54 protein-coding genes and 3 pseudogenes (2 of these 57 cut by a window edge) are annotated in these 56,112 nt (G+C 71.3%); 36 read left to right on the forward strand and 21 right to left on the reverse strand.

All coding sequences use genetic code 11. The features are described from left to right. The 3 genes in view from ACL02T_RS23260 to ACL02T_RS23270 are tightly spaced (at most 7 nt apart) and all read right to left on the reverse strand, a layout consistent with a single transcriptional unit that may run on beyond the window. A protein-coding gene (locus ACL02T_RS23260; protein WP_412832865.1) for a tyrosine-protein phosphatase crosses the window boundary here: on the reverse strand, window positions 1-136 show its start. The gene continues 605 nt to the left of window position 1, outside the view; 136 of the gene's 741 nt are visible here — the first part of the coding sequence; it begins with the start codon at window positions 134-136; its stop codon lies beyond the left edge, outside the window. Further along, window positions 136-1,158 carry an HAD family hydrolase gene (locus tag ACL02T_RS23265; protein WP_412832866.1) on the reverse strand — a complete coding sequence of 341 codons (1,023 nt, stop codon included), beginning with the start codon at window positions 1,156-1,158 and terminating at the stop codon, window positions 136-138. Before ACL02T_RS23265 ends, ACL02T_RS23260 begins: the two co-directional genes overlap by 1 nt. Before the next feature lie 7 nt (window positions 1,159-1,165). Beyond that, window positions 1,166-2,170: a DUF7064 domain-containing protein gene (locus ACL02T_RS23270; protein WP_412832867.1), complete on the reverse strand. Its 1,005-nt coding sequence runs from the start codon at window positions 2,168-2,170 to the stop codon at window positions 1,166-1,168. Window positions 2,171-2,475: 305 nt separating this feature from the next. On the opposite strand from ACL02T_RS23270, the gene ACL02T_RS23275 reads away from it, so the two are divergent. From ACL02T_RS23275 to ACL02T_RS23310, 8 genes are all read left to right on the forward strand, one after another. Next, window positions 2,476-2,769, forward strand: coding sequence for a EutN/CcmL family microcompartment protein (locus ACL02T_RS23275; protein ID WP_412832868.1), 294 nt, complete (start codon window positions 2,476-2,478; stop codon window positions 2,767-2,769). Window positions 2,770-2,921: 152 nt separating this feature from the next. Beyond that, the gene (locus ACL02T_RS23280) at window positions 2,922-3,245 is read left to right on the forward strand and encodes a BMC domain-containing protein (protein WP_412832869.1); all 324 of its coding nucleotides are present in this window, start codon (window positions 2,922-2,924) and stop codon (window positions 3,243-3,245) included. A 117-nt stretch (window positions 3,246-3,362) separates the two neighbouring features. After that, the gene (locus ACL02T_RS23285; protein WP_412832870.1) at window positions 3,363-4,751 is read left to right on the forward strand and encodes an aldehyde dehydrogenase family protein; all 1,389 of its coding nucleotides are present in this window, start codon (window positions 3,363-3,365) and stop codon (window positions 4,749-4,751) included. After that, window positions 4,751-5,779, forward strand: a complete 1,029-nt coding sequence (eutJ, locus tag ACL02T_RS23290) for an ethanolamine utilization protein EutJ (RefSeq protein ID WP_412832871.1) — start codon at window positions 4,751-4,753, stop codon at window positions 5,777-5,779. Before ACL02T_RS23285 ends, eutJ begins: the two co-directional genes overlap by 1 nt. Continuing rightward, a complete protein-coding gene (locus ACL02T_RS23295) occupies window positions 5,776-6,417 on the forward strand; it encodes a BMC domain-containing protein (protein WP_412832872.1) in 642 nt (213 codons plus the stop codon). The genes eutJ and ACL02T_RS23295 overlap by 4 nt, the downstream gene beginning before the upstream one ends. A 491-nt stretch (window positions 6,418-6,908) precedes the next feature. Continuing rightward, on the forward strand, window positions 6,909-7,829 hold the full coding sequence (locus tag ACL02T_RS23300) for a malate dehydrogenase (protein WP_412832873.1): 921 nt from the start codon (window positions 6,909-6,911) through the stop codon (window positions 7,827-7,829). Window positions 7,830-7,893: 64 nt separating this feature from the next. Next, window positions 7,894-8,928, forward strand: a complete 1,035-nt coding sequence (locus ACL02T_RS23305) for an alcohol dehydrogenase catalytic domain-containing protein (RefSeq protein ID WP_412832874.1) — start codon at window positions 7,894-7,896, stop codon at window positions 8,926-8,928. 57 nt (window positions 8,929-8,985) lie between these two features. Beyond that, window positions 8,986-11,292: a helix-turn-helix domain-containing protein gene (locus ACL02T_RS23310; RefSeq protein WP_412832875.1), complete on the forward strand. Its 2,307-nt coding sequence runs from the start codon at window positions 8,986-8,988 to the stop codon at window positions 11,290-11,292. Between the two features lie 120 nt (window positions 11,293-11,412). Here ACL02T_RS23310 and ACL02T_RS23315 read toward each other — a convergent pair whose 3' ends face one another. Beyond that, complete coding sequence (locus ACL02T_RS23315) at window positions 11,413-11,727, reverse strand: BMC domain-containing protein (RefSeq protein WP_412832876.1); 315 nt, start codon at window positions 11,725-11,727, stop codon at window positions 11,413-11,415. A 333-nt stretch (window positions 11,728-12,060) separates the two neighbouring features. On the opposite strand from ACL02T_RS23315, the gene ACL02T_RS23320 reads away from it, so the two are divergent. The 4 genes from ACL02T_RS23320 (at window position 12,061) to ACL02T_RS23335 (ending at window position 14,640) form a co-directional block, all read left to right on the forward strand. Further along, window positions 12,061-12,237 carry a hypothetical protein gene (locus ACL02T_RS23320; RefSeq protein WP_412832877.1) on the forward strand — a complete coding sequence of 59 codons (177 nt, stop codon included), beginning with the start codon at window positions 12,061-12,063 and terminating at the stop codon, window positions 12,235-12,237. Window positions 12,238-12,239: 2 nt separating this feature from the next. Next, the gene (locus tag ACL02T_RS23325; RefSeq protein ID WP_412832878.1) at window positions 12,240-13,175 is read left to right on the forward strand and encodes a hydroxymethylglutaryl-CoA lyase; all 936 of its coding nucleotides are present in this window, start codon (window positions 12,240-12,242) and stop codon (window positions 13,173-13,175) included. Window positions 13,176-13,237: 62 nt separating this feature from the next. Beyond that, window positions 13,238-13,990: a CoA transferase subunit A gene (locus ACL02T_RS23330; protein ID WP_412832879.1), complete on the forward strand. Its 753-nt coding sequence runs from the start codon at window positions 13,238-13,240 to the stop codon at window positions 13,988-13,990. After that, window positions 13,987-14,640, forward strand: a complete 654-nt coding sequence (locus tag ACL02T_RS23335) for a 3-oxoacid CoA-transferase subunit B (protein ID WP_412832880.1) — start codon at window positions 13,987-13,989, stop codon at window positions 14,638-14,640. Before ACL02T_RS23330 ends, ACL02T_RS23335 begins: the two co-directional genes overlap by 4 nt. Window positions 14,641-15,173: 533 nt before the next feature. Here ACL02T_RS23335 and ACL02T_RS23340 read toward each other — a convergent pair. After that, the gene (locus ACL02T_RS23340; protein WP_412832881.1) at window positions 15,174-15,839 is read right to left on the reverse strand and encodes a helix-turn-helix domain-containing protein; all 666 of its coding nucleotides are present in this window, start codon (window positions 15,837-15,839) and stop codon (window positions 15,174-15,176) included. 225 nt (window positions 15,840-16,064) lie between these two features. On the opposite strand from ACL02T_RS23340, the gene ACL02T_RS23345 reads away from it, so the two are divergent. The 11 genes from ACL02T_RS23345 to ACL02T_RS23395 are packed head-to-tail and all read left to right on the forward strand — an operon-like array spanning window position 16,065 to window position 27,909. Then, window positions 16,065-17,303 carry an amino acid ABC transporter substrate-binding protein gene (locus tag ACL02T_RS23345; protein WP_412832882.1) on the forward strand — a complete coding sequence of 413 codons (1,239 nt, stop codon included), beginning with the start codon at window positions 16,065-16,067 and terminating at the stop codon, window positions 17,301-17,303. Then, complete coding sequence (locus ACL02T_RS23350; RefSeq protein WP_412832883.1) at window positions 17,300-18,046, forward strand: ABC transporter ATP-binding protein; 747 nt, start codon at window positions 17,300-17,302, stop codon at window positions 18,044-18,046. Before ACL02T_RS23345 ends, ACL02T_RS23350 begins: the two co-directional genes overlap by 4 nt. Further along, window positions 18,043-18,813, forward strand: coding sequence for an ABC transporter ATP-binding protein (locus ACL02T_RS23355; RefSeq protein ID WP_412832884.1), 771 nt, complete (start codon window positions 18,043-18,045; stop codon window positions 18,811-18,813). The genes ACL02T_RS23350 and ACL02T_RS23355 overlap by 4 nt, the downstream gene beginning before the upstream one ends. Continuing rightward, window positions 18,810-19,682 carry a branched-chain amino acid ABC transporter permease gene (locus ACL02T_RS23360; RefSeq protein ID WP_412832885.1) on the forward strand — a complete coding sequence of 291 codons (873 nt, stop codon included), beginning with the start codon at window positions 18,810-18,812 and terminating at the stop codon, window positions 19,680-19,682. The genes ACL02T_RS23355 and ACL02T_RS23360 overlap by 4 nt, the downstream gene beginning before the upstream one ends. Beyond that, on the forward strand, window positions 19,679-20,686 hold the full coding sequence (locus tag ACL02T_RS23365) for a branched-chain amino acid ABC transporter permease (RefSeq protein ID WP_412832886.1): 1,008 nt from the start codon (window positions 19,679-19,681) through the stop codon (window positions 20,684-20,686). Before ACL02T_RS23360 ends, ACL02T_RS23365 begins: the two co-directional genes overlap by 4 nt. 30 nt (window positions 20,687-20,716) lie before the next feature. Next, window positions 20,717-21,577: an enoyl-CoA hydratase/isomerase family protein gene (locus tag ACL02T_RS23370; protein WP_412832887.1), complete on the forward strand. Its 861-nt coding sequence runs from the start codon at window positions 20,717-20,719 to the stop codon at window positions 21,575-21,577. A gap of 22 nt (window positions 21,578-21,599) precedes the next feature. Further along, window positions 21,600-23,789 carry an alpha-ketoacid dehydrogenase subunit alpha/beta gene (locus ACL02T_RS23375; protein WP_412832888.1) on the forward strand — a complete coding sequence of 730 codons (2,190 nt, stop codon included), beginning with the start codon at window positions 21,600-21,602 and terminating at the stop codon, window positions 23,787-23,789. Next, window positions 23,786-25,153 (forward strand): dihydrolipoamide acetyltransferase family protein, encoded by a 1,368-nt coding sequence (locus ACL02T_RS23380; protein WP_412832889.1) that lies wholly within the window; start codon window positions 23,786-23,788, stop codon window positions 25,151-25,153. Before ACL02T_RS23375 ends, ACL02T_RS23380 begins: the two co-directional genes overlap by 4 nt. Window positions 25,154-25,205: 52 nt before the next feature. Then, window positions 25,206-26,093: an NAD(P)-dependent oxidoreductase gene (locus ACL02T_RS23385; RefSeq protein WP_412832959.1), complete on the forward strand. Its 888-nt coding sequence runs from the start codon at window positions 25,206-25,208 to the stop codon at window positions 26,091-26,093. Next, entirely contained in the window at window positions 26,090-27,343 is a 1,254-nt protein-coding gene (locus ACL02T_RS23390; RefSeq protein WP_412832890.1) for an aldehyde dehydrogenase family protein, read from the forward strand. Before ACL02T_RS23385 ends, ACL02T_RS23390 begins: the two co-directional genes overlap by 4 nt. Window positions 27,344-27,366: 23 nt before the next feature. Beyond that, window positions 27,367-27,909: a VOC family protein gene (locus ACL02T_RS23395; protein WP_412832891.1), complete on the forward strand. Its 543-nt coding sequence runs from the start codon at window positions 27,367-27,369 to the stop codon at window positions 27,907-27,909. A 569-nt stretch (window positions 27,910-28,478) separates the two neighbouring features. Here the strand turns inward: ACL02T_RS23395 and ACL02T_RS23400 are convergent. The 5 genes from ACL02T_RS23400 to ACL02T_RS23420 form a co-directional block, all read right to left on the reverse strand. Then, window positions 28,479-28,985 (reverse strand): VOC family protein, encoded by a 507-nt coding sequence (locus ACL02T_RS23400; protein ID WP_412832892.1) that lies wholly within the window; start codon window positions 28,983-28,985, stop codon window positions 28,479-28,481. 340 nt (window positions 28,986-29,325) lie between these two features. Further along, window positions 29,326-29,766, reverse strand: a complete 441-nt coding sequence (locus ACL02T_RS23405; RefSeq protein WP_412832893.1) for a cupin domain-containing protein — start codon at window positions 29,764-29,766, stop codon at window positions 29,326-29,328. A 293-nt stretch (window positions 29,767-30,059) separates the two neighbouring features. Continuing rightward, a complete protein-coding gene (locus ACL02T_RS23410) occupies window positions 30,060-30,362 on the reverse strand; it encodes a DUF1330 domain-containing protein (protein ID WP_412832894.1) in 303 nt (100 codons plus the stop codon). Beyond that, on the reverse strand, window positions 30,359-31,360 hold the full coding sequence (locus ACL02T_RS23415) for a Gfo/Idh/MocA family protein (RefSeq protein ID WP_412832895.1): 1,002 nt from the start codon (window positions 31,358-31,360) through the stop codon (window positions 30,359-30,361). The genes ACL02T_RS23410 and ACL02T_RS23415 overlap by 4 nt, the downstream gene beginning before the upstream one ends. Before the next feature lie 41 nt (window positions 31,361-31,401). After that, window positions 31,402-32,676 (reverse strand): MFS transporter, encoded by a 1,275-nt coding sequence (locus tag ACL02T_RS23420; RefSeq protein WP_412832896.1) that lies wholly within the window; start codon window positions 32,674-32,676, stop codon window positions 31,402-31,404. Between the two features lie 93 nt (window positions 32,677-32,769). Between ACL02T_RS23420 and ACL02T_RS23425 the strand changes: the two genes are divergently transcribed. After that, window positions 32,770-33,681, forward strand: a complete 912-nt coding sequence (locus ACL02T_RS23425) for a LysR family transcriptional regulator (protein ID WP_412832897.1) — start codon at window positions 32,770-32,772, stop codon at window positions 33,679-33,681. On the opposite strand, the gene ACL02T_RS23430 is transcribed toward ACL02T_RS23425, so the two are convergent. Continuing rightward, complete coding sequence (locus ACL02T_RS23430; protein ID WP_412832898.1) at window positions 33,678-34,115, reverse strand: cupin domain-containing protein; 438 nt, start codon at window positions 34,113-34,115, stop codon at window positions 33,678-33,680. The two genes, ACL02T_RS23425 and ACL02T_RS23430, sit on opposite strands and share 4 nt — an antisense overlap. A gap of 54 nt (window positions 34,116-34,169) precedes the next feature. After that, complete coding sequence (locus tag ACL02T_RS23435; protein ID WP_412832899.1) at window positions 34,170-34,973, reverse strand: fumarylacetoacetate hydrolase family protein; 804 nt, start codon at window positions 34,971-34,973, stop codon at window positions 34,170-34,172. A gap of 1,123 nt (window positions 34,974-36,096) precedes the next feature. Between ACL02T_RS23435 and ACL02T_RS23440 the strand changes: the two genes are divergently transcribed. Then, window positions 36,097-37,737 (forward strand): flavin-containing monooxygenase, encoded by a 1,641-nt coding sequence (locus ACL02T_RS23440; RefSeq protein ID WP_412832900.1) that lies wholly within the window; start codon window positions 36,097-36,099, stop codon window positions 37,735-37,737. Window positions 37,738-37,773: 36 nt separating this feature from the next. Beyond that, entirely contained in the window at window positions 37,774-38,742 is a 969-nt protein-coding gene (gene lipP1 / locus ACL02T_RS23445) for a LipP1 family hormone-sensitive lipase (RefSeq protein ID WP_412832901.1), read from the forward strand. Between the two features lie 352 nt (window positions 38,743-39,094). On the opposite strand, the gene lipP1 (ACL02T_RS23450) is transcribed toward lipP1 (ACL02T_RS23445), so the two are convergent. The 6 genes and pseudogenes from lipP1 (ACL02T_RS23450) to mhpA form a co-directional block, all read right to left on the reverse strand. Next, window positions 39,095-40,042, reverse strand: a complete 948-nt coding sequence (lipP1, locus tag ACL02T_RS23450; RefSeq protein WP_503129102.1) for a LipP1 family hormone-sensitive lipase — start codon at window positions 40,040-40,042, stop codon at window positions 39,095-39,097. A gap of 28 nt (window positions 40,043-40,070) precedes the next feature. Beyond that, the gene (locus ACL02T_RS23455; RefSeq protein WP_412832903.1) at window positions 40,071-40,475 is read right to left on the reverse strand and encodes an ester cyclase; all 405 of its coding nucleotides are present in this window, start codon (window positions 40,473-40,475) and stop codon (window positions 40,071-40,073) included. A gap of 1,081 nt (window positions 40,476-41,556) precedes the next feature. Then, window positions 41,557-42,255: a DUF308 domain-containing protein gene (locus tag ACL02T_RS23460; protein WP_412832904.1), complete on the reverse strand. Its 699-nt coding sequence runs from the start codon at window positions 42,253-42,255 to the stop codon at window positions 41,557-41,559. 90 nt (window positions 42,256-42,345) lie between these two features. Next, window positions 42,346-42,777 (reverse strand): hypothetical protein, encoded by a 432-nt coding sequence (locus ACL02T_RS23465; RefSeq protein WP_412832905.1) that lies wholly within the window; start codon window positions 42,775-42,777, stop codon window positions 42,346-42,348. A gap of 86 nt (window positions 42,778-42,863) precedes the next feature. Beyond that, entirely contained in the window at window positions 42,864-43,193 is a 330-nt protein-coding gene (locus ACL02T_RS23470; protein WP_412832906.1) for a hypothetical protein, read from the reverse strand. Further along, window positions 43,190-44,764: pseudogene (mhpA, locus tag ACL02T_RS23475) on the reverse strand (bifunctional 3-(3-hydroxy-phenyl)propionate/3-hydroxycinnamic acid hydroxylase MhpA); the annotation flags it as partial. The gene ACL02T_RS23470 and the pseudogene mhpA, both read right to left, overlap by 4 nt. A gap of 496 nt (window positions 44,765-45,260) precedes the next feature. Between mhpA and ACL02T_RS23480 the strand changes: the two are divergent. Together ACL02T_RS23480 and ACL02T_RS23485 are read left to right on the forward strand one after the other, a co-directional pair. Then, window positions 45,261-46,241 (forward strand): AI-2E family transporter, encoded by a 981-nt coding sequence (locus tag ACL02T_RS23480; RefSeq protein WP_412832907.1) that lies wholly within the window; start codon window positions 45,261-45,263, stop codon window positions 46,239-46,241. A gap of 319 nt (window positions 46,242-46,560) precedes the next feature. Beyond that, on the forward strand, window positions 46,561-47,661 hold the full coding sequence (locus tag ACL02T_RS23485; protein WP_412832908.1) for a diacylglycerol/lipid kinase family protein: 1,101 nt from the start codon (window positions 46,561-46,563) through the stop codon (window positions 47,659-47,661). A gap of 318 nt (window positions 47,662-47,979) precedes the next feature. Here ACL02T_RS23485 and ACL02T_RS23490 read toward each other — a convergent pair whose 3' ends face one another. Continuing rightward, window positions 47,980-48,423, reverse strand: coding sequence for a hypothetical protein (locus tag ACL02T_RS23490; protein WP_412832909.1), 444 nt, complete (start codon window positions 48,421-48,423; stop codon window positions 47,980-47,982). A gap of 15 nt (window positions 48,424-48,438) precedes the next feature. On the opposite strand from ACL02T_RS23490, the gene ACL02T_RS23495 reads away from it, so the two are divergent. From ACL02T_RS23495 to ACL02T_RS23515, 5 genes and pseudogenes are all read left to right on the forward strand, one after another. Then, a complete protein-coding gene (locus ACL02T_RS23495; RefSeq protein ID WP_412832910.1) occupies window positions 48,439-48,885 on the forward strand; it encodes an AMP-binding protein in 447 nt (148 codons plus the stop codon). Next, a pseudogene (locus ACL02T_RS23500) lies at window positions 48,882-49,163 on the forward strand (hypothetical protein); the annotation flags it as partial. The gene ACL02T_RS23495 and the pseudogene ACL02T_RS23500, both read left to right, overlap by 4 nt. A gap of 102 nt (window positions 49,164-49,265) precedes the next feature. Continuing rightward, window positions 49,266-49,721, forward strand: a pseudogene (locus tag ACL02T_RS23505) (acyl-CoA dehydrogenase family protein); the annotation flags it as partial. 563 nt (window positions 49,722-50,284) lie between these two features. Then, complete coding sequence (locus ACL02T_RS23510; RefSeq protein WP_412832911.1) at window positions 50,285-50,524, forward strand: hypothetical protein; 240 nt, start codon at window positions 50,285-50,287, stop codon at window positions 50,522-50,524. A 76-nt stretch (window positions 50,525-50,600) separates the two neighbouring features. After that, window positions 50,601-51,512: a cyclase family protein gene (locus tag ACL02T_RS23515; protein WP_412832912.1), complete on the forward strand. Its 912-nt coding sequence runs from the start codon at window positions 50,601-50,603 to the stop codon at window positions 51,510-51,512. Between the two features lie 159 nt (window positions 51,513-51,671). On the opposite strand, the gene cydB is transcribed toward ACL02T_RS23515, so the two are convergent. Further along, a complete protein-coding gene (gene cydB / locus ACL02T_RS23520; protein ID WP_412832913.1) occupies window positions 51,672-52,880 on the reverse strand; it encodes a cytochrome d ubiquinol oxidase subunit II in 1,209 nt (402 codons plus the stop codon). Window positions 52,881-52,896: 16 nt separating this feature from the next. After that, the gene (locus ACL02T_RS23525; RefSeq protein ID WP_412832914.1) at window positions 52,897-54,279 is read right to left on the reverse strand and encodes a cytochrome ubiquinol oxidase subunit I; all 1,383 of its coding nucleotides are present in this window, start codon (window positions 54,277-54,279) and stop codon (window positions 52,897-52,899) included. A 235-nt stretch (window positions 54,280-54,514) separates the two neighbouring features. Between ACL02T_RS23525 and zwf the strand changes: the two genes are divergently transcribed. The 3 genes in view from zwf to ACL02T_RS23540 are tightly spaced (at most 46 nt apart) and all read left to right on the forward strand, a layout consistent with a single transcriptional unit that may run on beyond the window. Then, on the forward strand, window positions 54,515-55,891 hold the full coding sequence (gene zwf / locus ACL02T_RS23530) for a glucose-6-phosphate dehydrogenase (RefSeq protein WP_412832915.1): 1,377 nt from the start codon (window positions 54,515-54,517) through the stop codon (window positions 55,889-55,891). A 46-nt stretch (window positions 55,892-55,937) separates the two neighbouring features. Continuing rightward, on the forward strand, window positions 55,938-56,075 hold the full coding sequence (locus ACL02T_RS23535) for a hypothetical protein (protein WP_412832916.1): 138 nt from the start codon (window positions 55,938-55,940) through the stop codon (window positions 56,073-56,075). Further along, window positions 56,072-56,112, forward strand: the 5' end (the start) of a protein-coding gene (locus ACL02T_RS23540; protein WP_412832917.1) for a GMC oxidoreductase. It continues 1,549 nt past the right edge of the window; only the first 41 of its 1,590 coding nucleotides appear in the window; the start codon lies at window positions 56,072-56,074; its stop codon lies beyond the right edge, outside the window. The genes ACL02T_RS23535 and ACL02T_RS23540 overlap by 4 nt, the downstream gene beginning before the upstream one ends.

Genomic DNA, 56,112 nt, shown 5'->3' on the forward strand with positions numbered 1-56,112 from the left:
GGGAGAGGGCCTGCAGGGTGTCACTGCGGAACAACACGCCGGGCCGGATCCGCAGGCCCGGCCCGGCGCGCAGTCCGCCGAGGTCCCTGAAGTTGAACGCCCCCTCCAGCGCGTGGCTCTGATACGCGCGGGCCATCACTGCATCACCCGCCGCACCGCGGCCAGCAGCTCGTCCACCGCTCCCGGGGAGGCGCCGTTTCCTGCCGTCGCGTCTGCGCCTGTGTCCGGCATCCCCGACATCTGCTGCGCGACGGCGTTGCGTCGGCGGTCACGCCGCACCTTCGCCGCGGTAGCGACAACCTCCTCGGTCGCGGCGGTCCCGTCCCCGCCGCAGCCGCATCCACAGTCGCCGCTCCGGGCTCCGACGAAGCCCGGGGGCGGTGCCAGGGCCTGGCCGCCTGGCGAGGGTGTTCCGGCGGGCGTGGGGACCGCGCAGGCGCCGCCCGGCGAGAGCGCAGCGGCGTCGCCGAGCAGGTACGCGGTGATCTCCTGCGGCCACAATGCCACGAACTCGGCCCCGGCTGCGGTGAGTTCCTCGACCGAGTGCATGCCCCAGGCGACGCCGACGACGCGGATGCCGACCTCGAGGGCGTCGCGGACGTCGCCAGCGGTGTCGGTGACCAGGACGGTGCCCGCCGGGTCGGGTACGCGGCGGGCGTCGGCCTCGTCGTAGTCCGCAGCGCAGCGGCGCCCGAACCCGCTTCCGGCGTCGGCGAGGAAGGTCCGGATCGCGGTCTTCTTGTCCGGGGTGACGTCGCCGCCGAAGACATGGGCGAAGCAGAAGGCGAGGCCGTTGGACGTGAGCACGCGACGCATGACCTGCATCGCGTTCGACGACATCACCGCCAGCGTGCAGCGCCCGGCCAGCCGGCGCACCACGTCGGTGACGCCGGGGACCAGGGGCGGGGTGTAGTCGCTGCGCAGGAGCTGCAGGAACGCCTCCTTGACCTCGGCGGCCTGTACGTCGTCACGGCACAGCTTGGCGATCGACTCGTAGACGTTGCCGCGGAACAGGTCGAAGTACTGTTCGGGCTCGTCCACGCCGAGTCGAAAGCGGCGGTTGACCTGCTCGAAGATCTCCCAGGAGGCGATGCGGGTCTGCACCAGCGTCCCGTCCAGGTCGAAGATCACCGCCTGCACGGGTGGGGGCGTGCTCATCGGCGGCTCACACACTGGTCCCGCTGTGGACTCGGTCGTACACCGCGCCGAGCTCACCCATCCCGACGAAGTCCATGCACTCGCCGTACCCGGTCTGGCCGTCGACGGTCCAGCGCAGCAGGCTGTTGTGCCCGACCACACCGGGCTGGGACTGCCACGGGAAGGTCGTCAGGGCCTGGCCCTCGGCCTCCCAGGTGCGGTCGGTGGAGTCCGTGACCGTGAACTGGATGCGCTCGGGGTAGAGCCCCGCCCGTTGGGTCACTCCGCTGCCGGCCTTGAGTCCGTGCACCTTGCCGTGGTCGAGCACGTAGCCGTGCGTCAGCGTGATCGGCGAGGGCCCGTCCGGGCCGTTGTCGGTGCTGAAGTCGAACAGGCCGTGCACCGCCAGGTCGGGGGAGACGTGGGCGTGCATCCAGCTCAGCCGCGATGTCTGGCGCTCGGCCCGCACACCCCAGCTGTGGTCCATCGTCGAGACGCAGTCGATGGGGGTGGTCACCCCGCGCAGCCTGATCTCGCCCTCGAAGTGCCCGGTCTGGTCGAAGTGCCCGGCGTAGGCGTGTCCCCAGGTCTTGCTCATGTCCCGAGCGGCGGCCATGGGGTCCATGTCCGGGTCGTTGATGTCGTAGGGCTCCATCAGCGCCGCGTAGCGGAACCTCAGCTCGAGGTCGGCGGCCGGGTCGGAGTAGGAGACGTCCCAGACCTTGTTCGGCTCGGAGCACACGACCTTCAGCCCGTTGGCCAGCTCGTAGTCCAGCAGGTTCGCCGGCTGGGGGACGACCAGGTGCTCCCAGGCGTCCCAGTAGTCGGCCGCCCACGGCATGCTCACGCGGCGGCTGTTGACCGAGACGGTGGAGCCCACCACGCCGAGCGGCTCGCGGAAGAGCCCGTAGACGCCGATGTTCATCGGCCGGTCGGTGTCCTGACCGGCGTAGAGGCCGAAGTAGTTGGTCTCCGCCCACAGCGGGTCGTCGCTGGTCGGGGGGTGGAACTGCGCGTCCTCAGGACGGATCACCGATGAACCTCCTCGGGTTGAATGCACCTGCTCCCGGCGCCGGCCGCTCGTACTCGGTGGATCTGGGCGAGCCCACCGCGCGAGCAGGGGATCGTCCCGGGAGCAGGGCTGTGCCTTGTGTCACGAACACTGACCGGTGGACCAGCAGCGGAACAGTACGCCCAAGGACAACGGAACCCCTTGACGTTGTCCGTACTGGATAGCGCCGAGGCCAGGTGAGCCGCCTTAGTGTCCCGGCCAGCGGTGGTCCGCCTCACAAGAAGGCGACACGCACCGCGCAGTCGACCAACGGAGGTGGCCCGGGCATGCAGCTGGCCAAGGTGCTGGGCCAGGTCGTCTCGACGGTCAAGGAGCCAGGGCTGGAGCGTTTCACCCTGCTCCTGGTCCAGGACGCATCGGGTGCAGACCCCGAACAGACCCGCGGCCCCGCGTACGTGGCGGTCGACGTGGTGGGTGCCGGTGTCGGCGAGGTCGTCCTGGTCGCCACAGGAGGAGCCGCGCGCGTCGCTGCCGGCGCGGAGATCCCCACCGACCGAGCCGTGATCGCGATCGCCGACACGGTCATCCGGGCGGGCACCGTCAGCTACCGCAAGACATGAGCACCACGAGTGGGACTTCGCGGGGTCGCGGGCGCCGGCCGTCCCCGGCCGGCCCGGCACCCGGGCCTGCACCAGCGTCCGCGCAGAAGCTCACCAACGAGACAGACAACCCAGGCCCCGTCGAGGACGGGGCGAACCACAGGGAGGAAGACATGGCTGCGACTACCGGTGCCAACGGAGCGCCCGCACTGCGCGGGGCGCTGGGCCTGATCGAGACCAAAGGCCTGGTCGGGGCGGTCGAAGCCGCCGACGCCATGGTCAAGGCTGCGAACGTGCAGGTCGTCGGGCACCGCGAGATCGGCGGCGGCCTGGTGACGGTGATGGTCCGTGGTGACGTCGGCGCGGTGAAGGCCGCGACGGACGCCGGCGCGGTGGCCGCGGAGAAGGCCGGCGAAGTCGTCTCCGTGCACGTCATTCCGCGTCCGCACGACGAGACCGAGGGCATCCTCGCGGTCCTGACCCGCCCGAAGGGCTGAGGACGCGGGTCCGCCCGCCGAACCCCCGGTCGCCACCGACCCAGCCGCGGCGGCGGCCGGATGCGCACCGGCGGGCGGAGCCCGGTGCCGTCCTTCCTTCTGACCTGAGGTGTGGAGATGACCGCCGCATTAGATGCTGATCTGGCCGGCCTGGCCGACGTGCGGGCCAAGGCCCGCGCCGCGCGCCGCGCCTTCGCCGCGCTCGAGGGAACCGATCAGGGGACCCTCGACCGCTACGTGCGGGCCATGGCGCTGGCCGGGACCAAGGCCGCCGAGGAGCTCGCCCGCCTGGCCGTCGACGAGACCGGCTACGGCGTCGACGAACACAAGATCTACAAGAACCGCTACAACACCGGCTTCGTCGCCAAGTGGATGCTCGAGCGGCGCGCTGTGGGCGTGCTGTGGGTCGACGACGACTCCCGCGTCACCGCCGTCGGCTCCCCGATGGGGGTGATCGCCGGAATCATCCCGGTCACCAACCCGACCTCGACGGCGCTGTTCAAGAGCCTCGCTGCGGTCAAGTCCGGCAACGCCATCGTTCACGCCCCGCACCCCCGAGCGGCGAAGTGCACCCTGCGCGCGGCGGAGATCATGGCCGAGGCCGCGGTCGCCGCCGGAGCTCCGGAGGGGTTGATCTCCTGCCTGGAGAACCCGACCCTGCCCGCGACCCAGGAGCTGATGCGCCGCGAGGAGATCGCGCTGGTGCTGGCCACCGGCGGACCCGGCATGGTTCGTGCCGCGTACTCCTCGGGCAAGCCGACGATCGCCGTCGGCGCCGGGAACGTCCCGGCCTACGTCGGCGCCAGCGTGCCGGACCCGGCCGAGGCCGCCGAAATGATCATCACGTCGAAGTCGTTCGACAACGGCACCGCCTGCGTCGCCGAGCAGTCCGTCGTGGTCGTCGACGAGGTCGCTCCCGCCTTCCTGGCCGCGTTCGAGGCCCGGGGTGCGTACTGGATGAACGCGCCGCAGCAGGCCGCCCTGGCGCGTGTGCTGTTCGACGAGCGGGGCGCGATGCGCCCTGCGACGGTGGGGCAGACCGCGATCAAGCTCGCCGAGCTGTCCGGGTTCGCTGTGCCGTCCTCGACGCGGGTGCTGGCCTGCGAGCTCGATTCGGTCGGGGTCGACACCCCCCTGTCGCGGGAGATCCTCGGCCCCGTGCTGTCGGTGTACCGGGTGCCCGATGCCGCAGCGGGCTGGAAGCGCTGCCGGGAGATCCTGGCCCTCGACGGCGAGGGCCACACCACCGCGGTGCACGCCGCGGACCCGGAGGAGATCGCTCCGTTCGGCGCCCTCCCGGTCGGCCGCATCGTGATCAACACTCCGGCGCTGTTCGGCGGCATGGGCTATTCGACCGACGTCGACCCGTCCTTCCAGCTCGGCACCGGCACCTGGAGCGGGTCGATCTGCTCGGACAACGTCACCCCGCTGCACCTGGTCAACATCAAGCGGATCGCGCACGAGGTCCGGCCCTGGCGGACCGTGTACGACCCGGTGGAGCTGTAATGCCGCCCGCCACCTCGGCCACCCGGCCCCGCCGCCGGCGCTCCGATCTCGCGCAGAAGCAGGCCCGGGAGAAGCAGGCCACGCAGAAGCAGGAACCGCGCGCAGTGGATCTCCAAGCCGCAGCGGAGGGACCGACCGAGACCGGGCCCGGTCGCGGGCCGGAGGAGCTGCTCGCCCAGGCGGCCGAGGTGGCGCAGGTCGTGGCCGGTCACGGTCGGAGCGACCTCGCCGGCGGCGCCGCCGGGGAGATCGCGCACTGGCAAGAACTGGTCAGGGCCTCGACAGCGCTGCGGGTCGGGGTCGACCTGGGCACCGCCAGCTGCGTCCTGGTGGTACTCGCCACCGATGACGCCGGTCGCGAGCGGCCAGTGTGGGTGGACAGCTACGCCTCCGGTGCGCTGCGCGACGGGGTCGTGGTCGACTTCGCCAAGGCCACCGCCACCGTCCGCCGCCTCAAGGAGACCGCCGAGCAGGCGCTCGGTGTCGAGCTCGCCTCCGCGGCCACCGCCTACCCGCCCTGCATCCCGGTCAAGGACGCCCGCGCCTGCACCTACGTGTGCGAGTCCGCCGGCTTCGACGAGGTCGTGCTGGTCGACGAGGTCACGGCCGCCCAGCGCACCCTCGAGGTGCGCGACGGGGTGGTGGTCGACGTCGGCGGCGGCTCCACAGGCGTCGGGGTGTTCCGCGACGGTGAGCTGGTCAAGCTCGACGACCGGCCCGGCGGAGGCCATCACCTGGACCTGATGCTCGCCGGGGCGATGGGCATCCCGCTCGAGGACGCCGAACCCTACAAGCGGACCTACCCGCGTGAGTCCTTCCCGCTGCTCGTGCCCGGGCTGCAGCGCATCGCCGAGAACGTGCGCGCGCTGACCACCGGCGACGAGGAGCTGCCCCTGCATCTCGCAGGCGGCGCATTGATGATCGCCGGCGCGGGTGACGTGCTGGCCAAGTACCTGGAGCGAACCGTCGTGACCTATCCGCACCCCCTGTTGATCACCCCGATCGGGATCGCGAGGTCGGCGGCATGACCGCGCCCAAGGCGACGCCGACCCTGCGGACCTACGCGTTCGTCGACCGGATGCAGCCGCAGTGCGCCGCGCACATCGCCGCCACCAGCCCCGGTGACGTCCCGATCGCCGGTATGGCAGAGCTCTACATCGAGATGGCGCCGGGCAACGAGGTCTTCCGCGCCGCGGACATCGCCCTCAAGGCGGCCGGGGTGCGTCCGGCGCTGCAGATCATCGAGCGCGAGTTCGGTCTGCTGGAGATCCACTCCGAGCAGCAGGCCGAGGTCCTGGCCTCCGGGCAGGCCATCCTCGACGAGCTCGGGATGACCGAGAGCGACCGGATCAAGCCGAGCATCGCCTCGACGCAGTTCATCACCAACGTCCACCCCTACCAGGCGCAGCTGCTCAACAAGTGGCGCAAGGGCTCGATGCTCATGCCCGGGCAGAGCCTGTTCGTCATGGAGGTCGCGCCGGCGGCCTACATCTCCGTGGCGGCCAACGAAGCCGAGAAGGCCGCGAACATCACCGTGATCGAGCTGCGCGCCGTCGGCCGGTTCGGCCGGATGTTCCTCTCCGGCAGCGAGAGCGAGGTGCAGACCGCCCGCGACGCCGCGGTCGCCGCGCTGGAGGGCATGCACGGGCGGGAGGACAAGCGATGACGGTATGGGGGGCATCTGCGGTCGACGCGGCCGTCACCGGCGCGGACTCGGGCGGAACGATCTACATCGGTGCGCGGGACGTGGTCACACCCCTGGCGCGGGAACGCGCGCGGGAGCTGAAGGTGGAGATCGTGGTCGGATCTCCACGGCCGGCAGCTTCGGCGTCGTCGTCTCCTGCCGCGGCCGGGTCGGCGGCCGCGGGCCCCGCGGGTGCCGGTGGAGCACCGCCTCCACCGGCACCCGCTCCCGGCCGCCCCATCGCGTCGGTGCCCCAGCCGCAGCCCGCTCCCACCACGCCTCGGCCCTCACCGGCCGGGCCGACCCCGAACCCGGCCGCTGTAGCTGCCCGGCTCGGCACGGCGCCACGCCCGATCCGTCCGCCCTCGGGAGCACTGTACCGGCGTGGAGCCCCACTTCCGGCCGAAGTGCGCCCGGGTGGAGCCTCCTCGCCGCGTCCTGTCGCGAGTGGCCGGCAGGCCATCGGACGGGTCGTGGTGGTCGGCGCCGGCAACGTCGGCATGATCGCCGCCATGCGGCTGGCCGACGCCGACGTCTTCGACGAGGTCGTCCTGGTCGACATCGACGAGGGCCGCGCCGGCGGGGTCGCCCTCGACCTCACCCACACCGCGGCGCTGAGCGGGTTCGCCACTCGGGTCCGCGGCGTCGGGTCCGTCGAGGCCGCCGGCCCCGCCGACTACGTGATCATCACCGCGGGGCGGCCCCGCCAGCCGGGGATGAGCCGCTCGGACCTGATCAGCACGAACGCTGCCATCGTCGGTGACGTGGCCCGGAGGGTGGCCGCGACCTCGCCGCAGGCGGTGATCGTCGTGGTCACCAATCCGCTCGACGAGATGACCCAGCACGCCTGGGCCGCCTCGGGGTTCCCCGCCGAGCGCGTCCTGGGCATGGCGGGTGTCCTCGACACCGCCCGCTTCCAGGCGTTGGCGGCGCTGACCGGGGTCGCCCGCGCCGACCAGATCCACGCGTGGGCCTTGGGCAGCCATGGCGAGGAGATGGTCATCCCGTTGTCGCATGCCACTGCCGCCGGGCGCCCGCTCACCGCGGCGATCCCGACGGCCGACCTCGACGCGATCGTCAACCGGGCTCGCGGGTCGGGTGCGGAGGTGGTCGGCCTGCTGAGGTCCGGCAGCGCGTTCATGGCGCCGGGCATGTCCGCGGCCCGCATGGTGCTGGCGATGGTCGCCGACAGCGGCGAGGTCATGCCCGCGGCGGTCCTGGCCGACGGCAGCTACGGCATCCGCGACGTCTATGTGGGGCTGCCCGCCCGCCTCGGGCGGGGAGGGGTCCGCGAGATCGTCCAGCTGGACCTGCGTCCGGACGAGCTCGCGGCGCTACGCGAGGCGGCCGACCGGATCAGGGAGCGGCTCGGGCAGCTCGCCGAGGCCTCCTGATGGACTCGACCCGGGAGCTCAGGCAACTGGTCCGGCCGACGACAGGCCGGGGGAGAGGACGGCGATGAAGGCGGTGCTGTTCGCGGGCGACGGGGCCGTGCGGGTCGAGTCGATCGACGAGCCGCTGATCACCGACCCCGGTGACGCGATCGTGCGGGTCCGGCGCGCTGCGGTGTGCGGCACCGACCTGCACACCGTGGCGCACGCCGAGCACGTGCCGCGCGGCACCGTGCTCGGGCACGAGTTCGTCGGCGAGGTCGTGGAGATCGGGCCCGCGGTCAGCGGGCACCGCGTCGGCGACCTCGTCGTGGGCGCGGACTTCACCGCGTGCGGCACCTGCTGGTGGTGTCGACGTGGAGACCACTGGGAGTGCAGCGAGCGGCGATTCTTCGGCACCGGCGCCTCGTTCGGGCCACCGCTGGCCGGCGCCCAGGCCGAGCTGGTGCGGGTGCCGTTCGCCGACACCGTCCTGCGCCCCGTCCCGGCGGGAATCGGCCTGGATGCCGCGGTGTTCCTTGGCGACACCCTCGCGACCGGCTACGCCGCCGTCCGCCGCGCGGAGCTGCGCCCCGGTGACACGGTCGTGGTGATCGGTGGCGGCCCGGTCGGGCAGCTGACCAGCCTCGCCGCGCAGGCCTGCGGCGTCGGCGTCGTCGTGGTCGTCGAGCCGGTCGAGCCCCGGCGGTCCCTCGCCGGTCGGGAGGGCGCGGTGACCACCGAACCCGGAACCGCGCGGGAGGTCGTCGAACAGCTCACCGACGGTCGCGGTGCCGACGCCGTGATCGACGGCATCGGCGGCCCACGCGGTCTGGAGACCGCGTTCTCCCTGGTCCGGCGGCGCGGCAGCATCGTCTCCGTGGGCGTGCACACCGACTCGTCCTGGCCGATGCCCGTCGACTGCGCGTTCGCCGACGAGCTCACGTTGCGCTTCGCCATCGGCAACCTGATGCGCGACGGCGAGGAGCTGGTGGCGCTCGTACGCTCCGGGGCCATCGCCCCCACCGTCGTGGTCTCGGAGACCGTGCCGCTCGATGCCGCACCCGAGGCGTACCGGCGGATGGCCGAGCGCCGTACCCTCAAGTCCCTGATCGCGATCTAGCCCACGCTCGGAGCAAGTGCGATCCACGCGGTCAGAGCCCGACGCCGGGAGGTGAGCATGCCAGCCGACAACGGCGAGGCGACCCTCGCCGACCAGCCCGAGAACGCGGCCGGTACGGCCGACCGCACCGGCGACGGGACGGCTGGCGACCCCGCCAACGGAACCGTCCACAGCGCGGCCGACGGTGTCGAGCGTGGGGTTCTCAGCCTGCTGCTCACCGTCCCCGGGGACTTCACCTCCGCGGCCGAGGACCTCGCGACCCACGCCTCGCTCCTGACCGGCACCCCGGTCACCGTGGCCGGCTGGACCGACCAGCGATGGACCGTGCTCGCCGGCGCCGGCACCGGGCTGGCCGGGCTGCCCCGCAACGGTCCGCCCCCGGCCGGGGCGGCCATCGACCGGTCCGGCCTCGTCGCCTGCGGGCCAGGGCCGGTGGCACTGTGCTGGGATCCCGAAGCGCGGCTCGCGCCCCGGGCCCGGCGGCTGCTTCGCCAGGCCTGTGTGTGGCTGAGCCTGCAGCTGTCGGGTCAGTCCGCCCGCGGCGAGGTCGACGAAGCCACCGCCGAGGCCGAGGCGATCCGCGACGTGTCGCGGCAGCTGCTGTCGGTCCGCGATGTCGACCGGTTGCTGCACTCGATCGCCGAGCGCACCCTGCGTCTGCTCGACTCCGACATCTGCGGCGTCATGCTCCGCGAGGACGACGTCGTCCGGATGCGGGCCATCGTGGGCAATCGGGCGTCGGAGACCGCACGGCTGCGGATGCACCGCGGCCAAGGCGTGGCCGGTCTGGTGTTCCTCACCGGGGAGCCGGCCAAGGTCGACTCCTACCTGGAGGACGAGACCATCAGCCAGGACTTCATGTCGTTGGCCGCCAAGGAGGAGACACGCTCGGCGCTGGCCGTACCGCTGCGCCTGCAGGGTGAGTTCATCGGGGTCCTCGAGGTCTGGCGACGCCGGGCTTCCATGTTCACCGAACGCGACGTGCGGCGCATGGTGACCCTCGCCGACTTCGCCACGATCGCCATCGACAACGCCCGCCTCTACGATGAGCAGGCCGCCGCCGCCACCGAGAGCGCCAGGGCCCGTGACGCCCTCCAACAGCAGGTCGCGATCCTCGACCGAAGCTCCCGCCTGCAGAAGGACCTGCTCAGCACCGTCATCGAAGGCGGCGGCCTGCCGGCGGTCACCCGCACCGTCGCCACCGAGCTCAACTGTGAGGTCGGGGTCTACGGACCTGACGGCGCGCCCATCGCCTCGCACAGCGGCCGCCGCCTGGTCTCGTCGCTCCCGCCGACAGTGCCGGCCGTTCCCGGCGGTGGGCGACCCGGCGCGGTCACCCACGACCAGAAGATCTGGGCCCGCCCCGTCTATGCCGACGGCGACCAGATCGGACACGTCCTGCTGGCGCAGGGCAACCAGTCGAACGAGATGATGGAGGCCGTCGCCACCCAGGTCGCGATGGCCTGCTCCCTGGCGCTGCTGCGGGAGCGTGCCGCAAGCCGGGCCCGCGCCGAGGCCACCGAGCAGGTCCTGTGGGACCTCCTCCAAGGCCCCGTCGAGCACCGCCTGGCGGCCCGGACCCGTGCACAACAGCTCAACGTCACCCTCACCGGAGGGCTGCGGGTGCTGCACGGGCGCATCGACAACATCGAGGGCCTCGCCTCCGAGAACGGCTGGGACACCTCCCAGACCGACCGGGTCCGTCGGCAGGTCCTGCGCACCGTCCGGACTCTCGAGGGGCGTGAGCTGGCCTTGGCCAGCTTGCGGGGCGATCTGCTCGTGGCGATCGCCGCCGACCTCGATCGGCTCGGCGCCAAGGACCTGGTCAACGCCTACTCCGCCGCCGTGCACCAGGAGTGGCCACAGCTTCGGCTCACCTGGGGCATCAGCCGCGAGCACCACGATGTCGTCGAGCTGCCCAGCGCTCTCAACGAGGCCCGCACGGCGTTGTCGGCCGCGAAGCGGCTCGGTGGGGAGAGCGTGTTCCTCTACGAGGAGCTCGGCATCGTCCGGCTCCTGCTCGGCTCCGGCGACGACCCGGATCTGCAGACCTTCATCGACGAGGTCACGGGCCCGCTCGTCGCCTACGACCGCGACAACGACGGTTCGCTGATTCGCACTCTGCGCGCGTTCTTCGATGCCGACTGTTCCCAGCGGGTCGCCGCGGAACGGCTGTTCGTCCACCACAAGACGCTGCGCTACCGGCTCGAGCGGATCCGCCAGCTCACCGGTCTCGACCTGAGCCGTCACGAGGACCGCATGCGCGCGGACTTCGCTCTGCGCCTGCTGCAGGTCAACCAGAGCGTCCAGCCCGAGGGCACCCCGGACGGCGGACTCCTGGGCGAACGACCGGGGCCGAGCTGATCGGCTCAACCACTTGGTGCCCCGCCCTGACCGGCCGAGGGGTACCTCTGACGAGCCAGTCGAGGGCGTGACACGCGGCTTACACCGCGGTGTCACGCCCTCCCCGTTCAGCCGACGGCCCTACTCTCCGGGCGCGATCGGGACGACTGCCTCCTCGAGGACACCCTCGGTCTCCCCGTGCGGGCGAGGAATGGTGTGGCTGGCGTACAGCTCGCCCACCTGCGAGGCCGCCGCTCGGCCGGCGTCCACGGCCGCCTTCACCGCACCCACGTCGCCGCGGACGAGCACCGACACCTGGCCGTTGCGCAGCGTGCGGTAGCCCTCGACCTGAACGTTGGCGGCCTTGACCATCGCGTCGGCGGCCTCGATCGCGCCGACCAGCCCCTTGGTCTCGATGAACCCCAGGGCGCCGCCGGCCCGCCTGTCCTCTGCCATGGCTTTCCTTCCGTGGACCGCGTCAGAGCGGACCTCCACGTCCGCCATCCGCCCCGAAGGTAGTGCGCTGCGGCACACACGACGCTGTCCCGGTTGGATAAGCACCACAGGCGCTGTTGTCCCTTCCGGAGATGGGCCAGTGCGCCGGTCGTGGGGGAGGGTCGCCACACCGAGCGGTACCGATTGGCACCCGCTGAGCAGCTGAAGAGCCGGATGTCGTCCGACTGTGCAGGCGTCGGCCAGGCCATCCGGCCAAGGATCTGCGGCCGCTCGGGACACAGCCCGTCCCCGCACAACCCACTGCGGGGGTTCTACCTGCCCGAGGTGGTGCGCGTGAGCTTCGTCCTGCTGTGCGACCGGTGCGGCACCGTCTGCATCTGGGACGTCCCCCCGCCCGACAAGCATCCGCTCTGCGACCCTTGTGCGGGCCGCCCGCCGCGGATCGCCCGTCGCCGGCCTCACCGGCCCGACCCGTTCAACCTGCGCCGCCGGCCGCACACGGCGGCATGAGCATGAGCGAGCTCCACAACTACGGAACGACGCACCTCGACGGCCTGCCCGAGCAGGTCCGGATCTGGGAGGTCGGCCCCCGGGACGGGCTGCAGAACGAGAAGGCGATCCTGCCGGTCGAGGTGAAGGCCGAGTTCGTCGAGCGGCTCGCCGAGGCCGGGAACACCGTGGTCGAGACCACCAGCTTCGTCAACCCGCAGTGGGTGCCGCAGCTGGCCGACGCCGAACGCCTGTTGAAGCGCCTGTCGACCCGGCCCGGGGTGCGCTACCCCGTGCTGGTGCCCAACGAACGGGGCCTGGCCCGAGCACGGTCGCTCGGGGTCCAGGACATCGCCGTGTTCGCCAGCGTCACCGAGAGCTTCGCCCGCCGGAACCTCAACCGAAGCGTCGCCGAGTCCCTGGAGATGTTCGCCCCCGTCGTCGACGCGGCCCGCGCGGACGGCATGCAGGTCCGCGGCTACCTGTCGATGTGCTTCGGCGACCCCTGGGAGGGACAGGTCGACCCGCACCAAGTCGTGCCGGTCGCCCGGCGCCTGCTGGGAATGGGCTGCACCGAGCTGAGCCTCGGCGACACCATCGGAGTCGCCACCCCCGGCCGAGTCACCGCGCTGCTCGACGCCCTGACCGCGGACGGGATCGAGATCGGCCGGATCGCCGTGCACTTCCACGACACCTACGGACAGGCCCTCGCCAACACCGTTGCGGCCCTGCGACGGGGCGTGACCACCGTCGATGCCTCGGCCGGCGGGCTGGGCGGCTGCCCGTTCGCCAAGAGCGCGACCGGCAACCTCGCCACCGAGGACCTGCTCTGGCAGCTCGACGGGCTCGGCATCGACACCGGCGTGGACCTACGCAAGGTCGTCGAGGCCAGTGTCTGGCTCGCCGGCGAGCTCGGTCGTCCGAGCCCGGCGCGCACCGTCCAGGCGCTCGCCGGCTGACTGCCGCGTCCCCGTCCCGGCCTTTCCGGCTTCCCGTCTCGAGTTCCGAGGAGAGCTTCGGTATGGACAAGGTGATCTCAACCGAGGAGGCGTTGGTCGACATCGCCGACGGCGCCACCCTCGCCGTGGGAGGGTTCGGCCTCTGCGGAATTCCCTCCACCCTCATCGCCGGCCTACACCGCTGCGGTGTGACGGACCTGCGAGTGGTGTCCAACAACTGCGGGGTCGACGATTGGGGCCTGGGCATCCTTCTCGGCGACCGCCGGATCAGCCGCGTCACCGGCTCCTACGTCGGGGAGAACAAGGAGTTCGCCCGCCAGTACCTCTCCGGGGAGCTCGAGGTCGAGCTCTGCCCGCAGGGCACCCTCGCCGAACGGCTGCGCGCAGGCGGCTGCGGTATCCCCGCGTTCTTCACCCCCGCCGGGGTCGGCAGCCAGATCGCCGACGGCGGGCTGCCGTGGCGCTACGCCCCCGACGGCTCCGTTGCCGTCGCCTCCCCGGCCAAGGAACAGCGCGAGTTCGCCGGTGTCACTCATGTGCTGGAGGAAGCCATCGTCACCGATTTCGCGCTTGTCGCCGCGGCGAAGGGCGACCGGCACGGCAACCTCGTGTTCGAGAAGACCGCGCAGAACTTCAACCCACTGTGCGCCATGGCCGGGCGCGTCACGATCGCCGAAGTACAAGAACTCGTCGAGCCCGGCGAGCTCGACCCCGCCGAGATCCACCTGCCCGGGGTGTTCGTCCAGCACGTCGTGCACGCCCCCGACGTGGAGAAGCGCATCGAGAAGACCACCATCACCGAGGTGACCCGATGAGCCCGACCCGACAGCAGATGGCCGCCCGCGCTGCCGCCGAGCTGCGCGACGGCGAATACGTCAACCTCGGCATCGGGTTGCCCACCCTCATCCCCGGCTTCCTGCCTGACGACGTCCACGTCGTGCTGCACAGCGAGAACGGCATCCTCGGCACCGGCCCCTACCCGACGCCGGACGCCGTCGACCCGGACCTGATCAACGCCGGCAAGGAGACCGTCACCGTTCGGCCCGGAGCGTCCTACTTCGACTCCGCGCTGTCGTTCGGCATCATCCGCGGCCGCCATCTCGACGTCGCGGTCCTGGGCGCCATGCAGGTCTCCGAGCGAGGCGACCTGTCCAACTGGGCCGTCCCCGGCAAGATGATCAAAGGCATGGGCGGGGCCATGGACCTCGTCCACGGGGCGCGGCGGGTCATCGTCCTCATGGAGCACACCGCCAAGGACGGCTCGCCGAAGATCCTGAGCGAGAACACGCTGCCCTACACCGGCTTGGGCGTGGTCAACCGGATCATCACCGATCTCGCCGTCATCGACGTCACCGACGACGGACTCGTCCTCGTCGAGACCGCGCCGGGAGTCACCGAAGACGACGTCCGGGAGGCGACCGACGCCCCACTGCGCGTGGCCATCGGCGAGCAGGGGATCCGGTGATGACCGTGAAGGACCTGAGATCGCCAGGTTCGCGCCGCGGCTCGACGGCGTGACCGGCCTGGACCCGTCCGGGGCGGGCATCACCGCGGACGCCCTGCACACCCAGCGAGAACACGTGCAGACCCTGCACGCCCGTGGGCCGCACTGGGTGCTCACGGTCAAGGGCAACCAGCCCACTGTGCACCGACAGCTCGCCGACCTGCCCTGGCGCGATGTCGAAGTCGGTCACCGTAGTGTCGAGAACACCCACGGTCGCCGGGAGATCCGCGCACTCCAGGTCGTCACGATCGCCACCGGGATCGAGTCCCCCACGCCCGCCCCGACGAGCTCGCCGCCTGGATCCGCGGGCACTGGCAGATCCAGAACGGCCTGCACTGGGCCCGCGACGTCACCTTCACCGAAGACGCCTCCCGCACCTACACCAGCAACGCCCCACAGGTCATGACCCCGCTCCGCAACCTCCCAATCAGCCTGCACCGCCGGAAGCAGGGTGACGTCACCTCGGGAGGTGAGACAGCACGTGGCGCGGACCGTCAGTGCTGGTCGTGGACCACCACGGACAGGCAGCGCGCGGTTCGGGGGGTCGGGTTGCGGTACAGGTGGGGGACGGTCGGGTCGAACGCCAGCGAGTCACCTTCGGCGAGCTGCAGCGTCTCAAAGCCGATGACAGCCTCGATCTCGCCCTCCAACACCCGCAGGTACTCGCGGCCGTCGTGGCGCACTGCGCGGTCGTTGTCCGACGACCGGCCGTGGGGCTCGTAGACCACGTCGAGAAAGTCGACACGGCTGTCGTGCCGGGGGGTCAGCCGCTCCCACCGCACCCCCGTGGACAGCTCGATCGTGTGCCGCTCACCGGCGCGTTGCAGGATGCCAAGGCCGCGGTCGCCCTCGGCGCGGCCCCAGCTCCCCCCACCGAAGGGGTAGGGGGCCGGCTCGACACCACCAGGCTGGGCCGGCAGGTCCTCGGGCAGTAGCTCCTCGGACCCGAAGAGCAGGTCCAGCGAGATGCCCAGCTCGTTGGCCAGTGAGTAGACGACCCCAGCGGACGGGGTGGTGAGCCCGCGTTCGACTTGCGACACCAGGCTGGCCGAGCAGCCCGCCCGCCGGGCGAGCTCGCGCACCGAGAGGCCGCGGGCGCTGCGCAGCTGGCGCAGTCGCCGGCCGAGATCCGACTCGTGACTCTTCGGTGAAGCGCTCACCGGTTCCATCCTCGCTGTGCAGTCTGGTGAACGGGGTGCCCGCTGCTGCGGACCGACTCTAGCCCCTTCCGACACATGGCCAGACCGGACAGGGCCGGGAAGGCTGGATCGTTCGCTACCGCGGACATGTTGACACGTTCACTGCACATGCGTGTACGTTACTGCACGATCTGGTTCCTGATCCACCGTCAGCCAACGTGCTTGCCCGGCTGAAACGAGGCGACAATGTCAAGGACGACAGACAGTCAACTGCTCCCTACCCGCTCGCTGCTCGCCGTCCTCCTCACGGCGTGCGCACTCGTCGCGGGATGCTCCGCGACCGGTCCTGACGGCGGGGATGGTCCGATCCGCATCGGCGGGTCCCTGGGCCTGACCGGGTCGCTCGCCGCTCCGGCGGCGGAGTACCACGCGATCTATGACGCTTGGGCGGAAGACGTCAACGCACGGGGTGGCCTGCTCGGCCGCAAGGTCGAGATGGACATCAAGAACGACTCCAGCACCGCGGCGGGAGCCGCGACCCAGTACCAGACCCTGCTCACCAAGGACCAGGTCGACCTGGTCCTCGCCCCGTACTCGACCTTCGTCGGCGCGGCGGTGGTACCGATCGTCAAGTCCTCGGGAAAGTTGATGTTCAACGGCGGCTTCCCGGACACCGGTCTGAGCGACGCGGCGGGCGGCCGCATGCTCACCGCGTACCCCTACCAGCCCCAGGACTACACGAAGGGCATGTTCTCGGCGGTCGCCGAACTCCCCGAGCAGTCCCGCCCGAAGACGGTCGCCATCCTGACCAACAACAACCCGTTCACCCTCGACGTCCGCGACGGGCACGACGGGGTGGGCGGCGCCCGGGCTTACGCGCTCGACGCGGGGATGAGCGTGGTGTTCGACGAGACCTACAACGCCGAGACCGGTGACTTCACCGGGGTGGTGGGTAAGGCGAAGGCCTCGGGCGCGGACCTGTTCCTGGTCCTTGGGCTGCCGGAGGACACGACGACGATCCTCAAGGCCACCCGCACAGTCGGCTACCAGCCGAAGCTCGTGTGTGCCTGTGGATCGCAGGTCATCACCCTGCCGAGCTGGAAGGACCTCGGGCCTGCCACCGAGGGCGTGGTCGGCGGGACCGGCTCGTGGCCCTCGCAGAACTTCCCCGGCACCGACGCGCTCGTGCGGATCTCGCAGGGCCGGGGCGAGACCGTGATCCCTGCCTATTCGGCCGTCGCGTTCGCCTCGCTCCAGATTCTGGAGCAGGCGGTCCAGGGCGCGGGGACGCTCGACCAGGAGAAGATCAAGGACTTCGCGTACTCGCACACCTTCGAGACGGTCGTCGGGCCGATCAGGTTCGAGCCCAACGGGACTGCATCCTACCGCCAGGTACTGCTGCAGACAGTAGACGGCGAGGTGACCCCCGTCTGGCCGAAGGACGTCGCCCAGACCGGGCTCCGGACGACGGCGGCGGCCCCGTGACCGCGTCCGCTCTCGAGGTGATCGGCGTCAAGCGCCGGTTCGGCGGGATCCAGGCCGTCCGCGGGGTCAGCCTCGCGGTCGCGCCCGGCACCATCCTCGGCGTCATCGGGCCGAACGGCTCGGGCAAGACCACGCTGGTCAACCTCGTCACTGGCGTGCATCGCGCCCAGTCGGGGACGATCCGTGTCGGGGGGGTGGAGACGACCCGTCGCCCCGCCCACGCGGTCGCGGCGCGCGGCGTGGCCCGCACCTTCCAGAACGCCCGGGTCTTCCGGAGCCTCACGGTGCGGGAGAACCTGCTGGTCTCGGTAGCGCACCGGACCGGGCGCGAGGGTTTGCGCGGGCTCGCGGGCGAGGTCGACCGGTGGCTGGAGCTCGTCGGGCTGGGGGCCTTCGCCGAGCGCGTCGCGCACGAGCTCTCTGGCGGCCAGCAGAAGCTCGTCGAGTTCGTGCGGGCAATGGTGCACCGGCCCACGGTTGTCCTCATGGACGAGCCGTTCGCCGGGGTCCACCCGCACGTCAAGGCGACCCTGCACGAGCAGATCGCGGCCGCCGCGGACACCCGCGGCACCGCGTTCCTCGTGGTCAGCCACGAGATCCCGGACCTCGTCCGACTGTCGCACCGGTTCCTCTGCATGGCGGGGGGCCAGGTGCTGGCCGAGGGGGACCCGGACGAGGTCTGCCGGCTCCCGGCCGTCATCGACGCGTACCTGGGCACCCCGCTCGAGGGGGTGGACCGGTGACCGCCACCGCCACCCTGCAGCTCGATGACGTCGACGCCGAGTACTTCCCTGGTCAGCCGATCCTGCGCGGGCTGACCCTGCGACCCGAGCCAGGCGAGGTTTCCGTGATCATCGGGCCGAACGGCTCGGGCAAGTCGACCGCCCTGCGCGTGCTGGCCGGTCTCCTGCCACCCTCGCGCGGCCGGGTGCTGCTGCGCACCGAGGCCGGGGAGCAGGACGTCGCCGCGGCGCCGGCCCACCTGCGCAGCGGGCTGGGCGTGAGCTACCTGCCCCAGGGGCACTCGGTCTTCCCGGCCCTGTCGGTTCACGACAACCTCGTCCTGGGCGGCTGGCCGATCCGCCGGTCGCGTTCGCGCGCCGCCCGCGCCGTCGCGGCGATGTACGACCGGTACCCGGCGCTGGCGGCCAAGCGCACCGCGCCGGCGGGCAGCCTCTCCGGGGGCCAGCAGCGGATCCTCGAGCTGGCCCGCGCCCTGGTGCCCGACCCCTCCGTGCTGCTGATCGACGAGCCGTCCGCGGGCGTGGCGCCCGCGGTGGCAACGGTGATGTATAGGGAGCTACAGGCGCTGCGCGGCGAAGGCCGGACGGTGGTCCTCGTGGACCAGGACGTCCGGGCCGCCCTCGGTATTGCCGACAGCGTTCACGTTCTGCGGTCCGGCCGGGTCGACCGGTCCGGCTCCGCGACCTCGTTCGACGGGAACCTCGACGCGCTGGTGCACGAATGGCTCGCGGTCGGTCCCGGGCGGTCTACCGGAGGTGCCGCATGACCAGCGTGCTGCAGGTCCTCGTGCTCGGGCTGTTGCTCGGGCTCGTCTACACCCTCGCCGGGCTGGGCATGACGCTGTCCCTCGGCGTGCTCAAGGTCCTCAACCTGACCCACGGCATGGCCGTGCTGGGCGGCAGTGTGCTCGCCTACCAGCTGCACAACGCGCTCGGGCTGAGCCCGCTGGTCTCGGCACTGGTCGCGCTCCCTGCGTTCTTCGCCGTGGGCTGCCTCCTGCACGCCGGGCTGGTCCGGCGAGCCCAGGCCGTGTCGGCGGAGTCCGGCCTGCTGGTCCTGTTCGGAGCGATGACCCTGCTGCAGGCGGCGACGGCCCAGTTCTGGTCTGGGGACATCCGGACGTTGAGCGCGGACTACTCGAACGCAAGCGTCCGGCTCGGCGGGATCCTCGTGCCATCGGACTATCTGGTGGCCGGGCTGGGCGCGGCCGTGCTGCTCGTGGTCGTGGGTTCCTATCTGCGGTGGAGCACGACCGGGCGGGCTGTGCAGGCCCTCGCGCAGCACCCTGACGCCGCCCGCATCCTGGGCGTGCCCGTCGAGCGCTACGCGACGCTGGTCTTCGGGGCGGCCACGGCGGTCGCCGGGTCCTCCGGGGCACTGCTCGCGACCGTCGTCCCCTTCTCGGTCGCGACCCAGACGGTGTGGCTGACCTACGCGTTCATCGTGGTCCTGGTCGGTGGGACCGGTGGGGTGCGGGGTGCCCTGGTGGGTGGGCTCGCGCTCGGCATCGGCCAGGCGGTGTTCAACTACCTGCTGCCTCTGACCTGGGTGTCTATCGTGGTGTACGGGTTGTTGCTGGTGGCGATGGTCGTCCGTGGCGGCGGCCTCGCCAGCGTGCGGGAGCGTGCGCTGTGAGCGCCCCGCAGGTCAGCCCGGTCGACCGGCCGCAGGCGGTCGAGCCGGCCCGCCCTAGGCGCCGGATCGGCAAGCCGGCGGAGACCATCGGGGTAGGGCTCGGGGTGGTGGTGGTGCCCTGGGCACTGCTGTCGCCCGATCTCGCGGCGATCAAGATCGTCGGCGCGGTCCTGATGTACGTGGCGCTGAGTTCCGCGTGGAACCTGCTGGGCGGCTACGCCGGCTACCTGAACTTCGGCAGCGCGATGTTCCTTGGCGTCGGGGCCTACACCACTGCCATCATCAGCACGAACACCGGCATCGGTCCGCTATGGACGCTGCCGGCCGCCGCGCTGCTCGCCGCTGTGGTCGGGCTGTTGGTCGGGGTGCCGGGGTTCCGGCTGCGCGGGGACTACTTCGCGGTGGCGACGTTCGTGCTGACCCTGGCCATGCAGCAGCTCGCGCTGGCCCTGAGCATCACCGGCGGCGCGGAGGGCCTGTCCCTGCAGAGCCCGACCGAGTCGCTGGAGAGTGCGGTCCGGCTGTTCTGCCTGCTCTTCCTCGGCCTCGCCGTGGTCGCGACGCTGTGCTGTTGGGTGGTCGAGCGCACCCGCTGGTTCAGCGCGCTCACCGCCGTGAAGGAGGACGAGGACGCCGCAGAGGTCCTCGGTGTCCCGACTCTGCGTGTCAAGCTCACCGCCTTCGTGGTGGGAGCCGCGCTGTCCGGCGCCGTCGGCTGCTTCTTCGCCGCCCAGCTGCTGTTCCTCGAACCCACGGGCGCCTTCGACTTCCAGGTGTCCCTGGCGGTCGTCGTGGCCGCGGTGATCGGCGGCAAAGGCACCTGGTGGGGACCGGCGTTGGGCGCCATCGTCACGCAGCTCGTACTCCAGCAGCTCCTGGCCACCGTCGACGGTGCATGGAACCAGCTGATCTTCGGCGCCGTGCTCGTCGTGGTCGTGCTGCTGCTGCCCCGTGGCATCGCGGGACTCGTCACGAAGGCGCGCGGCCGCCGCTTCGGCGTCTGACCCGTTCGACCCAACCGAAAGGTGCACGTCATGTCCCTGCAGGAGTTTCTGCCCACTCCCCGTTTCGAGGAGTACCAGGAGACGTTCGCGGACTTCTTTACCCTCGACCGCCGCGACGACGGCGTGCTGCTCGCCCGGGCACACACCAAGGGCGGTCCCATCCAGCTCAGCGTGCAGAACCACCGGGCGCTCGGCCAGTTCCTCAAGATCGTTGGCGCCGACCCGGAGAACGAGCTGCTGATCCTCACCGGCTCGGGCGATGAGTTCATGATGGACTCCGACCCGGAGGGCTTCGAGCTCGAGCAGGACGACGTCGCGCACTGGGCCTACGAGTACGCCTACAAGGACGGCCGGATCAATGTCAGCTCGCTGGTCAACGACCTGGAGATCCCGACGATCGGGCTGGTGAACGGCCCCGGCTTCCACTCGGAGATCCTGCTGATGTGCGATCTCACGCTGTGCAGTGAGCAGGCGCGCATCTACGACCTGCACTACGGCATCAGCTCGGTGCCCGGCGACGGCATCCACAGCTGCTTCGAGGAGCTCCTCGGCGTCAAGCGGGCCGCCTACGCGATGCTGACCGGCCAGTCCATCGACGCGAAGACCGCCCTGGCCTACGGCATGGTCAACGAGGTGCTGCCGGCAGACCAGCTCGTGGACCGGGCCTACCGGATCGCGGATCACATCATGGCCCAGCCGCGCACCATCCGGCGGCTGACCACGCAGATCATCCGCAGGCCGTGGAAGCAGCGGATCGCCGACGACCTCGACGGCGGCTTCGGCATCCAGATGTTCGGTCACCTGGCCAAGGGCCGAGCCGTGCACTCCCGCGAGCACATCGCCTCCCGCGGCGACTACGTCCGCGAAGGTCGCACGCTGCCGTTCGACTAGCCCGACCCGAGGAGCCGTTCCCGTGCCCAAACACCGACGACTGCATCCCGCGAGCCCGTGGACCGAGCTCGCCACCACCGCCGCCGACTGGAAGGGGGCCGACGCCGGGCTGCTGGTCGGCATGTTCGGTCAGCTCCACCTGATCCGGGCTTTCGAGGAGTCCGTCCTGGAGCTCGGGGCAGAGGGGCTGGTCAACGGCCCCGCCCATTCGAGCATTGGCCAGGAGGGCGGTGCCGTGGGCTCGATCGTGGGCCTGCGCCCCACGGACGGGATCAACGGCTCGCACCGCAGCCACCACCAGTTCCTCGCCAAGGCGCTCACCTACGTCACGAAGGGGGTCATGGACCCCGCCGCCCTGGTCACCGACGACGTCGCAGCCGTGCTGCGGCGCACGCTGGCGGAGATCCTGGGGCTCGCGGAGGGGTTCTGCGCGGGGCGCGGCGGCTCGATCCACCTGCAGTGGCTCGAGGCGGGCGCCCTGGGCAGCAACGCCATCGTCGGCGGCGGGGTTCCGCTGGCGGCGGGCAACGCCTGGGCGCAGCGGGCGGCGGGCACCTCGGATGTGACCGTCAGCTACTTCGGTGACGGCGCGATGAACATCGGGTCGACACTCGAGACGCTGAATCTGGCCGCAGCCTGGCACCTACCGCTCTGCCTGTTCGTGGAGAACAACCTGTACGCGGTCGCCACGCAGAACGCCGAGGTAACCGGTGAACCTCGACTCTCCGCGCGCGGGCCCGGCTTCGGCATCCCGTCCTGGCGGGTCGACGGGATGGACCCACTGGCCGTGCACCTCGCGATGCGCGAGGCCGAGGAGGTCATGCGCGCCGGGAACGGCCCGACCCTGGTCGAGGCCGAGGTGTACCGCTTCTTCCACCAGAACGGCGGTTATGCGGGCAGCGCCTTCGGCTACCGCACCAAGGACGAGGAAGAGGAGTACAGGGCGCGCGATCCCCTGGCCCGGCTGGATTCCGAGATCCGCCGCCTCGGCCATCTCGGCGACGCCGCGCTCGCCGGGCTGCGCGAGCAGGCACAGCAGGCGATGCGGGAGGTTGTGGACGGGCTGGTGGAGGCCGACCCCGACCGCGTGGGCCGACGCCGAATCCGGCCCGCGCTCTGGCCCGACCCGGCCACCGTCGACGACGGGCTGCTCGGGGACCTCACCGAGCTGGCGGGCGGCCGGGAGCTGGAGCCGACCGAGTACACCGGGGAGACCGAGTCCCGCCGATTCGTGCAGGTGGCCTCGGACGTCCTCGGCGCCCGGATGGCGGCGGACAAGCGGATCGTCGTGCTGGGCGAGGACGTTCACCGGCTCGGCGGTGGCACCAACGGTGTGACCCGCGCCGCGCTAGAGGTCGCGCCGGAGCGCGTCCTCGGCACCCCGATCAGCGAGAACGCCTTCGCCGGGCTCGGGGCCGGGATGGCACTCGACGGGCGGTACCGGCCGGTGGTCGAGTTCATGTACCCCGACTTCCTGTGGGTGGCCGCGGACCAGGTCTTCAACCAGATCGGCAAGGCGCGGCACATGTTCGGAACAGGCAACTCGGTCCCGCTCGTGCTGCGCACCAAGGTCGCGATCGGTACCGGATACGGCTCGCAGCACTCCATGGACCCGGTGGGCATCTTCGCGACGAGCCCGGGCTGGCGGATCGTGGCCCCATCAACGGCGGCGGACTACGTCGGGCTGCTGAACACCGCCCTCGACCTGGAGGACCCGGTGCTCGTCGTCGAGCACGTGGACCTGTACGGCAAGCAGGAAACGGTGCCGCGCGGCGACCTAGGCTACCGGCTGCCGCCCGGGCGTGCGGCGGTACGCCGCACCGGGAAGGACGTCACCGTGGTCAGCTACCTGTCCTCGGTGTGGACGTGCCTGGCGGCCATCGAGCGGACGGGCGTGGACGCGGACCTGATCGACCTGCGCTGGCTCGACCCAGCATCGCTCGACTGGGAGACACTGACCGCGAGCGTGCAGAAGACGAACGCCGTGCTGATCGTCGAGCAGGGCCCGCGCGGCACCTCCTACGGCGGCTGGCTGGCCGACGAGATCCAGCGCCGTCTCTTCGACTGGCTCGACCAGCCCGTCGCACGGGTCACCGGCACACGGGCGAGCCCCAGCATCTCGCGCGTCCTGGAGCGGGCCGCGATGGCGACCGAGGACGACATCGTGGCCGTGCTGGAGCGGATGCGCGCGGCCCAGGGACAGGCGTCATGAGCCAGGTGATCAGGCTGCCCGAGGTCCTCACAGGCATGGCGGAGGCCACCCTGACGGGCTGGCACGTGCAGGTCGGGGACGAGGTCCGGCCCGGCGAGCCGCTCGCGGACATCGAGACGGATAAGGCGAGCGTCGAGTACGTCGCCGACGCCGGCGGGGTGCTCGCCGAGTACCTCGTCGAGCTGTCGAACCCGGTCCCGGTGGGGACGCCGATCGCCCTGCTCGCCACGGACGGGGAGACGGTCGAGCAGGCGCGCGCCGCGGCGGGCCACGCGCCGGCCGGACACGGGACCGGCAGCAGGACGGAGACCGGGACCCAAGCCGGGAGCCAGGCGGGGCCGCAGATCGAGGCGGGGTCCGGGTCGCGCGCGTCCGGGTCGGGATCGCCCAGTTCGAACGGGTCGAGCCCTGCGGACGACCTGCGCCCGCTGCGACTGCGGGCCTCCCCCTTGGTGCGGCGGCTCGCCCGGGACCGGGGGCTGGACCTCTCGGTGGTGGCGGGCAGCGGACCGGCCGGCCGGATCGTCCGGCGCGACCTGGAGCGCCTCGACCGCGAGGGCCCGGCCCCCGCCCCGGCCGCGGCTCCAGCCCCGGCCGAGCAGGTGCCGGCCGAGCAGGTGCCGGCCGAGCAGGTGCCGGCCGAGCAGGTGCCGGAGCCTGCGGCCCGGCAGGTGTTCCCACCCGCCGGAGTCGAGGCGGTCCCGCACAGCGGGATGCGCAGGGCCATCGCGCGGCGGCTGACCGAGAGCAAGACCACGATCCCGCACTTCTATCTGTCCGCCGACGTCCGCGTGGACGCCCTGCTCGCCCTGCGCCGGCAGGTCAACCAGACCCTCGACGAGCGCGTGTCGGTCAACGACCTCGTGGTCAAGGCCGTGGCCGGGGCGCTGCAGGAGGTGCCCGAGCTCAACGCCGTCTGGACCCCGGACGCGGTGCTGCAGCACACCACGGTGGACGTCGCCGTCGCCGTGGCGCTCGACGACGGGCTGGTCACCCCGGTCGTCCGGGACGTCGCGGGTCGCTCGCTGACCGCCCTCGCGCGGGACCTACGCGACCTTGCCGCGCGCGCCCGGTCCCGTGCCCTAGCGCAGGACGAGCTGGAGGGCGGGGCCTTCGCGGTCTCCAACCTGGGCATGTACGGCATCGACCAGGCGACGGCGATCATCAACCCGCCGCATGCGGGCATCCTCGCCGTCGGCGCGGCGACGCGGCGCCCCGTCGTCGACGGCGACGAGGTTGCAGTCGGGACCGTCATGACGGTCAGCCTCTCCGCCGACCACCGTGTGGTCGACGGAGCCACGGCGGCGCGCTGGCTCACCGCTTTCGTCCAGCGGGTCGAGAACCCGCTGCGCATCCTTGCCTGACCCGAACACTCCGACCCCGAACACCCGACACCTCGAGGAGGAACCCGGCGTGATGGACACATCCTTCGGCTGGCTCGGCACCGGCCGCATGGGGACCGCGATGGCGACCCGGATGATGGAAGCGCGGGTCGAGCTGGCTGTGTGGAACCGGACCGCGGCGAAGTGCGGCCCGCTGGTCGAGGCGGGTGCGATCCACGCCGTGACCCTCGACGAGCTGGCGCACCGGGACGTCGTCCTGGTCTGCGTGACCCGGTCCGAGGACCTGATCGAGGTGCTCAGCGGCGAGGGAGGGCTACTCACCCATGAGCACCGGCCCCGTGTGGTCGTCGACTGCTCGACCGTGTCCGCCGAGGCGTCCGCACAGGCCAGGGCGGCGGCGGAGGAGCGCGGTGCCGCCTTCCTCGCCGCCCCGATCAGCGGCAACCCGGACATGATCCGCGAGGGGGCGGCCGCGCTCGTCGCTTCTGGGCCCCGCGAGATCTTCGACGAGCTGCACGAAGTGTTCAGCGCGATCGCCCCGACGGTGGTCTACGCCGGCAAGGGCGAGGAAGCCCGGCTGGTCAAGATCTGCCACAACCTGCTGCTCGGCGTCCTCGCCCAGGCGTACGGCGAGGTGACATCGCTGGCCGAGAAGGCGGGGGTGGCCCCGGAGGACTTCGTGCACTTCATCGACGGCTCCGTACTGGGGTCGCCCTGGCTCCGGCACAAGGGGCGGGCGATCGCCGCGCGCGACTACACCCCCACGTTCTCCACCCGCAACTTGCGCAAGGACTTCGACATCGGCGTAGGCGCCGCCCGCGAGCACGAGGTCCCGATGCCGCTGACCGCCTCGACACAGCAGCTCATCCAGACCGCGATCGGCCGGGGTTTCGGCGAGGTCGACTACGTGTCGCTCTACGAGGTCCAGGCCGCCAGCGCGGGCCTGCGGGAGCAGGCATGAACCAGAACATCGCCGGGTACGACGTCCGGGTGCCCACCGGACTGCTGATCGACGGCCGGTGGCGCGAGGCGCAGGACGGCGCGCAGGTCACCGTGGTCGACCCGGCCACCGCTAAGCCGTTGGCCGAGGTGGCGAGCGGCGGACGCGCGGACGCCCACGCCGCGGTCGATGCCGCAGCCGCGGCGGGGCCGGGCTGGGCCGCGACCGCGCCGCGTGAGCGCTCCGAGATCCTGCGGCGCAGCTTCGACCTCATGATCGAGCGCCGGGACGAGCTCGCGCGGCTGATCGTCGCAGAGAACGGCAAGACCCTCGCGGACGCCCGAGGGGAGATCAGCTACGCGGCCGAGTTCCTCCGCTGGTACGCCGAGGAGGCGGTGCGGGTGGCAGGGCAGTGGCAGACCGCGCCGTCCGGGGCTAGCCGGATCCTCGTGACCCGCCAGCCGATCGGCGTCGCGCTCCTGATCACCCCGTGGAACTTCCCCGCGGCGATGGCGACCCGCAAGGTTGGTCCCGCCCTCGCCGCCGGGTGCACGGTGGTCCTCAAGCCCGCGACCGCGACGCCGCTGACCGCACTGGCCCTCGGCGCCCTGCTGCAGGAGGCCGGGGTGCCCGGCGGCGTGGTCAACGTGCTGCCGTCGGCCCGCGCCGCGGCCGTCACCCCGGTGATGCTCCGCCACCGTGCGGTGCGCAAGGTGTCGTTCACCGGCTCGACGGAGGTGGGTCGGACGCTGCTCGCCCAGGCGAGCGAGCGGGTGCTGTCGTGCTCGATGGAGCTGGGAGGCAACGCGCCGCTCGTCGACGCCGGGGCGGTGGGGAAGGTGAACGAGCTCGTCGGCGAGGCCGTCGACCGGGGGGCCACCCTGGCCACCGGCGGGCCGCTGCACGACCGGGACGGTTACTTCTACTCGCCCACCGTGCTCACCGCCGTCCGGCCCGGGTCGCGCATCCTGGGCGAGGAGATCTTCGGGCCGGTCGCCCCGATCGTCGTCTTCGACGACGTCGAGGAGGCGGTCGCGCTGGCCAACGACACCGAGTACGGGCTGGTCAGCTACCTCTACACCGAGGACCTGCGGGAGGGGATGCGGGTCGCCGAGGCCCTCGCCGCCGGCATGATCGGGCTGAACCGGGGCGTCGTGTCCGACCCGGCGGCACCGTTCGGCGGCACGAAGCAGAGCGGGCTCGGGCGCGAGGGCGGGCACGAGGGCCTGCTCGAGTACACCGAGTCCAAGTACATCGCGACCCAGTGGTGAACGGCGCGGTGAACGGGGCAGGGATGAACGGACCGGCATTGGCGGTCAACCACATCGGCCTGACGGTGCCCGACGTGCACGCGGCGATCGACTGGTACGGGGAGGTCTTCGGGTTCCGCTGCATCATGGGCCCGCGGGTGCTGGAGTCCACCGGGCACGGGGAGGCCGCGGCGGTGTTCGGGCCGCGGTTCCGCACCGCCTGGCAGGCCCACCTGCTCACGGCCAACGGGGTGGGCCTGGAGCTGTTCCAGTTCGTGGATCCCCCCACGCGGGGGCCCGGCGACGAGCGCGTGCCCTACCTCGACCGTGGGTCGTGGCACCTGTGCTTCACCCACCCCGACGTGCAGGCGATGCTGGACCGGGTCGTCGCCGCCGGGGGCGCGGTCGTCGCGCCGCCCTTCGCGTTCGTGCCCGGCAGGCCCTGGGTCCTGGCCTACGCCACCGATCCCTGGGGCACGGTGCTGGAGCTGATGAGCCACAGCTACGCCGAGGCGTTCTCGAACTGGCCGCAGCCGGGACAGACCGTGCCCCCCACTTTGGCGCCGCGGCCCACCCGGGCGGATTAGGAGCCGGGCACGGCGGCGACCGGCGCCGGGGTGGGCGAGGCGGTCAGGTGGGGCCGTCGCCCGCCTCGGCGATCCTCAGTTCCTGCTGACCCGCGCCGTGGCGGCGGAAACTCGGCCGACTCGCGGTACTCCTCTTGCCCTGGACGGAATCGAAGATCGTCGCGTGGGTGGCCAGGTCGTCCGTCCCGGTCGGTGGATGGCGGCGAGCGAAACCCTCGGGAACAGGACGCCTGCGGCGATATCCGTGTCCTCCGGCCCAGGGCTGGACGGAGATCAAGGGACCGGGACCACGCCGGGACTTTCCGGGGGCGGGACGTCGACCGCCCATCGGGCGAGGACATGCCTGCTCCGGAGCTCGTACCCCCAGTGCGGCCCCGTGCGGCGAACCTCGAGGCGTTCGGCGCCTCGGTCGCGGGGTGGGCGAGTGCCCCTGACGGCAGCGGAGACCGAGACGACCTGGCGACGTGCGAGGCGAACGGGCGGTCCGTCGCGTCGGGCCCGCTCCGAGGAGGTGAAGTCCCCGCTGTTGGCCAAGGTGGCCGCGTCGGGCGGGCGTCGCTGACGGCGGCTCAGGGGGCGGGGCGCTGGGAACGGTCCCACGCCTTGCCCCCCGGGTAGCTGACCAACTCGAACTGCATGCCCCACGGGCTGAGGAAGTAGATCCAGCGGTTGCCCTCCGCCGGGCCCCGGCTCGCGGTGGGACCGTCGAGCACCTCGACGCCGTGGGCTCGCAGGTGCGCGATCGCCTCCTCGAGGTGGTCAGTGTAGAAGGCGACGTGGTGCCCGCCGATATCGGTGTTGCGCGGCATCGCGCACCGCTGGTCGGGCGAGGTGTAGTGGAACACCTCGAAGATCACCTGGTCCCCGCACCGGAACCACCGGTTCTCGACCATGACCGCGGCGGGATGCACGTTCAGGAACCGCGTCATCCAGTCGTCGTTCTCGAACGGGCCGAACGGGCCGAGCGAGTAGAGGTACTCGCAGCCGAGGACGTCGACGAGGAACCGATGGGCCTCGTCGAGATCAGGCACCGTGAACCCGATGTGGTCGACGCGGCGGAGTCCGGGAAGAGGCACAGGGGCTCCTCAGCTCGTGGGACGAGAGCACGGGTCGCGGTGGCTCGCGGGTCGACCAGGAGCTTGATCGCTGTGATCGGCCCCCGGCCAGCGCGGCCAGCCCGGCGTCGACGATCCCATCGCCCGGCGCGCGCCTCCAGTAGCCGCAACGCCTCCGGGAGGTCGGTCGAGGGGACCAGCGAGTTCGTGCCGACCAGCGACAGCTCGCCGAGCGTGACAGTAGCCAGGGCCGCCCGCGCGGCGATCAGGACCTCGCCCGGAGCTGGCGGCCGGCGCGGGTACGTGCTCCACACGCAGGTCCCGCCGACCGTGCAGGATACCGGCCCGCATGAGGCGCATCTCAGCCGATCCCGTCGTCCGACGGGAGGAAGTAGCCGGCCTCCTCCAGGTTCGCGGCACCCTGGTAGCCCCACACGGTGAGCAGCGGCTCGGTGCTCGAGGCGTTCTCCAGGCCATGGTAGACGTTGCGCGGCACGAAGATCACGTCCCCGGGCCCCATCTCGACGGTCAGGTCCCCGACGTGCTTCACGGCACGACCGGTGATCACGTACTCCCATTCCTCGGCGTATGGGTGGCGGTGGATGTCGTGCTTCCCGCCGGGGACGAGGAACGTACGGCCCATGCAGCCCAGTTGGGCCCCCACCGTGTCCTTCGTGATCAGCCACCGCACGTCCATGTCGATCCAGCCGCGTTCCGGCTCGAGGGAGGAGTCGGGGGAGATTGCGCCGTCTCGGATGAGGTACTGGGCGATGTCGTCGGACGCGAGTTTGTCGGCAGGCATGGTCGTCTCCTTGGTCGAGCCGTGCAGCGTTTGAGTCGCCAATATGTGCGTAATCCTGCACAAAAGAAGGCCGCTGTGTCAATTATGCTGCACATCTTGGCCCGCGTGACCCTGGTTGCGATCCGGGCAGCGTTGCGGGCTGAGGGGCTGCCGTCGGATGCGCTCGGTGACCTCGATGAGGCCGCAGTGACAGTGCCCAAGGCCATGGGCGCCTAGCCAAGGAGGGTTCCGGGTCGGTCCGGTCCACCACCGGCCGGACCGACCCGGAACCCACTGTCAAGTCGCGGCCCCGTTCAGCGGGTCGCGTCGCCCTCCTCGGCGATCGTCAGCTCGTTCTGCCCCGCGCCGGCGCGCCGGAACGCCGCCGCCTCGCGATAGGCCTCGGACTCGAAGCACCGCACCGCGTCCTCGGACGACGGGAACTCGACGACCACGTACCGCTCGAAGTGGTCCGGCCCCTCCAGCGTGCGGTACGCCGCGCCCCGGGTCAGGACCTTACCGCCGTACCGGGCCAGGATCTCGGGGACGCGGTCGGTGTACTTCTTGTACTCCACCGGGTCGATGATCTTCGCCCTGGCGATCCAGTAGGCCGTCATCGGAGCACCCGCTCGACCCGACCCGAGGCGACGGACCGGGTGATCGCGTCGCAGGTCGCCGCCACGAGCTCGATCTCCTCCGGTCGGATCGGGTAGTCCGCCTGACCCGCAGCCGCCGCGCCGAAGGCGGTGAGGTTCGCCAACACCGTCCGGGTCGCGGGCTCGAACCGGATGACCGCGCTACCCGGCTCGCGACCCCCGGTCGTCACGTCCCAGCCTGCCGGGCTCCCGGGGTGGTCCCGGTCGCCGATCTCGACCCAGCCGTCAGATCCCAGGACGCGGAACCGCCCCAGGAACGGCGCGGCGAGCGACGACGCGAGGGTGGCGATGGCCCCCGACTCGAACCGCAGGGTCACCGACAGGGTATCGGTGTTCTCGAACGTCGAGGCCAGGGTGGCGGCGGTCCCGCAGACTTCGCGGGGCACGCCGAGGATGTTCACGGCGAGGTCGACCAGATGGATCACCGTCGCCGTCAGGGGCCCGACCGGCGCGAACACGGCGGAGAGCCGCCAGTTGGCCGGTTCGAGCGCCAGCAGCTTGTCGTGGCTGAAGTTCGCCTCGACCAGGAGCGGGGTGCCGAGCTCACCGCCGCGCACCGCGGCCTGCAGCCGCTGCACCGCGGGTTCGAACCGCCGTTCGTGGCCGATCGCGAGCTGGACTCCGGCCTCGCGCACCATGGCGAGCGCGGCGCGCGCCTCGTCGAGGGTCGCGGTGAAGGGCTTCTCGCAGTAGATGTGCTTGCCCGCGCGCGCCGCGTCCACCACCTGCCGGTAGTGCTCGCGATGCGGCGAACAGATGATCACCGCGTCGATGTCGTCGTCAGTCAGGGCGTCCTTCACCTCGGCGGCACACGGGATGCCGAACCGCTCCGTCACCTGCTCCCGGATCACCGGGTTCGGGTCGACGCCGAGGACCACGCGGACGGTCGCGCTGTCCGCACTCTGCTCGACGAGGTTCTGGCCCCACCAGCCGAGTCCGATCACTGCCGCGTTCACCATGGGCGGGCACTCTCCGTTCGTGTCGTGAAAGGGTCTGTCGATCAGTGCAGGGCACCGAGGTCGGCCTGCCCGCCGCGCATTCGCGTCGGCCGCTGGAGCGCGATCACCGCGACGCCCACGACCGCCGGGGCGACGACGGCGACCGTCGCCGCGGTTCCCCAGCCGTACGCCGTAGCGAGCTTGCCGAACAGCGCGCCGGCGACGATCCCAGGAAGGTAGAACACCGCGAGCAGCAGGGACATGATGTAGCCGATGCGGTCCGGCGCCACCGAGCGCTGGGAGACCGCGATGAACCGGGGGTACAGGTATCCGCTGACAAGCGCCCCGAACAGCAGCGACAGCGCCGCCTGGATCCAGAAGGCCTCGACGACGTGGAACATCAGCACGGCGGTGACCGCGAGCAGCCCCAGCGCCCCCATGAGACCGGTCTTGCCCAGCCGCTCGCCGACCCAGCCCAGGCCCACCGCGCTCAGCGCACCCAGGCCGAACATCCCGAAGGCGGCCCCGGCCGCGGCGACCGAGAACCCGAGCTCGGCCTTGAGGAAGGACGGGTAGAGCGAGGAGTAGGAGAAGAACGAGCACCCCACCAGGGCGAACCCGACCAGGCAGCAGACGCTGTTGCGGTTGAGGAAGCGCATGGGCTCGACGTCCGCGCCGACGGCGGCGACGACGATCTCCTGGTCCTGGGCCGTGGTGAAGGACTTCGGCACGAACAGGACCAGCGTGGCGACCGACACCAGTCCCGCAACCCCGTAGACGTAGAACGGGACGTGCCAGGACCCGTAGGCGGCGGCCAACTGGGTCCCGACGACCGGGCCGAGGAACGCCCCGAGGCCGAAGAACGCGTTGTTGATCCCCATGTAGATGCCGCGCCGAGCGCCGAAGAAAGCGCCGATGATGGTGAAGATGACGGCGATGTGTAGCGCCTCGCCGATGCCGGTCATGGCCCGGAAGACCATCAGCTCGCCGAAGTTGCGGGCGAGCGGGGTGACCAGAGTGAAGATCGAGTAGAAGGCCAGCCCCCCGACCAGCACCCGCTTGCGCCCCAAGCGTGTGATGAGCCAGCCGGTGACGCTGCCGAAGAGTGCGATGTTGACCGCGAAGATGTTGGACAGCAGGCCTCCGTGCCAGAGCTCGAGGCCGTACTCCTCGCTGATGCCGGGCAGCAACGCCGGGAAGACCTGCCGGTCCATCCCGTTGAAGCTGTAGGAGACGCCGAGGATCAGCACGATGAACAGTGCTCGGCGCGCTGTGAACAGCTGTTGCACGGGCGTCGTGGACACCCGCGACTCGCGGACTCGGTCCGGTACGCTCATTTTCCCGATCCCTTTCTCACCTTTGAGAGTGCGGGCCTCAGCCCCGGGGGTACGCGTCTTGCTCGTCCAGCCGCCGCTGCCTAGGTTTCCGGTGTGAACCTGCGGCAGCTGCACTACTTCGTCACGGTGTGCGACTGTCGGTCCTTCACCAAGGCCGCGGACCATCTTCTCGTCTCGCAACCCGCTCTGTCGCAACAGATCCGGCGCTTGGAGACGGACATGCGGGTGGTGCTGCTCGACCGCAGCCCCCAAGGGCTGCGGCTCACCCCGGCCGGACGGGTGCTACTGCCCGCCGCCCGTGACATCCTCAGCTCGGTGGCGCGGGCCGAACAGGCCGTCCACGACGTCCGGACCGGGCGTCAGGGCGACCTCCACGTACTGGCGGTGCGGTCGATCGCGACCGGGGTCCTGCCGCGCGGCGTCGCATCCTGGCACGAGAGCTTCCCCGACGTGGTGCTGCGGATCGCGGACTTCCCCCATGTCGAGGCGATGGGCTCGGCGTTCGTCGACGGGGATGGGGACGTCGCGATCGGCCCGCGGATGAGCGCGCCGAGCACGGCCGTCACGTCGCTGGGCTTCGAGGAGCTGGTCGTCGTCGCCGACGACGACCACGCGCTGCTCTCCCGGGACGTCGTCGGGGTCGCCGACCTGTCCCACGAGAGCTGGATCCTGTTCGACACCGCCCATGGGCTGACGCGGTCCGTGATCGCGTTGTGCGCGGACCACGGGTTCCAGCCCACGGTGACCGTGTGGACCGGCCACGTCGAGACGGCGCTCGGGGTCGCGGCGGGCGGCGGCGGGGTCACCATCGTGCCGGACAACTCGGTCCGCGGGACGTACCGCGACAACGTCCGCTCCCTCCACCCGCCGGTGTACCGCGAGATCTTCGCGTACTCCCGGCCGGACCGGGGGCCGTTCACGAGCGCGTACGTCGACACGTTGCGCCAGACCGACGTCGGGCTGGTCGCCGAGGCAGCGCTGCCGTCGCGGCACACCCGGACCTAGGAGGCGCCCGGCGAGGGCGGCTCGCCGACGGTGACGATGGCCTCCCGGTCGGCCGGGGTGATCTGGACCCCGACGGCGGTGAGCGGGATGTCGTGGTGCGGGTTGCAGGCCCGGTGCACCACGCCGACGGGCTCGATGTAGGAGTCCCCCGCGGTGTAGTACTTCACGGTGTCCGGGAAGTGGATCTCGATCTGGCCCTGCAGTACCAGGTAGATGGCCGTCCCGTTGTGGAAGTGGTAGCTGTTGAACTCCTTCGGGGCAAACTCCACCGTCGTCATCTCGATCCGCACCTGCGGGTCCCGCGGCAGGTGCTCGTAGATCTCGTTCAAGTGCCGCACGCGGCCGAACGGGATGCCGTCCGGGAGCAGCCCGGCGATGCGCAGCGTCAGGTCCTGCGGGTCGACGAGGTCGGCCGGATCAGGGGTGAGGTACACGGGATCGGCGTCCTTTCGGGAGGGGATCGGAGGGTCCAGCTGGTCTGAGGTCGGTCAGCCGCCCGCGTCGGCGACGACCGGCCGGGAGCCACCGCGGAGAGGCTGCTCGGCCACGACCGGGTTGCGCAGTGCGCCGAGGCCGGGGGCGGTGACGGTGACGACATCGCCGGGGACGAGGTCCCCGACGCCCGGCGGCGTTCCGGTCAGGATCAGGTCACCGGGTCGGAGGGTGAGGTGCTTCGTCACGAACTCGAGGAGGTACGGGACGGGGAACAGCATGTCCGCGACGGCGCCGTGCTGTCGCACGACCCCATCGACCTCCGCGGTCACCGTCGTCTCGTCGAGGTCGAGCTCGGTCTCGATCCACGGGCCGACCGGGCAGAAGGTGTCGAAACCCTTGGCGAGCCCGATGCCCAGGTCGCCGAACTGCAGGTCGCGAGCGGTCACGTCGTTGGCGAGGGTGTACCCGCGGATGTAGGCGTCCGCGTCGGCGGCGCAGACGTGGCGCGCCTCCCGCCCGATGACGACGGCGAGCTCCGCCTCGTGTTGCACCCGGCGCGACAGCGACGGGGCCACGATCTCCCCGTCCGGCCGCTGCACGGACGACGCCGCCTTGAGGAAGATCAGCGGCGCCTCGGGGACCGGGTTGCCCAGCTCCTCGGCGTGCGCGGCGTAGTTGCGCCCGACGCCGACGACCAGGCCGGGCTCAACCGGGGCGTGCAGCACCACGTCGGCGAGCCCGCCGACGTCGCGAGCCGGCCGCTCTGTGCCCTCGACGGGCCGGACGCGGCCGTGGGCGTCGAGGACGCCGCGGCGGACCCGCTCGTCGCCCGGTACCGAGAATCTAATCAGCCGCATCGTCGCCCGCCCGTCCACTCCGCCGGGGTGCCGTCTCGCCCCGGTCCGTCGATGGGGCGAGCGCACCGCGTGCTCGGGACGAGTCTGCACACCGGAGCCTCCGGACGTCCAAGTCCAATCCGGATCGTCCGACATAAGCCAGTCTTATCCAAGCTGTTCGGCGCCGCGGCCGCGGCCACGACTCGCCGTTGGGACGGGGTGCCGGCTCGCCGCCTGGACCGGCCGAGGTTGTCCTTGCTTCAGCCGTTCCGCTTGTGGAACTGGAGATCGATGAAGACCCTCCCCCAGGAACCACCCCTCAGCACCGGAGCTGAACCGTCCTGGGTCTGCGAGAGGCTGAGGTTCAGCCTGGATCCACCGCTGGGGTTCGGCTTCCCAGTAGTTGATCTTCTGGTGGCTTGTGGTGGTGGGCGGGCAGGGTTGATCTGCCGGTCTGCCCGGCTTCTCCACTGATCGTCTCCGGTCGGGCCCCGGTGGGGGCGGGTGGTCAGGCGGATGCTGTGGGAGCGGGTCGTGGAGGGCTTGGCGGAACAGCTCGTCGAGCCCGTCCTGCCAGGGCCGGTGCTGTGGCGGGTGCAGCGTGAGCTGGTGTGCGGAGCGGGCCAGCCGGGCGGGGACGGCGATGAGGTCGTAGCCGTAGAACGCCGAGTCCGCGCGCACGAGCAACAGCCCGGTCGCCCGGTCCGGTGCGCGGTCGCCAGCGCGTCGGCCAGTAGTTTCGCCGCGCTGCGCACCGAGTTGGTGGCGCCCTTGCGCAGCCGGCTGGCGGCGATCAGCGGCGCCGAGCGTGGCGTGCTGATAGTGGGCGTGAGCGGCCGCGGGAGTGGGGTCGTCCTGCACCCATGGCAGCTGGGCCGACAGGTCGATCGGGCGGGGAAGGCCGTCGACCGCGATCGGGGAGGTGCACCTCGCGGCGCGAGACGTACGACGACGCTGTGCTCGCGCTCCCCGCTGCACCCGGCGATGTCGGCAGGCAGGGGGCGAGGGGACGGGGTCCCCGGTCGACATGGCTACTCGAACGGCGCGCTGACCACCCGAATGGGGTGGCCCGCCACCTCGACACCGGCGGCAAGCTGTGATGCACGGCACATGCTGCAGGGCGACCGCGGGTGGTGAGGCTGCGATGACGCAGGCACAGGTCAGCGAAACCAGGACGGATCCGGGGACCGAGGTGGATGCGGTCGTCGTGGGAGCCGGCTTCTCGGGGCTGTACATGCTCCGCCGGCTCCGCGATCTGGGGCTGTCGACCCGAGCGTTCGAAGCCGGCGGCGACGTCGGCGGGACCTGGTACTGGAACCGCTACCCCGGGGCGCGCAGCGACTCCGACAGCCATGTCTACTGCTTCTCCGATCGGTTCGACGAGAAGATGCTGGCCGAGTGGGAGTGGACCGAGCGCTACCCCGCACAGCCGGAGATCCTGCGCTACCTGCAGTGGGTGTCGGAAAAGCAGGACCTGCGCGGGAACATCACGTTCCAGACGCGGGTCACCGCAGCGCGGTACGACGAGGCGCGCAACCGGTGGGACATCACCACCGACGGCGGGGAGACCGTCTCGGCACGCTATTTCATCCCGGCGGTGGGGCTGTTGTCCAAACCCAACGTCCCGACGTTCCCCGGGCTGGACCGCTTCGAGGGGCAGTGGTTCCACACCGCGCAGACCCCGCACGAGGGCGTGGACGTCCAGGGCAAACGCGTCGCGGTGATCGGCAATGGGGCGACCGCGGTCCAGGTGGTCCCGGTGGTCGCCCAGCAGGCGGCCCACGTCTACGCCTTCACCCGCAACCCGTACCACAGCTTGCCGGCGCGCAACCACCGCCTCGACGCCGAGGACTGGTCGGAGATCCACGCCCACCACAAGGAGATCTGGGCCAAGGCCAGGGACAACTTCGGCGGGTTCCCCTACGCGGACTTCATCGGCATGGGCACCGACTTCACCGACGACGAGCGCCAGCAGATCTTCGAGGAGGGCTGGCGCAAGGGCGGGTTCCCGCTGGCCTTCTCCACCTTCGCCGACGTCCTGGCCAGCCGCGACACCAACGACAAGTTCATGGACTTCCTCCGCTCCAAGATCAGCACACTGGTCCGCGACCCGCAGGTGGCCGAGCAGCTGACCCCGACCGACCCGTTCTGCACCAAGCGCCCGCCGCTCGAGCACGGCTACTACTCCGCTTTCAACCGGGGCAACATCAGCCTGGTCAACATGAAGGACTCGCCCATCGCCGAGATCACGCCCACCGGCATCCGGACCGCCGACGCGGAGTACGAGGTGGATGTGATCATCTTGGCCACCGGTTTCGACGCGTTCACCGGCTCGATGCTCGACCTGGACATTCAGGGCCGGGCAGGGCTGGGCCTGCGGGAGAAGTGGGCCGACGGCCCGCGCGACTACCTGGCCCTGATGGTCCACGGGTTCCCGAACATGTTCATGCTCTACTGCGGGCCGTTCAACCCGGCGATCCTCACCAACGCCCCGACGCTGATCGAGCAGCAGGGCGAGTGGCTGGCCGCCTGCCTGCAGTACATGCGCGAGCACGGCTACGACTACATCGAGCCTCGCCAGGACGCCGAGGACGCGTTCGTCCAGCTCCACCAGGACACGGCGAACGCCACCCTCATCCCCGAGACCGAGTCCTGGTGGACCGGGACGAACATCGAGGGCAAGCCGCGCATGCTGCTGTCGTGGTGCGGCGGGTTCCCCGCCTACCGGCAGCTCTGCGATGAGGCGGCCGAGCGCTACGACGGCTTCGAGCTGCGCGCGAGCTGAGGACCCTCCCCTTCACAACCCGAGACGAGGACAATCATGGCGCTGGACGCCCAGGCCGAGACGTGGCTCAAGGGGCTCGCCGACTCCGGACTGCCACCACTTAACGAGATGCCCGTGGACCAGGCGCGGGCGACGTACGAGGCCGTGGTCGCCGACTGCGGGCTCAAGCCCGAGCCGGTCGCCGACATCGTCGACAAGACCATCCCCGGTCCGGCCGGGGACATCCCGGTCCGCATCTACACCCCGGACGGCCACGGCCTGTTCCCGATCGTGGTCTACTTCCATGGAGGCGGCTGGGTCCTGGGCAGCCTGGAAGTCGTGCACGGCCCGTGCACCGTCATCGCGAACAGGGCACATGCCGTCGTCGTCTCTGTCGACTATCGCCTCGCGCCCGAGCACCCGTTCCCGGCCGCGGTCGAGGACTGCTACGCCGCGACCCAGTGGGTCGCGGACAACGCCGCACTGCTCAACGGGGACGTGGAGCGCATCGCCGTCGCGGGCGACAGCGCCGGGGGCACCCTCGCGGCCGTGGTCGCGCTGATGGCGCGCGACCACGGCTACCCACCCCTCGCATACCAGCTGTTGATCTATCCCGCGACCGACGTCCGCTACGACACCGGGTCCTATGCAGCGAACGGGGAGGACTACTTCCTCACCACCGACCTGATGAAGTGGTTCCACCGGCACTACCTGCCCAGCGAGGACCGGGCCGAGGATTGGCGGGCCTCGCCGTTGCGGGCTGCCGATCTGTCGGGGCTTGCGCCGGCGCACGTCATCACCGCCGAGTTCGATGTGCTGCGTGACGAGGGCGAGGCCTACGCCGCCCGACTGCAGGAGGCGGGTGTCGAGACGACCGTCCACCGCTACGAGGGCCAGATCCACGCCTTCACTGCCAACCTGGCCGGGGTCATCGACAACGGCCGCCAGTCGATCGAGGACGGGGCGCATGAGCTCCGCCGGGCGCTGCGGCTGGGCTGGCAACCACGGGTCTGGCTCTCACAGTGACGATCCGCTTGCTCGGAGACTGACGATCATCACGACTGGCCGGGGCGTGAAGGGTGCCGGTGGCAGCCCCGCAGAAGTACCCGGACGAGCTGCGTGAAGCGTGCGGTCCGGCTTCATGGGGAAGTCGGACTCGAAGCCAGCGGTCCCGGGGCCCCTGGCGTCAGTCTGTGAACCGGGTTCTCGGGCACCAAGCAAGAACGAGCACAGCCGAGTTGTCGGCTCGCGGTACCGCGAAGACTTGCCTGGAAGCCGCAGCCGTCGCTCGCACCGGCGACATCGGCGGCCGCGCGCTCAGGGCACACCGTCGACCCGTTTCGCCCCCTGGCGTCGGCGCGGACGTGCTTGCCTCCCGTCAGTCGGTGGAGTGCAGTGCCGCCCTGACCTCGCGCGCGATCTCCGCGTGCAGGTCGCGCGATCGGTCGAGGACCCCCTGCATCCAGTAGAAGCCGTGGATCATGCCCTGGTACTCGCTGTAGGTCACCTTCACGCCGTCTGCTCGGAGTCGGTCGGCATAGAGACGCCCGTCATCGCGAAGGGGATCGAACTCGGCGGTGACGACGAGCGCGGGCGGCAGGTCCGCGAGGGTCTCCGCGCGCAGCGGGGAGGCCCGCCAGTCGGGCTCGTCGGTCGCGCCGTCGAGGTAGTGACCCCAGAACCAGCGCATGGACTCCCGCTGCAGCATGTAGCCCTCGGCGTTCTGGATGGCTGAGGGTTTGTCGAGATCATGCTCGGTGGCGGGGTAGATGAGTAGCTGGTACGCCAGCCGTGGGCCGCCCTCGTCGCGGGCCTTGAGCGCCACTGCGGCCGCGAGGTTCCCCCCGGCACTGTCCCCGCCGACAGCGATCCGGGCGGGGTCGATCCCGAGCTCCTCGGCGTGCTCGGCCACCCAGCATGTCGCTGCCCAGGCGTCGTTGAACGGCACCGGGAACTTGTGCTCGGGGGCCTTCTGGTAGTTCACGGCGACGACGATGCAGTCGGTGTCGTTGGCGAGCGCCCGCATGCTCGGATCGCAGATCTCGATGTTGAGGATGACCCAGCCGCTGCCGTGGAAGTACACGATGGCGGGCCGGGGCCGGTCGCCGGCGGGCCGGTAGATCCGGGCCGGGAGATCGGCGGTCGGCCCGGGGATGAAGCGATGCTGAACTTCCGCGACCTCGGGCGGTGGGCCCTGCAGGTCAGCGAACGCCCACGCGGCCTGGCGCGCCTGCGGCACACTCATGTGCTCGAACGGAGGCTGCCCGGCTTCGGCCATCTGATTCAGCAGTGCCTTGACCTGTGGATCCAACACCCTTTCCGTCATGGCGTCCTCTCAAGGGAAAAATAGGTGATCACCCATCCAGCGGTGTCGAGCGTTCCGGCTGTGGGAAGTGGCCAGCCCGGACAGCACTTCCGCCAGCCACCTGTACGACGCTGATGCCGGTCCACCGCACCTCACGGCCCGTGGGCGGGATCCCGAGCAGTTCGCCCTTGTGCGTACCCGTGGCGTCCCAGCGGAAGACCGCCGTGTCACCCTGAGTAGCCACATGCTGTAACGCAAAGTGACCATCCGGCATCCCGGTCCGGAACTCGGCCAGGAACTCGTTGAAGTCCGCCGCCCCCTTGATCGGTGTGGGCATCAGTGGGTAGTAGACCTCGACCTCCGAGGCCGCGAGCTCATCGACGGTCGCGGAGTCAGCGCGGTTCCACGCCGCTTCGATGGACCGATCGGCGAGGGCAGTCGTCTCGTCGGTCACGGTGGACCTCCTCAGATCGGCGTGGGCCGTGTATGCACCCGGGCCGGCTACGTGTCAAGGGAAGAGCGCCCAGTGCATCCGGCTGGCCGCCACCCTGCTCTGCCACGTCGACTGTCTATCTCGGCCTCCCGTCGCAGCGCGTCGAGCACGGCCTCGGGCGCTTTCGTCCGGAGCTACGACGTGCCGTCGGCCTGGCGGTGGGTCGGGTAGCCGGTGTTCCGGCGGGCGCGCGGACTGGAGGCAGGAGCGCACGCAGCCGAGCTGGGCCGGTCCTCGCCGAGCTACCAGGGGCCTGCATCCGCCGCAGCGTGCGCCGGATTGGCGGGGCGAGAGCGCCGAGGACGCGGGACCAGCTGAGGTCGGCGGTGAGGTGACGCCGTGGAGCAGGATCCACATTTTGAGCAGGAGTGTGCGCGAAGGGATCGTGCTCGAGCGAGCAGGCGCGGTCGGTGCCGGTGTCGGGGGCCGCCGGTCGTCGTGCCGGCGCAGCGGCCATAGGGTCGTTCAGCCGGGGGCCCAGGGCCCTTCGTCGTGTTGTCCCGCTGTGCCGCGTCAGTGACCGTGGGGATCGCGCCGGTGACCGTGGGAACACGGCAGCCACGGCTCCGCGTGCCCACGTGGTGACGTGGGGGCACCATGCGCCGGACGCGCACCGCCTGCCCCGGCCCGTCGGTCGGCCCGCAGAGAGGACAGCATGCCGACGACCGTGCGGGCCGACCCTTCACGCGTCCTGTCACCCGTCCTGCCCGCCTACGACCACGGCGCCATGAGCTACGACTCGCGCACGGGTCTGTTCGCGTCCTATCGCCGGCGCTTGGTCGGCCTGCTTCCACTACGGGCCGGCGACGTCGTCCTCGACGTCGGGTGCGGTACCGGCCACGACGCCGAGAGCAGCGCGAGGTCAGCGTCGTCATCCACGGCGGCGCCCTGGAGGTCACCGACGGCCTCGCCGGCCGCGCCGACCTGACCGTCACCGCCGACTCCGCGGCGTGGGTACCGCTCCCGGCGGCTCGTGGAGGAACCCGGGGCGGGCACGGCCGGTCGACCTGCCACACCCCGGGCTCGCCACACAACCCACGGGCTACGGGCGGACGTGCGAGTCCGCCTGCACCCCTGCGCGTGACTGGTGCACTTCGGTGGGAACGGCCTGCGGCGCGCCGTCGCCCATCGAGACGGGCTCGTCCGTGCGCGCCCTGCCGAGCCGGCGGAGCTCGAAGGCCAGCATGAGGTCGGAGATGCCTCGGAAGATGGCCATGAAGCCCACCCAGACCAGGATGAAGACGGCGCGGGCCGCGAGGTCCCAGGCCCGGTCGGAGGTGGAGACCCACAAGGCGAGCAGGACGAGGAGCCCTCCGGACAGCAGGCCGAGCCACCAGTACGGGCTCTCGTCCCGCAGGGCGAGGCCGCGGGCGATGTAGAAGATCCCCTGCAGGAACAGCAGTAGGCCCAGCACCGAGGCCAGGGCGAAGAAGGTGTTGATGGGCCGGACGAACGACCACACCGCACAGATGAGGAACAGCACGGCGAGCGCGTAGTGCAGCACCTTCCAGCCGCCGATCATGATTGCGCCCAACCCGCCCTCGGTGACTGCGCCGACCAGGAGGACCACGCCCACCAGGACGCCGACGGTGGCGAGTGAGGTGACATCGGCGCGCAGCACCAACCAGGCGATGAGGAACCAGATGATGCCGGCCACGAGGGGCGCCCACCACCAGCGGGCTGCCTCCCGTTTGACCAAGCGGCCGGCGATGCCGGGTAGCTGCGGGGTGTCGGTGTACATGAGGTGCTTCCTTCTCGTGTGTCGGGTCGGGGCGGGCCCCGGGCCGGCTGAGCCCGGGGCCGCGGTGCTGGAACCGGGCGACGGCAGGGCTCAGCCGCTGGTGGCCTTCGCGCGTTCGTCGGCGTAGGAGCGGGCGTCGATGGCGTCCAGCACGGCCAGGCGCGCGTTGTCGACGGCCCATCCCGCGTAGTCGAGGGCGTCGTATGCCGCCTGTTCCGCCAGGACCGCGTCGCCGGCGGCGATGTCGGCGTCGAACTGCGCATTGCGTGCGTCGATCTTGGCCTTGATGTCGTCCCTCTTGGCGGCGGCGTCGGCCTTCATCTGGGCCCATGTGCTGCGCGCACCGGCGTCGGTGGCGTCGGCCCCCTGCTCGGCGTCCTGGGCGCCGCGGTCGACGTCGACCTGCGCCAGGTCGATCCGCTGCCGGAGTTGATCACGGGACTCCGTCGTAGCGGCCTCCGCCGCCATCTTCGCCTCGGTGACGGTCCTCTGCAGGGCGTCGAACTGCGCGGAGTAGTCCATCTCTTCCTCCCGATCTCCTTTTCTCGGTGTCCTTGTCGCGAGTGAAGCGCGTTCCGTTGGTGCACCTGATGGCCGAAGGATCCGGATCATGAGGGCCCTCCGGCCCGCTCCGTCGTCGGTCGTTCGGCCACCGGGATGGTCGAGCTGGGTGTGGGTGGGTCGCGGAGCAGGAAGTAGTCGGTGGCCAGGATGTCGCCGATGCCTTCCTGCAGGTCGGTCACCGGGTGTCCGCCTTCCGGTCGATCTGGGATGTGGGGGATGTGCCAGGCGGTCGGCTCCGGGTGGAGATCGGCGGAGACCTGGTACGGCGCCTTCGGGTTGTCGGGAGGGGTGACCATGGCGGCGATGTGACCGGTTGCCGGTGATTCCATGATCGCGGGTACGTCGACGCTGGTGACGGGCTGCGCGGTGATCATTCCTGGGCTTCCGCGGAGCCGGGTGTCGCAGGTGACGGGGTTGTGGAATGCGGTTGCTGCGTCGACGCGGTCGGTCGGTCCGGTACCCGGATCGACGCGAGGTCGGCGGCCAGGGCGGCGACGTTGCGGCCGGAGCGTTGGACGGTGGCGTCCGGGCGCACGATCGCGACGCGGGCCCGGCCGCGCCGCAGCCAGCGGTGCAGGGCGGTGCCGGGTGCGGCGGTGACGACGACCGCGCCGCAGCGCTCGATCTCGGATTGCTCGGCCGGTGACGGGGCGGCCGTGGCGACCAGGGCGAAGCGCCCGGCCGCGAGGTCGTCGAAGCGGCGCGTCCCGTCGGTGAGCGCGTTGGGGCACAACTGCCCGGCCAGCGTCCGGCGCCGACGGGGTCGGGCGAGGAGGGCGCTGCGCCGCAGGGGCGGTGTGCGGCTGTCGAGAACGTGCTGCCTGATCCCGGGGACGCGGTGCAGGCGGGGAGCGACGGCGTGGCGCACCAGCTCGCCGACGCGGCCGCCACCGGTCATGACCGTCCCGATCAGCTTCGCCAGCCGGATCATGGCGTGGGCGTGCGGCTTGCGCTCGGGTTCGTCGGTGTCCAGGACGTGTTCGGGTAGCGCGCGGTGGAGGACGGCGGCGAGTTTCCAGCCGAGGTTGGCTGCGTCCCGCAGCCCGGCGCCCATGCCTCGACCGACGAAGGGCGGGGTGAGGTGGGCGGCGTCCCCGAGCAGGAAGATCCGGCGGTCGCGCCAGCGATCGGCGATCTGTGCCCGGAAAGTGTACTCGGCCACTCGCACGAGGTGCAGCTGGTCGAGCGGTGTCGCCTTGGTCCAGGGGGCGATGAGCGGATGCAGGCCAGTGATGTCGCGGTAGTCGTCGGCGGTCTCGGTGGGGGCCAGGCGGAACTCCCAGCGGTAGCGGGTCCGGCCGACGCGCATGTAGGTCGCCGCGCGGCGGGTGTCGCAGACCCGGTGCACCCCGTCCCACTCGCCCAGGTCGCAGGTGGTGTCCACATCGACGACGAGCCACCGCTGGCCGAACCTCAGATCCAGCATGTGCGCGCCGATCGCGGCGCGGGCGAGACTGTTGGCGCCGTCGCAGCCCAGTACGTAGCCGGCCAGCAGGGTTTCGGACGTCCCATGGAGCCGGTCGGTGACGTCGACCCGGACCGGCCCGTCGCCGTCCTGGGTCAGAGCCGTGACCTCCGCGCCCTCGCGCAGGGTGACGGAGGGATACCGGGCGAGGTTGGCGCGCAGGAGCGCTTCGAGCTCCGGCTGGTCGAACATGTTGGCCTCGGGGTAGCCGTGCCGGCCGTGGTCGGCGCCGCGGGCCAGCTCGGCCAGCACGGTCATGTCCGGCCGGACGAGTCGCAGCCCGTGGCAGGGCCGGGAGATCGCCGCGAACTCCTCGCGAAGCCCCAGGTTCGCCAGGATGCGGTAGACCTCGTCGTCGAGGTGGACGGCGCGGGGCTGCGGATAGATCGACTCCCACCGGTCGAGGACCAGGCACTCGACGCCGTGCCGGGCGAGCACCGTCGCGGCGGTCAGCCCGGTGGGGCCGGCGCCGATGACGACGACCGGGACGGCCGGGCGTCCGGCTCTGCTCGCCCTCGGCTGCTCATCCGGAGAGGACGGCGAGCGTCCTCGGCGGCCACGACCATCCGCGGGCGCGAGGTGTGTCTGCTACGACAGAACCGGGTGAACCGGCCCGCGGACGCCGGGCCCTTCGGCCTTGGTCCGACGAGCCCGGGCCGGGGCACCGTGAGTCCATGAGTGCGCCCACGGGTTCCTGGCACGTTTCCCGTGATCCGGCGTGCGGAGGGCGCAGCCGGCACGGCGGGGACGCGGCGCGGGCCGCGCGCGGTGGCGTCTCGGCCACGGCTGCGTCGAACCGTCACGCTGATCGAGCACGGTACAGCGGCAGGACGCAGCGATGAACGTCGATGAGCACCTGGCGGATGAGCGCTTGGCGGCGCCTGTGGCGGAAGCGCCCTCGGACGCGTCCGAAGCCGCACGGCCCACGACGCCGTCGGCTCGGGCCGGGTCCTCCCGATCGCCCTTCCGGATCGGCATGGTGGGCGCGGCGGGCGCTGGGCTCACCGCCGGACTGGCCGTGCTGGTCTTCACCGCCCGGAACATGCTGGTTCTGATCGGGCTGGCGCTGTTCTTCGCCGTGGGGCTCGAACCGGCGGTGGCCTCGCTGGCCCGCCGCGGGCTGCCACGCTGGGCGGCGGTCACTGCGGTGTGTGCGGCCATCGCCGCCCTCGTCGGCGGGTTGATCGCGGCGGCGGTACCACCGCTGATCGCGCAGGTCACGGCGTTCAGAGCCGACATCCCCCGCTACGCGACGATGCTGAACGATCGCAGCTCCTTCCTCGGCGGCCTGAACGAGCGCTTCCACCTGCAGCAGAGCCTGGAGCAGGCCCTCGCCGGCGGCGGCAGCAGTCTCGTGAGCGGCGTCTTCGGCGCCGGAGCCGTCGTGGTCTCGGCCGGTGTGGTCGTGGTGCTGACCGTGTACTTCCTCGGCTCGTTGCCCCAGATCCGCAGCGCCTTCCACCGGTTGATCCCCAGATCACGACGGGCTCGCGTGGCCCGGCTGGGCGACGAGATCGCCACCCGGATCAGCGGGTACGTCCTGGGCAACCTGCTGACCTCGCTCGTCGCGACGATCGTGACCTACATCTGGTTGCTGATCTTCCATGTGCCCTACGCCCTACTGCTGGCCGCGCTGGTCGGGTTCCTCGACCTGATCCCCACCATCGGCTCGACGCTCGCCGGGGTCGTCGTGTGCCTGGGTGCGTGGACCGTCTCGTGGCCGGTCGCCCTGGCCACGGCCGGCTACTTCGTCGTCTACCGGCTCTTCGAGGACTACGTGCTGTCCCCCAAGGTCTTCAGCCGGGCGGTGCGGATGTCGCCGGTGGCGACCCTCGTCGCAGTACTGCTCGGCGGAGCCCTGCTCGGGATCGTCGGTGCGCTGGTCGCCATCCCCATCGCGGCCGGCGTGCAGCTCGTCATCCACGAAGTTGCGCTTCCGCGACTCGACGAGTGCTGACCCGTGTGGCGCCCCAGGCCACGTGTACCGGACGTCGACGGCGCCGCCGGCGGGCCCACGACCAGACGTGAACCCGGCAGAAGGAGGCGGAGAGAGACATGGCGATGTTCAGGGCGCGTCCGACGAGCCCATCACCACCCACGAAGCGCCTCGCCGGCCGACCGCCGGTCGCCGGGGTGGCGGCTACCGTCGGCGGACGAGCGGGCTCGCGAACAGTCCGCGCAGGCGTCGTCGTGACCGCGGCGGACTCCGTGCCCCGGAACGGGGTGGCAGCGCCTCGCCTCCTGAGCGAGGACGCCGCGTCGCCGGAGTCGTCGCGGTGAGCGCGGCGGAACCGGGTCGGAGGCAGCGGAAGGCTCGGCTGGTCGTCGGCGGACTCACGCTGGTCCTCGGCACGGGAGCAGCCGTCGGCCGGGTCCGCGCCCTCCGCCGTGCGCAGCGACCGCTGGGCACGGTCGTCCCGGCCGGCGATCACCCCGTGCTGTTCATGAACCCGCGCAGCGGCGGGGGCAAGGCGGAGCGCTTCGGCCTGCCGGGGGAATGCCGGGCCCGCGGCATCGAGCCGGTCCTCCTCGGCCCAGGTCACGACCTGGTCGAGCTGGCCGAGGCCGCAGTCGCCGGAGGGGCCGACGTGCTGGGCATGGCCGGCGGCGACGGCTCCCAGGCGCTGATCGCGGAGGTCGCCGCGCGCCACGGCCTGGCGATGGTCGTCGTCCCAGCAGGCACCCGGAACCACCTGGCGATGGACCTCGGCCTCGACCGCGACGACGTGGTCGGCGCCCTCGACGCGTTCGGCGCGGCGGTGGAACGCCGGATCGATCTCGGAGACGTGAACGGGCGACCGTTCGTCAACAACGTCTCCCTCGGCCTGTACGCCGAGATCGTCCGCCTGCCGGAGTACCGCGACGCCAAGATCGAGACCACCCTGAGCACCCTGCCCGGCCTCCTGGAGCCGGGGAGACCACCGTTCGACCTGCGCTTCACGGGCCCGGCGGGGGAGCGGCACACAGGCGCGCACGTCGTCCAGGTCTCCAACAACCCTTACGGCCGCACCATCGGCAGCTTTGTCAGCCGACCCCGTCTTGACACCGGTCACCTGGGAGTGATCGCCCTCGAGCTGCCGGGCGATCCCGCCGACAGGGCGTTGCTCGCCGCCGTCGCGGCCGGTCGCCCGGAGCGCTTTCCCGGATACGTCGCGTGGACGCCGTCGACGTTCGAGGTGAGCTCCGACGCTCCGGTCAACGCCGGCGTCGACGGCGAGGCGCTGCAGGTCGCCCCGCCCCTGCATTTCAGGACCAGGCCGGGTGCCCTGCGGATCCGTCTGCCGCTCCATGCGAGTGGGCTCTCGCCCGCCGCCCGGGAGCTCCGCGCACGCTCGACCGTGCGCGGGTCGAGGTACTCGGTGTCAGGGCGCAGGTAAGACCGGAACGGTGGTTCGTACCGTCACCGCCATCGCCCGAGTGTCCGCCTGGGTGACAGGGCGTGGCGACGGACACTCGGCCTGGTTTCGCGGCAGCGTGGAGGTTCCCGAGTACGGCGTGGGCCGTCTCCATCGCCGCGGCGGGAGCGCAGGCGACCAGGATCGACAAGGCGTCGCCGTGGAACTGCCCGACCCGTGAGCCTGGTTCCTGGACGGTCAGGGCGAGCTCGGCGAACTGCAGGTTCCGGGCCGCGTTGTCGAGCCGGTCGAACACCGGGCTAACCCCGACACGGGAGATCGCCTGCTGGGCGAGCGTCTTCAGGACCGGGCCGGGTCCCCGCCGAGGGGCAGGGCGAGCAGCCCGATGCTGCGGTCCGGTCGGAGCAGCCACACCGAGGTGACGTCGGCGGCGGCGAGGCGGGACTCGACGCCTGCCAACGGATCATGACCCGGGTTGACGGTCTCGGCGGCGACCACCAGGAAGTTCCCCCGAAGGGGCAGCCGGAGGGTCTGAGCTGCTTCCCAGAGCATTCCCCTGTCCGTGGGGCCGAGGAGCAACGCCTCGCCGAACGCGCTGTGTTCACGCTGCGCCGCGGTGACGAGCCGGCGGTACTCCTCCCGGTACCCGCTCACCGACGCGGCGGCGTAGCGGCTGTGCAGCTCGAACAGCCGGCCCGCGAGGTCGACGAGGACGTTGTCGGGGCTGGCCTCCCCGCACAGTCCGTCGAGGATGTAGGTCACGTTGTCGGCCAGGGCGCTCACGATGTGGAGCGCACGATGACGACAGTGGCGCTGCTGTTGACGGAGACCTCCCCCGTCGTCACCGTCAACCACCCCGATCGGGAACGGGAGGCCGGTTCGATCGACATCCCGGTCCGTGGCGTGGAGGTGCGCCTGGTCGACCAGGCGGGCGCGGACGTCCACGCAGGTGAGATCGGCGAGATCGCCGTCCGCGGGCACAACGTGATGCGGGGCTACCGCAACCGCCCGCAGGCCACGGCCGAGGCCGTTCCCGACGGCTGGTTCCGCACCGGCGACCTGGCCCGGTTCGACGAGGACGGCTACTACTTCGAGGTCGACCGCAAGAAGGACCTGATCATCCGCGGTGGCTACAACGTCTACAAGTACCCCCGACGGCTCTGGGTCGTCGACGAGCTGCCGAAGGGCCCGACCGGCGCGGTGCTGCGTCGCGAGGTCCCGGTTCCTGAGGAGCAGCAGTCATGAGGACCCCGACGACCGAGCCCCGGGATGCCGCGGGGCCGCTGGACCCCCTGCTGGCCGACGCTGCGCTCGCCCCGGGTGCCGACGATGGTCCGGCCCGACGCCTTCGAGGTGGGCCGCGACCTGGCCGCCACCCCGGCTCGGTCGTCCTGCGGACCGAGGTGCTGGAGCTGATCCGCTACACCCCGACCACCGAGCGGGTGCGGAGCCGCCCGCTCCTGATCGTCCCCCCGGTCATCAACAAGTACTACGTCACCGACCTCGCCCCGACCCGCAGCATCGTCGAGTACCTCGTGGCCGGGGGCCAGCAGGTCTTCATGATCTCCTGGCGCAACCCCGACCGACGGCACCGATGGTCAACCCGCCCGGCAACCCGAAGGGGCGACACCGCCGAGGTCCTCCGTCTGACCCGGGCGGGCGTCGCCTGGATGGCCGTCGGCTGCGCCCGCGGCGCCTATCGCTACGCCCTGGACTACGCCACCACCCGCGAGCAGTTCGGGCGCAAGATCGGCGGCTTCCAGCTGGTCCAGGACCTGCTGGTCCGCATGCTCGGCAACATCACCGCTTCCGCGGCGCTCTGCACACAACTCGCCCTCGTGCAGGAACGGGGCGGGGCCGCCGACGAGCACTTCGCCCTCGCCAAGGCGTTCACCACCGTCCGGATGCGCGAGACGGTCGGCCTCGCCCGCGAGCTCATGGGCGGCAACGGGATCCGCCTCGACCACCACGTCGGTCGGTTCGTCGCCGACGCGGAGGCCATCTACTCCTCCGAAGGCACCCGCGAGATGAACACCCTCATCGTCGGCCGAGCCCTCACCGGCCTCAGCACATTCCTCTGAGGTGCTCGGCGGTCACTGCGCCGACGAGGCGGATCAGGCCGTCGCGGTCGGGGAGGACAACGAGTGACGGGCGCTCGGAACCTCACGGAATCGATCATCTGGGGCGCACCGCCCTCGGCTGCGTCGCGGACGTCCGACTTCTCACCCGCGCTGGGGGGTACGGCAATCGGCTGTAGCAGGTCGAATCCTCTCGATGGTGCCTCGGCCTCACGTGGGCGGTTCGCGTTGAGCACCGGTCCGCTGATCACGGCCCGGAGGACCGCCGTCATGCAACGATCGGATACAGCCTCGTACCCGGGAAGGTTCGCCCTGGGCAGCCGCGCGAGCACCCGTTCGGCCGCGGGCATGAGCCGGCCGGGGTGATGCGGTGATTCAGATGCGCCTGGTCAGCCCGCCAGAGCTCACCGCGCTTTCACGAGTTCGCGCCCGTCTGGGCCGAGGTCGAGGCGCGGATCGCCCTGGAGGGGACCTTCCCGCCCAGTCGGTTCGCACTTCTGGTCATCGCCGGGCTCATCGGGGCCGTCGGGATTCTCACCAACTCTCAGATCCTCGTCGTCGGGGCGATGGTGGTCGGCCCGGAGTACGGCGCCATCCTCGGTCTCGCCTTCAGCATCACCCGTCGCGACCTGCCCCGGGTACGGCGCCGTGCCCGCGAGGCGCGGGGTGCACTCCTGCAGCTGCTCCTCAACGTCACGGTCCTCACCGCCGTCGCCATCGCCGGGCTCCCCGCACAGCGCGCCATCCGGCGGCGGGCCGTCGGACGCGGCGGCCGAGACCACGACCCGCCGGACCGCACCACGTGAAGGGATCGGAGGCAGAGGGTTATGACAGACACCGAGTCCGCCGCCGCTGGCTCGGCGCGCGCACCCGCCCGGGCAGATGAGCCAGGCCGAGTTCCGCACGCTGTACGACCAGCTGCGCGACACGCCGCCCTGGGGGCCGGATGACCGGCGCGGGGCGCTGAACTACATCACGCCGGCCGAGGTGCTCGCCGCCGTCGCCGAGGTCAGGCTGGGCCGCACGGTGTCGCTCGCGGCGCCGGTGGAGACCCGGCCGACTGCCGACAACCCCGATCCGGCCCGGCACCGGATGAAGGGACCGCCCGGGGCCGAAGCCGGCCCGGGGCTGTCGTTCAGCATGGACCGGATCGCCATGAACATCCACGGCAACGCCGACAGCCACGTCGACGCCCTGTGTCATGTCATCTTCGACGGCACCCTGTACAACCGGGTGGCTGCGGACACCATCACGGCGGACGGGGCGGCCGAGCTGTCCATCGACACCGCGGCCGAGGGCATCGTCGGCCGCGGGGTGCTCCTCGACGTGCCGCGCTCGCGCGGAGTGCCCTGGCTGGAGCCGGGCGACCACGTGACGGTGCAGGATCTGCTCGCGGCCGAGCGCGACCAGCGGGTTCAGGTCGGTCGGGGCGACATCGTGTTCGTGCGGGTGGGTCACCGCCGTCGGCGGACGGAGCGGGGCCCCTGGGATGCCGCGCAGGCCCGGGCCGGGCTGCATCCGCGTGTGCTGGCTCTGCTGGCGGAGCGCCGGATCGCCGCCCTCGCTGGTGACGGCAACAACGACACCGCCCCCAGCGCGGTCGCTGGTGTCGACTTTCCGGTGCACCTCCTGGCCGTCAACGCCCTGGGCCTGCACCTGCTCGACTACCTGCAGTTCGAGGAGCTGGTGCAGGTGTGTGCGGCGGCCGGCCGTTGGTCGTTCCTGTGCGTCATCGCGCCGCTCCGGTTACCCACCGGCACGGGCTCGCCGGTCAACCCGATCGCGATCGTGTGACGGATCCCGCCCCCTCAGGCGCTGGGCCGTGTTCCTGGTCGACGTTCCTCGGCGAGAGTGGTGGTGCCGTGCCCTGAGCAAGCTCGACTTCGAGTGCGCGGCCACGTACGACCAGTGCGGGCACGACCGGGAGCGGAGCGGCCCTGCTGAGCCGGGTTGTCAACGTGAACGTCGCGGCGGGAGGAGCTCGGGCCGGACTGCGTGGCGCAAGATCGCCCACCCCAGCAGCACGACCAGCACGCGGAGGCGGGGCCAGTCGAGGGGGCGGACGGCCCGCACCAGCGCGGTGCCGGTCGTACCCGGTGCAGGGCCGGAGGGATCCCGGGCAGCAGCTGCCCCGCCCCCCGCGCCGGCGAGGGCCGATCCCGGTGGCTCGGGCGCCCGCCCGCCACCGAGCCGGGCGCGGAAAACGTGGTAGGTCCACGCCTGGTACACCAGGACGACGGGCAGCAGGACCGCCAGGACCACCGTCATGACCGTCAGCGCGTACGAGGCGGAGGCGGTGTTCGTGGTGGTGAGGTCGTTCGCGGCGCCGAGGCTGGACACCATCACGCGCGGGTACAGCTCGGAGAAGATCGACGTCGTCAGCGCGGCCATGGTCGTGGCGGTGGCGGCGAACGCGAGCCCCTCCCGCCGGACGTGGACGAACGCCGCCGCGGTGATCGCGGCAAGGATCGCGCCGAACTCGGCGACGGACAGCAGCACCCCGTCGCCGGCGGTCACGCGGGTCCACGCCGCCCACCCGGTGACGACGACGGCGACCACCGGGGCGAGGGACTGGGCGATCCCGAGGGCGCGCCGGCGCAGGGCCGCCGTGGTCTTCAGGGCGAGGAACACCGCCCCGTGGACCAGGCACACCAGCACGACCGTCGCGCCGGTCATCAGCGCGTACGCGGGGAACAGGTCCCCGGCGCCGCCGACGAACTCCTGCGCGGAGTCGATCGGGACCCCGGCCAAGAGCCCACCGAGCACGATGCCGAGGCCGAGCGGGACCACCAGGCTCCCGCCGGCGAGCGCACCGCTCCAGAGCGCCCGGGCGCGCGGCGACTCCGAATGGGACCGGAACTCGAAGGACACCCCACGCAGGATCAGCGCGACCAGCACCACGACCATGATCGGGTAGTACGCGGAGAACATCGTGGCGTACCAGACCGGGAAGGCCGCGAAGGTCACGGCGGTGGCCACGATCAGCCACACCTCGTTGCCGTCCCACACCGGCCCGATCGTGCGGATCGCCAGGTCACGCCCGGCCTCGTCGCGCCCGACGACGCCGTGCAGCATGCCGACCCCGAAGTCGAACCCCTCGAGCAGCAGGAAGCCGGTCCACACCACCGTGAGGACGACGAACCAGAAGGCGACGAGGGTCATCGGCACACCGCCCGGGTCAGTAGGTGGGCGCCGGGGCGGGCGCCTCGATCTCGTCCGCGGCTTCCTCGGCCGGGAGCTCCTTACGGGCGTAGCGCGCCATGAGGAGCCAGTCCGCGACGGCCAGCGCGCCGTAGAGCAGGAAGAAGATCAGCAGGCTGGTGACGATCGCCGCCGCGCTCACCGACGGCGAGTGGGCGTCCGCCGTCTTCTGCAGCCCCTGCACGATCCACGGCTGCCTGCCGTTCTCGGTGAGGAGCCAGCCGGCGGTGTTGATCACGAAGGGCAACGGCAGGCTCCACAGCGCCACCCGCAGGAACCACGGCGAGGACTCCAGCCGTCTCCACCGCCACAGACCCCACAGCGAGATCAGCAGCACGAGGCTGCCGAGGTAGGCCATGACCCGCATCGACCAGTACTGGACGAACACGTTCGGCACGTAGTCGCCCGGCCCGTACTGCTGCTCGTACTGGGCCTGCAACTCGTTGAGGCCGACCACCTGGCCGTCCCAGGAGTTGGTGGCCAGGATCGACAGCAGGTGTGGCACGGCGATGATCTTCGTGGGGGTCTGGTCGTTGTTGCCGCCGCCGATCTGGAACAGCGAGAACGAGCACGGCTGGCAGGTCTCCCACTGCGCCTCGGCCGCCGCGATCTTCATCGGCTGGTAGGTGCCCTCGGTGACCCCGAGCTCGCTGCCGACCAGTAGGTTGATCATGGTGGCGGGCGCGAGCACCACCAGGGCGAGGCGGGCCGAGCGCCGGAAGTCCGACTTGGGGTCCCGCCGCAGGTGCCAGGCCGACACGGCGAGCACGACGACGGCCGCGGTGATCAGCGAGGCGAGCAGGACGTGCAGATAGCTGCGCAGGAACACCGGGTTGGTGAGCACGGCGCCGATGCTCGTGAGCTGCGCGCGCTGCGTCGCCGGGTTGATCTCGTAGCCGACCGGGTTCTGCATCCACGAGTTCGCGGCCATGATGAAGGCGGCCGAGAGCACCCCGCCCAGTGCCACCATCCAGATCGTCGCGAGGTGCACGCGCGGGCTCAGCCGCTTCCAGCCGAAGATCCACAGGCCGAGGAAGACGGACTCGAGGAAGAAGGCGGCGAGCCCCTCCATGGCCAGCGGCGCGCCGAAGACATCGCCGACGAAGCGGGAGTAGCCCGACCAGTTCATCCCGAACTGGAACTCCTGCACCAGCCCGGTCACCACGCCCACCGCCACGTTGATGACCAGCAGGACGCCGAAGAACCGGGTCAGCCGCAGGTACTCCGGCTGGCGGGACCTGTGCCAGCGCGTCTGCAGGAACGCGGTGATCAACGCCAGCCCGATCGTGAGCGGTACGAACAGGAAGTGGTAGATCGACGTGCTGGCGAACTGCAGGCGAGCGAGGTCGACCACGGACACACAGCCACCGTTGCGACCCACGGGACGGCGAGCATCGCCCGGAGCAGGTGACCCGGGCGCCGGCACCGCGCACGAGCCCGGCACGCATGCCCGATTCGTCCGTCACCGCAGCCACCGCCGCCCCGGCCGTACCCCGCGGCGCTCATCCGGGTCGGGTGAGGCGCGTGCCGCCGCACGGCGACCACGGTCAGACGTACCCGTATGACCTCGCAGAACCCGCGGACAGGAGCAGGCCATGGCGACGGACCGGGTGGATGCCCTGGTGATCTTCGGTGCGACCGGGGACCTGGCGAAGTTGGAGACCTTCCCGGCGCTGGTCGGGCTGGTCGAGCGGGGTGTCCTGGAGGTGCCGGTGATCGGCGTCGCGAGGAGCGGGTGGGACCTGGAGGGGTTCCGGGACTACGCCGCGCAGTCGCTGCGCCGCAACGGGCTCGACCCGGACTCGGGTCCCGGGCGGGACATGCTGGGCCTGCTGCGCTATGTCGACGGTGACCTGGGCGACCCGGCGACCTACGAGGCGATGAGCCGGGAGATCGGCGAGGGCTCCCGGATCCTCTACTACCTGGAGGTGCCGCCGGCGCTGTTCGCCCGGATCGCCGAGGGCATCTCCGGGGTGGGCCGGGCCGCGGGGGCCCGGGTGATGGTCGAGAAGCCCTTCGGCACCGACCTGCGCAGCGCGCAGGCGCTGAACGAGACCATGCTGAAGTATTTCCCGGAGGATGCCATCTACCGGGTCGACCACTGGCTGGGCCTCGACCCGCTCAACGACGTCCTGGTCGCCCGCTTCGCCAACTCGATGATCGAGCCGCTGCTCACCCGCGACCACGTGGAGAGCATCCAGATCACCATGGCCGAGGCGTTCGACGTCGCCGACCGCGGCCGCTTCTACGACCGCACCGGGGCCACCCGCGACGTGGTGCAGAACCACATGCTGCAGGTGCTGGCCACCGTGGTGGCCGACCCGCCGGACGGGTCGGGCCTGCTGTCCTGGGTCGACGCCAAGGCCCGCGTGCTGTCCGCGATCCGCCCGCTGACCCCGGAGCACACCGTCCGCGGCCAGTACGAGGGCTACCGGGAGGTGGCCGGGGTCGACCCGGTCTCGACCACCGAGACCTTCACCGCGGTCCGCCTTCAGCTCGACTCGTGGCGCTGGGCGGGCGTGCCGATCCTGATCCGCGCGGGCAAGACGATGCCGGTCACCGCGACCGAGGTGAGCATCCGGTTCCGCCCGGTCCCGCTCGATCTGTTCGACGTGCCGAGCCCGCGCCCGGTCAACGCGCTGCGGTTCCGGATCTGGCCCACCGCCGCGGTCGTGCTGAGCCTGGCCGGTAAGAAGCCGGGGATCCGGCGGGAACCCCAGCAGCAGGAACTGGTCTTCGCCGAACACCCCGGGGAGGACGCGCGCCCCTACGACCGGCTCATCGGCGCGGCCCTGGACGGCAACCGGGTGTTGTTCGCCCGGCAGGACACCGTCGAGGCCGCCTGGCGGGTGGTCGACCCGATCCTCGGCGACGTGGTCCCCCTGCAGCGCTACCCGCGCGGCACCTGGGGACCCAAGGAAGCCGACGACCTGCTGCCCGAGGGGGACACATGGCACGACCCCACCGGCTGACCCTCGTCGGTCGCTCCCACCGGCAGCCCGCAACCGCGTCCGCGCGATGGTGACTCGAGCGGCCGCCTTCGCCCGCGACGCGCGGCGGGAGCGGACCTTCACCACGCAGGAGATCGGGATGCTGCGGGACGTCGACGACGACGCGCCCGAGCCCGCGGAGGACGCCAAGGAGGGACGGCCGTGAGCGGCGACCACTACGACGTGATCGTGATCGGCAGCGG

This window comes from Pseudonocardia oceanicola, assembly GCF_047200735.1.
Lineage (GTDB): Bacteria > Actinomycetota > Actinomycetes > Mycobacteriales > Pseudonocardiaceae > Pseudonocardia.

Coding starts and splice junctions, on each gene's coding strand:
- ACL02T_RS23515 (WP_412832912.1), top strand. CDS start 50,601: ATGAGCCAGGCCGAGTTCCGCACGCTGTACGACCAGCTGCGCGACACG.
- ACL02T_RS23465 (WP_412832905.1), bottom strand. CDS start 42,777: ATGGACTACTCCGCGCAGTTCGACGCCCTGCAGAGGACCGTCACCGAG.
- ACL02T_RS23335 (WP_412832880.1), top strand. CDS start 13,987: ATGAGCCCGACCCGACAGCAGATGGCCGCCCGCGCTGCCGCCGAGCTG.
- ACL02T_RS23370 (WP_412832887.1), top strand. CDS start 20,717: ATGTCCCTGCAGGAGTTTCTGCCCACTCCCCGTTTCGAGGAGTACCAG.
- ACL02T_RS23275 (WP_412832868.1), top strand. CDS start 2,476: ATGCAGCTGGCCAAGGTGCTGGGCCAGGTCGTCTCGACGGTCAAGGAG.
- ACL02T_RS23380 (WP_412832889.1), top strand. CDS start 23,786: ATGAGCCAGGTGATCAGGCTGCCCGAGGTCCTCACAGGCATGGCGGAG.
- ACL02T_RS23285 (WP_412832870.1), top strand. CDS start 3,363: ATGACCGCCGCATTAGATGCTGATCTGGCCGGCCTGGCCGACGTGCGG.
- ACL02T_RS23395 (WP_412832891.1), top strand. CDS start 27,367: ATGAACGGACCGGCATTGGCGGTCAACCACATCGGCCTGACGGTGCCC.
- ACL02T_RS23385 (WP_412832959.1), top strand. CDS start 25,206: ATGGACACATCCTTCGGCTGGCTCGGCACCGGCCGCATGGGGACCGCG.
- lipP1 (WP_503129102.1), bottom strand. CDS start 40,042: ATGACGGAAAGGGTGTTGGATCCACAGGTCAAGGCACTGCTGAATCAG.
- ACL02T_RS23440 (WP_412832900.1), top strand. CDS start 36,097: ATGACGCAGGCACAGGTCAGCGAAACCAGGACGGATCCGGGGACCGAG.
- ACL02T_RS23310 (WP_412832875.1), top strand. CDS start 8,986: ATGCCAGCCGACAACGGCGAGGCGACCCTCGCCGACCAGCCCGAGAAC.
- ACL02T_RS23460 (WP_412832904.1), bottom strand. CDS start 42,255: ATGTACACCGACACCCCGCAGCTACCCGGCATCGCCGGCCGCTTGGTC.
- lipP1 (WP_412832901.1), top strand. CDS start 37,774: ATGGCGCTGGACGCCCAGGCCGAGACGTGGCTCAAGGGGCTCGCCGAC.
- ACL02T_RS23470 (WP_412832906.1), bottom strand. CDS start 43,193: ATGATCACCGCGCAGCCCGTCACCAGCGTCGACGTACCCGCGATCATG.
- cydB (WP_412832913.1), bottom strand. CDS start 52,880: ATGACCCTCGTCGCCTTCTGGTTCGTCGTCCTCACGGTGGTGTGGACC.
- ACL02T_RS23420 (WP_412832896.1), bottom strand. CDS start 32,676: ATGAGCGTACCGGACCGAGTCCGCGAGTCGCGGGTGTCCACGACGCCC.
- ACL02T_RS23410 (WP_412832894.1), bottom strand. CDS start 30,362: ATGACGGCCTACTGGATCGCCAGGGCGAAGATCATCGACCCGGTGGAG.
- ACL02T_RS23495 (WP_412832910.1), top strand. CDS start 48,439: ATGACGACAGTGGCGCTGCTGTTGACGGAGACCTCCCCCGTCGTCACC.
- ACL02T_RS23415 (WP_412832895.1), bottom strand. CDS start 31,360: ATGGTGAACGCGGCAGTGATCGGACTCGGCTGGTGGGGCCAGAACCTC.
- ACL02T_RS23360 (WP_412832885.1), top strand. CDS start 18,810: ATGACCAGCGTGCTGCAGGTCCTCGTGCTCGGGCTGTTGCTCGGGCTC.
- ACL02T_RS23325 (WP_412832878.1), top strand. CDS start 12,240: ATGAGCGAGCTCCACAACTACGGAACGACGCACCTCGACGGCCTGCCC.
- zwf (WP_412832915.1), top strand. CDS start 54,515: ATGGCGACGGACCGGGTGGATGCCCTGGTGATCTTCGGTGCGACCGGG.
- ACL02T_RS23535 (WP_412832916.1), top strand. CDS start 55,938: ATGGTGACTCGAGCGGCCGCCTTCGCCCGCGACGCGCGGCGGGAGCGG.
- ACL02T_RS23315 (WP_412832876.1), bottom strand. CDS start 11,727: ATGGCAGAGGACAGGCGGGCCGGCGGCGCCCTGGGGTTCATCGAGACC.
- ACL02T_RS23305 (WP_412832874.1), top strand. CDS start 7,894: ATGAAGGCGGTGCTGTTCGCGGGCGACGGGGCCGTGCGGGTCGAGTCG.
- ACL02T_RS23390 (WP_412832890.1), top strand. CDS start 26,090: ATGAACCAGAACATCGCCGGGTACGACGTCCGGGTGCCCACCGGACTG.
- ACL02T_RS23405 (WP_412832893.1), bottom strand. CDS start 29,766: ATGCCTGCCGACAAACTCGCGTCCGACGACATCGCCCAGTACCTCATC.
- ACL02T_RS23280 (WP_412832869.1), top strand. CDS start 2,922: ATGGCTGCGACTACCGGTGCCAACGGAGCGCCCGCACTGCGCGGGGCG.
- ACL02T_RS23480 (WP_412832907.1), top strand. CDS start 45,261: ATGGTGGGCGCGGCGGGCGCTGGGCTCACCGCCGGACTGGCCGTGCTG.
- ACL02T_RS23345 (WP_412832882.1), top strand. CDS start 16,065: ATGTCAAGGACGACAGACAGTCAACTGCTCCCTACCCGCTCGCTGCTC.
- ACL02T_RS23435 (WP_412832899.1), bottom strand. CDS start 34,973: ATGCGGCTGATTAGATTCTCGGTACCGGGCGACGAGCGGGTCCGCCGC.
- ACL02T_RS23295 (WP_412832872.1), top strand. CDS start 5,776: ATGACCGCGCCCAAGGCGACGCCGACCCTGCGGACCTACGCGTTCGTC.
- ACL02T_RS23510 (WP_412832911.1), top strand. CDS start 50,285: ATGGTGGTCGGCCCGGAGTACGGCGCCATCCTCGGTCTCGCCTTCAGC.
- eutJ (WP_412832871.1), top strand. CDS start 4,751: ATGCCGCCCGCCACCTCGGCCACCCGGCCCCGCCGCCGGCGCTCCGAT.
- ACL02T_RS23330 (WP_412832879.1), top strand. CDS start 13,238: ATGGACAAGGTGATCTCAACCGAGGAGGCGTTGGTCGACATCGCCGAC.
- ACL02T_RS23265 (WP_412832866.1), bottom strand. CDS start 1,158: ATGAGCACGCCCCCACCCGTGCAGGCGGTGATCTTCGACCTGGACGGG.